General features: G+C 50.4%; 59 protein-coding genes and 1 tRNA gene (2 of these 60 only partly in view). 7 read left to right on the forward strand and 53 right to left on the reverse strand.

The window, feature by feature from the left end; translation table 11 throughout:
* From VV089_RS00305 to VV089_RS00375, 15 genes are all read right to left on the reverse strand, one after another.
* Nucleotides 1-179, reverse strand: the 5' portion of a protein-coding gene (locus tag VV089_RS00305; protein WP_334334511.1) for a hypothetical protein. 1099 nt of this gene lie to the left of the window's left edge; the window shows 179 of its 1278 coding nt (coding positions 1-179); it begins with the start codon at nt 177-179; its stop codon lies beyond the left edge, outside the window.
* A 17-nt stretch (nt 180-196) separates the two neighbouring features.
* Nucleotides 197-1012 (reverse strand): class C sortase, encoded by an 816-nt coding sequence (locus VV089_RS00310; RefSeq protein WP_172543549.1) that lies wholly within the window; start codon nt 1010-1012, stop codon nt 197-199.
* Nucleotides 1013-1115: 103 nt separating this feature from the next.
* Nucleotides 1116-2654 (reverse strand): SpaH/EbpB family LPXTG-anchored major pilin, encoded by a 1539-nt coding sequence (locus VV089_RS00315; RefSeq protein ID WP_334334512.1) that lies wholly within the window; start codon nt 2652-2654, stop codon nt 1116-1118.
* 62 nt (nt 2655-2716) lie between these two features.
* Nucleotides 2717-7417: a DUF7601 domain-containing protein gene (locus VV089_RS00320; protein ID WP_334334513.1), complete on the reverse strand. Its 4701-nt coding sequence runs from the start codon at nt 7415-7417 to the stop codon at nt 2717-2719.
* Nucleotides 7418-7447: 30 nt separating this feature from the next.
* Nucleotides 7448-8032: a signal peptidase I gene (gene lepB / locus VV089_RS00325; protein ID WP_172543546.1), complete on the reverse strand. Its 585-nt coding sequence runs from the start codon at nt 8030-8032 to the stop codon at nt 7448-7450.
* A 50-nt stretch (nt 8033-8082) separates the two neighbouring features.
* Complete coding sequence (locus VV089_RS00330; RefSeq protein ID WP_334334514.1) at nt 8083-8556, reverse strand: hypothetical protein; 474 nt, start codon at nt 8554-8556, stop codon at nt 8083-8085.
* Entirely contained in the window at nt 8553-9062 is a 510-nt protein-coding gene (locus VV089_RS00335; protein WP_334334515.1) for a hypothetical protein, read from the reverse strand. Before VV089_RS00335 ends, VV089_RS00330 begins: the two co-directional genes overlap by 4 nt.
* A gap of 96 nt (nt 9063-9158) precedes the next feature.
* Nucleotides 9159-10214 (reverse strand): PilT/PilU family type 4a pilus ATPase, encoded by a 1056-nt coding sequence (locus VV089_RS00340; RefSeq protein WP_172543559.1) that lies wholly within the window; start codon nt 10212-10214, stop codon nt 9159-9161.
* 7 nt (nt 10215-10221) lie between these two features.
* On the reverse strand, nt 10222-10689 hold the full coding sequence (locus tag VV089_RS00345) for a hypothetical protein (RefSeq protein ID WP_172543545.1): 468 nt from the start codon (nt 10687-10689) through the stop codon (nt 10222-10224).
* Between the two features lie 41 nt (nt 10690-10730).
* A complete protein-coding gene (locus VV089_RS00350; protein WP_334334517.1) occupies nt 10731-11183 on the reverse strand; it encodes a hypothetical protein in 453 nt (150 codons plus the stop codon).
* A complete protein-coding gene (locus tag VV089_RS00355) occupies nt 11180-11656 on the reverse strand; it encodes a DUF4860 domain-containing protein (RefSeq protein ID WP_172543543.1) in 477 nt (158 codons plus the stop codon). The genes VV089_RS00350 and VV089_RS00355 overlap by 4 nt, the downstream gene beginning before the upstream one ends.
* Nucleotides 11653-11997 (reverse strand): hypothetical protein, encoded by a 345-nt coding sequence (locus VV089_RS00360; protein ID WP_172543542.1) that lies wholly within the window; start codon nt 11995-11997, stop codon nt 11653-11655. The genes VV089_RS00355 and VV089_RS00360 overlap by 4 nt, the downstream gene beginning before the upstream one ends.
* A 49-nt stretch (nt 11998-12046) precedes the next feature.
* Nucleotides 12047-13096 carry a type II secretion system F family protein gene (locus VV089_RS00365; protein WP_172543541.1) on the reverse strand — a complete coding sequence of 350 codons (1050 nt, stop codon included), beginning with the start codon at nt 13094-13096 and terminating at the stop codon, nt 12047-12049.
* Nucleotides 13097-13114: 18 nt separating this feature from the next.
* Nucleotides 13115-14041 (reverse strand): transglutaminase-like domain-containing protein, encoded by a 927-nt coding sequence (locus tag VV089_RS00370; protein WP_172543540.1) that lies wholly within the window; start codon nt 14039-14041, stop codon nt 13115-13117.
* Complete coding sequence (locus VV089_RS00375) at nt 13983-15293, reverse strand: AfsR/SARP family transcriptional regulator (protein ID WP_334334518.1); 1311 nt, start codon at nt 15291-15293, stop codon at nt 13983-13985. The genes VV089_RS00370 and VV089_RS00375 overlap by 59 nt, the downstream gene beginning before the upstream one ends.
* A gap of 441 nt (nt 15294-15734) precedes the next feature.
* Here VV089_RS00375 and VV089_RS00380 point away from each other — a divergent pair, with 441 nt between their 5' ends.
* From VV089_RS00380 to VV089_RS00390, 3 genes are all read left to right on the forward strand, one after another.
* Nucleotides 15735-15932 carry a hypothetical protein gene (locus VV089_RS00380; protein WP_334334519.1) on the forward strand — a complete coding sequence of 66 codons (198 nt, stop codon included), beginning with the start codon at nt 15735-15737 and terminating at the stop codon, nt 15930-15932.
* A gap of 309 nt (nt 15933-16241) precedes the next feature.
* Entirely contained in the window at nt 16242-16505 is a 264-nt protein-coding gene (locus VV089_RS00385; protein ID WP_334334520.1) for a hypothetical protein, read from the forward strand.
* Between the two features lies 1 nt (nt 16506).
* Entirely contained in the window at nt 16507-16755 is a 249-nt protein-coding gene (locus VV089_RS00390; protein WP_334334521.1) for a hypothetical protein, read from the forward strand.
* Between the two features lie 109 nt (nt 16756-16864).
* Here VV089_RS00390 and VV089_RS00395 read toward each other — a convergent pair whose 3' ends face one another.
* From VV089_RS00395 to VV089_RS00465, 15 genes are all read right to left on the reverse strand, one after another.
* On the reverse strand, nt 16865-17470 hold the full coding sequence (locus VV089_RS00395) for an HAD family hydrolase (RefSeq protein WP_334334522.1): 606 nt from the start codon (nt 17468-17470) through the stop codon (nt 16865-16867).
* Nucleotides 17471-17473: 3 nt separating this feature from the next.
* Complete coding sequence (locus VV089_RS00400; RefSeq protein WP_172543535.1) at nt 17474-18754, reverse strand: adenylosuccinate synthase; 1281 nt, start codon at nt 18752-18754, stop codon at nt 17474-17476.
* Between the two features lie 129 nt (nt 18755-18883).
* Nucleotides 18884-19594 (reverse strand): ABC transporter ATP-binding protein, encoded by a 711-nt coding sequence (locus VV089_RS00405; RefSeq protein WP_334334556.1) that lies wholly within the window; start codon nt 19592-19594, stop codon nt 18884-18886.
* 1 nt (nt 19595) lies between these two features.
* The gene (locus VV089_RS00410) at nt 19596-20447 is read right to left on the reverse strand and encodes an ABC transporter ATP-binding protein (RefSeq protein WP_334334523.1); all 852 of its coding nucleotides are present in this window, start codon (nt 20445-20447) and stop codon (nt 19596-19598) included.
* Complete coding sequence (locus tag VV089_RS00415; protein ID WP_334334524.1) at nt 20440-21528, reverse strand: branched-chain amino acid ABC transporter permease; 1089 nt, start codon at nt 21526-21528, stop codon at nt 20440-20442. Before VV089_RS00415 ends, VV089_RS00410 begins: the two co-directional genes overlap by 8 nt.
* Nucleotides 21529-21541: 13 nt before the next feature.
* Nucleotides 21542-22426 (reverse strand): branched-chain amino acid ABC transporter permease, encoded by an 885-nt coding sequence (locus VV089_RS00420; protein ID WP_172543532.1) that lies wholly within the window; start codon nt 22424-22426, stop codon nt 21542-21544.
* A 128-nt stretch (nt 22427-22554) separates the two neighbouring features.
* Complete coding sequence (locus tag VV089_RS00425; protein WP_172543531.1) at nt 22555-23769, reverse strand: ABC transporter substrate-binding protein; 1215 nt, start codon at nt 23767-23769, stop codon at nt 22555-22557.
* Between the two features lie 469 nt (nt 23770-24238).
* Nucleotides 24239-24472, reverse strand: a complete 234-nt coding sequence (locus VV089_RS00430; protein WP_172543530.1) for a hypothetical protein — start codon at nt 24470-24472, stop codon at nt 24239-24241.
* Nucleotides 24473-24479: 7 nt separating this feature from the next.
* Complete coding sequence (locus VV089_RS00435; RefSeq protein ID WP_334334525.1) at nt 24480-28967, reverse strand: PolC-type DNA polymerase III; 4488 nt, start codon at nt 28965-28967, stop codon at nt 24480-24482.
* A gap of 12 nt (nt 28968-28979) precedes the next feature.
* On the reverse strand, nt 28980-30053 hold the full coding sequence (gene ispG, locus VV089_RS00440) for a flavodoxin-dependent (E)-4-hydroxy-3-methylbut-2-enyl-diphosphate synthase (protein WP_172543528.1): 1074 nt from the start codon (nt 30051-30053) through the stop codon (nt 28980-28982).
* A 77-nt stretch (nt 30054-30130) separates the two neighbouring features.
* Complete coding sequence (locus VV089_RS00445) at nt 30131-31330, reverse strand: FtsW/RodA/SpoVE family cell cycle protein (RefSeq protein ID WP_334334526.1); 1200 nt, start codon at nt 31328-31330, stop codon at nt 30131-30133.
* Between the two features lie 398 nt (nt 31331-31728).
* A complete protein-coding gene (locus tag VV089_RS00450) occupies nt 31729-32799 on the reverse strand; it encodes a branched-chain amino acid aminotransferase (RefSeq protein ID WP_172544314.1) in 1071 nt (356 codons plus the stop codon).
* Nucleotides 32800-32908: 109 nt separating this feature from the next.
* A complete protein-coding gene (locus VV089_RS00455; protein ID WP_334334527.1) occupies nt 32909-33412 on the reverse strand; it encodes a dihydrofolate reductase in 504 nt (167 codons plus the stop codon).
* A gap of 23 nt (nt 33413-33435) precedes the next feature.
* The gene (thyA, locus tag VV089_RS00460) at nt 33436-34284 is read right to left on the reverse strand and encodes a thymidylate synthase (RefSeq protein ID WP_172544312.1); all 849 of its coding nucleotides are present in this window, start codon (nt 34282-34284) and stop codon (nt 33436-33438) included.
* Between the two features lie 148 nt (nt 34285-34432).
* Entirely contained in the window at nt 34433-34816 is a 384-nt protein-coding gene (locus VV089_RS00465; protein ID WP_172544311.1) for a 4Fe-4S binding protein, read from the reverse strand.
* A gap of 233 nt (nt 34817-35049) precedes the next feature.
* On the opposite strand from VV089_RS00465, the gene VV089_RS00470 reads away from it, so the two are divergent.
* The 4 genes from VV089_RS00470 to VV089_RS00485 all read left to right on the forward strand — a co-directional run bounded on the left by VV089_RS00470 (nt 35050) and on the right by VV089_RS00485 (nt 37018).
* Nucleotides 35050-35122, forward strand: a tRNA-Gly gene (locus tag VV089_RS00470).
* Nucleotides 35123-35302: 180 nt separating this feature from the next.
* Nucleotides 35303-35521, forward strand: a complete 219-nt coding sequence (locus VV089_RS00475; RefSeq protein ID WP_172544310.1) for a hypothetical protein — start codon at nt 35303-35305, stop codon at nt 35519-35521.
* An 80-nt stretch (nt 35522-35601) separates the two neighbouring features.
* Nucleotides 35602-36207, forward strand: a complete 606-nt coding sequence (locus tag VV089_RS00480; RefSeq protein WP_334334528.1) for a rubrerythrin family protein — start codon at nt 35602-35604, stop codon at nt 36205-36207.
* A gap of 175 nt (nt 36208-36382) precedes the next feature.
* A complete protein-coding gene (locus VV089_RS00485) occupies nt 36383-37018 on the forward strand; it encodes a lactate utilization protein (RefSeq protein WP_334334529.1) in 636 nt (211 codons plus the stop codon).
* A 77-nt stretch (nt 37019-37095) separates the two neighbouring features.
* On the opposite strand, the gene VV089_RS00490 is transcribed toward VV089_RS00485, so the two are convergent.
* The 23 genes from VV089_RS00490 to VV089_RS00600 form a co-directional block, all read right to left on the reverse strand.
* Complete coding sequence (locus tag VV089_RS00490; protein ID WP_334334530.1) at nt 37096-40299, reverse strand: MBG domain-containing protein; 3204 nt, start codon at nt 40297-40299, stop codon at nt 37096-37098.
* 226 nt (nt 40300-40525) lie between these two features.
* Nucleotides 40526-40798, reverse strand: coding sequence for a helix-turn-helix domain-containing protein (locus VV089_RS00495; RefSeq protein ID WP_150838372.1), 273 nt, complete (start codon nt 40796-40798; stop codon nt 40526-40528).
* A 100-nt stretch (nt 40799-40898) separates the two neighbouring features.
* On the reverse strand, nt 40899-41654 hold the full coding sequence (locus VV089_RS00500; protein ID WP_334334531.1) for a DNA adenine methylase: 756 nt from the start codon (nt 41652-41654) through the stop codon (nt 40899-40901).
* 67 nt (nt 41655-41721) lie between these two features.
* Nucleotides 41722-41970 carry a hypothetical protein gene (locus tag VV089_RS00505; RefSeq protein WP_334334532.1) on the reverse strand — a complete coding sequence of 83 codons (249 nt, stop codon included), beginning with the start codon at nt 41968-41970 and terminating at the stop codon, nt 41722-41724.
* Nucleotides 41957-43141 carry an RNA-directed DNA polymerase gene (locus VV089_RS00510; RefSeq protein ID WP_334334533.1) on the reverse strand — a complete coding sequence of 395 codons (1185 nt, stop codon included), beginning with the start codon at nt 43139-43141 and terminating at the stop codon, nt 41957-41959. The genes VV089_RS00505 and VV089_RS00510 overlap by 14 nt, the downstream gene beginning before the upstream one ends.
* 306 nt (nt 43142-43447) lie before the next feature.
* Complete coding sequence (locus tag VV089_RS00515) at nt 43448-44038, reverse strand: hypothetical protein (protein ID WP_334334534.1); 591 nt, start codon at nt 44036-44038, stop codon at nt 43448-43450.
* 51 nt (nt 44039-44089) lie between these two features.
* A complete protein-coding gene (locus VV089_RS00520) occupies nt 44090-45013 on the reverse strand; it encodes a hypothetical protein (protein WP_334334535.1) in 924 nt (307 codons plus the stop codon).
* A 14-nt stretch (nt 45014-45027) separates the two neighbouring features.
* Nucleotides 45028-45438 (reverse strand): phage tail-collar fiber domain-containing protein, encoded by a 411-nt coding sequence (locus VV089_RS00525; protein WP_334334536.1) that lies wholly within the window; start codon nt 45436-45438, stop codon nt 45028-45030.
* The gene (locus tag VV089_RS00530; RefSeq protein WP_334334537.1) at nt 45410-46714 is read right to left on the reverse strand and encodes a hypothetical protein; all 1305 of its coding nucleotides are present in this window, start codon (nt 46712-46714) and stop codon (nt 45410-45412) included. Before VV089_RS00530 ends, VV089_RS00525 begins: the two co-directional genes overlap by 29 nt.
* Nucleotides 46715-46721: 7 nt before the next feature.
* A complete protein-coding gene (locus VV089_RS00535; protein WP_334334538.1) occupies nt 46722-47873 on the reverse strand; it encodes a baseplate J/gp47 family protein in 1152 nt (383 codons plus the stop codon).
* Nucleotides 47870-48295: a DUF2634 domain-containing protein gene (locus tag VV089_RS00540; RefSeq protein ID WP_334334539.1), complete on the reverse strand. Its 426-nt coding sequence runs from the start codon at nt 48293-48295 to the stop codon at nt 47870-47872. Before VV089_RS00540 ends, VV089_RS00535 begins: the two co-directional genes overlap by 4 nt.
* Entirely contained in the window at nt 48295-48591 is a 297-nt protein-coding gene (locus tag VV089_RS00545; RefSeq protein WP_334334540.1) for a hypothetical protein, read from the reverse strand. The genes VV089_RS00540 and VV089_RS00545 overlap by 1 nt, the downstream gene beginning before the upstream one ends.
* Entirely contained in the window at nt 48584-49354 is a 771-nt protein-coding gene (locus VV089_RS00550; RefSeq protein WP_334334541.1) for a hypothetical protein, read from the reverse strand. The genes VV089_RS00545 and VV089_RS00550 overlap by 8 nt, the downstream gene beginning before the upstream one ends.
* 13 nt (nt 49355-49367) lie before the next feature.
* Nucleotides 49368-49919 (reverse strand): hypothetical protein, encoded by a 552-nt coding sequence (locus VV089_RS00555; RefSeq protein WP_334334542.1) that lies wholly within the window; start codon nt 49917-49919, stop codon nt 49368-49370.
* A gap of 13 nt (nt 49920-49932) precedes the next feature.
* Nucleotides 49933-52980: a phage tail tape measure protein gene (locus VV089_RS00560; protein WP_334334543.1), complete on the reverse strand. Its 3048-nt coding sequence runs from the start codon at nt 52978-52980 to the stop codon at nt 49933-49935.
* A gap of 104 nt (nt 52981-53084) precedes the next feature.
* Nucleotides 53085-53273, reverse strand: a complete 189-nt coding sequence (locus VV089_RS00565) for a hypothetical protein (protein WP_334334544.1) — start codon at nt 53271-53273, stop codon at nt 53085-53087.
* Between the two features lie 32 nt (nt 53274-53305).
* Nucleotides 53306-53701 carry a DUF6848 family protein gene (locus VV089_RS00570; protein ID WP_334334545.1) on the reverse strand — a complete coding sequence of 132 codons (396 nt, stop codon included), beginning with the start codon at nt 53699-53701 and terminating at the stop codon, nt 53306-53308.
* A 38-nt stretch (nt 53702-53739) separates the two neighbouring features.
* Nucleotides 53740-54186 (reverse strand): hypothetical protein, encoded by a 447-nt coding sequence (locus VV089_RS00575; protein ID WP_334334546.1) that lies wholly within the window; start codon nt 54184-54186, stop codon nt 53740-53742.
* 17 nt (nt 54187-54203) lie between these two features.
* Complete coding sequence (locus VV089_RS00580) at nt 54204-55622, reverse strand: DUF2586 domain-containing protein (protein ID WP_334334547.1); 1419 nt, start codon at nt 55620-55622, stop codon at nt 54204-54206.
* Entirely contained in the window at nt 55622-55834 is a 213-nt protein-coding gene (locus VV089_RS00585) for a hypothetical protein (RefSeq protein WP_334334548.1), read from the reverse strand. The genes VV089_RS00580 and VV089_RS00585 overlap by 1 nt, the downstream gene beginning before the upstream one ends.
* Nucleotides 55835-55846: 12 nt before the next feature.
* Nucleotides 55847-56320, reverse strand: coding sequence for an SON protein (locus tag VV089_RS00590; protein ID WP_334334549.1), 474 nt, complete (start codon nt 56318-56320; stop codon nt 55847-55849).
* A gap of 3 nt (nt 56321-56323) precedes the next feature.
* A complete protein-coding gene (locus VV089_RS00595; RefSeq protein WP_334334550.1) occupies nt 56324-56812 on the reverse strand; it encodes a phage virion morphogenesis protein in 489 nt (162 codons plus the stop codon).
* Nucleotides 56813-56816: 4 nt separating this feature from the next.
* Nucleotides 56817-56905, reverse strand: partial view of a gp436 family protein gene (locus tag VV089_RS00600; protein ID WP_334334551.1) — the 3' end only. The gene runs 472 nt beyond the window's last position; the window shows 89 of its 561 coding nt (coding positions 473-561); its start codon lies off the right edge, out of view — the gene reads right to left on this strand; its stop codon occupies nt 56817-56819.

Here is a 56905-nt window from a genome sequence, read left to right on the forward strand (position 1 = left end):
TCCGACCAGTCCTCTGTATTTTCCTCAAACACGGACTTTGTCACTGTCAGCGTACACGTCTTCTCCTGATCCACAAAATCCCTTGCGGACATCTTCATCTGAGGCAATGCCAGCGCGAGGCACAGTACAGCCCCCATGGCGGCATAAAGCCAGGCTTTTTTTCTGTATCTCGTTTTCATACTCATTTCCTCTCCTTCTACTTCTTTCGATGCCGGACGCCAAGCCAGATCATCAGCAACAGCAGCATGGGCGCCATAAGAATGGGTGTGATCAGAATCGGTTTTAGCTGCATGGCGTCTGCCGTCACACGGATGGAGGAGGCGTCTGCCAGGTTCTCAATCCGGTGCCCCCGCACCAGCATGCGGTGGCTGTTGATTCCGTAGGGGGTGCAGGTTACCAGGGTGCAGTAGTCCATGCCATTGATCAAATCCAGATCCTGAATCTCTTCCGGAAGTACGATGTGAATCTGGTCAATCTCGTAAGTGAGTGTCTCATCCAGCACCCGAAGGACAAATACATCACCCTCTCGCAGCTGATCCAGATCTGTAAACAATTTTGCCGAAGGTAATCCTCTGTGGCCGGACAGCACACAGTGCGTCCCCGGCCCTCCTACCGGAAGGGAACTGCCCTCAATATGCCCCACGGCAATCTGCAGCACAGACTCCTCCACGCCATGGTAAACGGGCAGATAGCAATTAATGCTCTCTATCTCAATATAGCCCATAATTCCATTACCGGAAACATTCAAAAGAGACTCATATTCTTGATATTCCTCCTCTGACATGCTGTAACGGTTTCCCCTGCTCCACAGTGTTTCATTGTAGGCCTTGGCATCACTCCACAGTTTTTCATAAGTCTCATTGTCCAAATCTGCCACTGCCTCCGCATAGTTTGCAATGGCCTGGGACTGGTGAAACTTGTTCCAGTAGTCGCTGACTGTGGGATACAGCAGCAAGGACAAGCCTGCAAGCAGGATACTAATTAAAATAATATTGGATAAATGTTTCTTCATGCAGGTTTCTCCTTGCTGTTGTATGCCGGGGAGATATAAGTCTCCCCAGCTCAACAGACAAATTTATAGTTTCATTTTTCAGGAATCTTCACTCCCGCCGAATCTACTGCTTCTCGCTGCCCATACGCTTTTTCACCACGAGCATAATGCCGGCGCCTACTACCAGAATACCGCCCAGTACGTAGAAGATGGTTGTACCGATACCACCAGTGGAGGGAAGCTCTACGCCGGTTTTGTTCTCAACCGCAACTGTATTATCTTCTGCATCTCCTGTTGTATCTGTTATCGTACTATTACCGTTCTGATCCAGCATACTATTCTTGATCGTACATACACCGGTACGGTTACCCTGGCCATCGATTGTCTCAATGATCTGAACTTCAATGGGGGCAGCCAGCTTATTGTAACCGGCAGGCGCCTCTGTCTCAGTCAGATAATAGGTTCCTGCTGCTAAGCCGCTGAGGGTAAACTTACCTGATTCATCGGTTGTGATCTCAATAACATCAGACTCCTTGTCAGCTTTATATACCGTTGTATCGTCAACTTTGGAGAATGTTATGGGAACCAGGTTTCCTTCTGCATCTTTCACAGAAAGCGTAAACTTCGCTCCTGCCAGCTGTGTGTGTTCGTCTGCACCCTCTCTGATTGTAAACTTATCTACATCAAACTCATAAACGTAGGTTTTTGTTGTGCTTTCCTCAGTTTCCTGATCATTTCCATACTCAAGTTTTACCGTATTGGAATTGCCTGTACCTTCAATTACTGCATCTGCATTCACAGTCGCATTGTAGCGCACAATCAGTGTATCTCCTGGCTGTAAACCTGCAAGGAACTCCTCCGTAAAAGCAACTTTAAGGTTTGTTCCATTTTCGACAGCCGTTGACGTAGCTGTATAATTTTCAGGAGTTACTGTCGTTTCTGCTGTATCGCCCACAGGGATTCTTACTACAGTAACAGACCCCTCATTAAAGGTAAGGCCTTTTGACATGGTATCATTCACTACATAACCTGTGGCATTAGCTTTTACACTAATGGTAGCCTGATAATTCACAACATCTCCGATAGAAGCTGTATTGTCTTTATCCCATACAGGATTTCCATCTGCATCCGTTCCATTCTGAACGTCCTTATCGATGGTTGGCTTGCCGTTCTTCTCTTTCATTGTTACATTGGGCTGTGTTGTATCCAGAGATACCAGCGCTCCTGCATCGGAGCTTACCAGGTAGTAACCCAGATCCAGTCCGGTAAACGTAACAATCTCACTAGCGGCAGTTTCTGTGGCAACTGGTTTTATTCCCTCAGCTACCGCAAACGCTATGGCTGCATCTGCAAAGGCTTTTGCTCTCTCAGCAGTATTATCGCCCACCCAGGAAATATATCCCTGCTCATCTGCAGTTACATAGTCTGCTCCTTCATTCTTTACAAATTTTGCCCAGTTTTCGTCTGTCACCTTATAAGCAAAGGCTTCATCTCCTGCATTGTAGCTTTCCAGCTCAAAGATCTTATAAATCTTATACTCTTTCCCTGCAATGGCATTGTCAATGGTAATTGTACCCTCTCCAGCTGCCAGAACCGGAAGCCCCATAACCAGCACCATCATCATTGCCAGTGTAAGGCTCAACAACTTTTTCATACGTTTCATCACTTATTCTCCTTTTCCCTTTTTTTAATAATAATTAGTTGCCGCAGTCAATGACTGCAAATTCAGTTCCTGGAGGTATCTGCCCTCCTTTCTCTGAACTTTTTTCTATACATCAGGCCCGCCATCAGCAGAAGGCTGATGCCTGCCATTGTATATAAGTTTGTGCCGGAACCGCCTGTCTCCGGAAGCTCGAAGGTATAATAGCTGTTGTCATACTCCACCTGAATGGTTGTATTTGCCTGTGTAATCTGTCCCTTCGCAATCTTTGTAATCCTTGTTCCCGGATCCACCTTCACGCCGTTAATCTCAATCTGAGTATAATAATGCCTGCTTCCCTCTGCCTCTGTAATCACATAATTGGTTCCCACAGGCAGATAGTCTATAACAATGTACTCATTATTTTTCAGCTTAAATTCTGTGCCGCTGCTGATAACGAGATCCTGACATACCACCTCGTCTCTTCCCCCCGGAACCTTCCGGAATCTGGTATAAGAATAATCATCCCGAAGATTTCCGTTGCCTCCGTCGGTAAACTCAATGGTGAATTCAAATTCCTCGTTATTATCTACGATCTCTCCTGTCTGTTTGTCTCTTACTGTTTTTCCAATCTGCAGTGAACCTGTATTCTGCGGCGGCTTCAAGGCTGTCACAGACGGCAGTGTAAACTGCATCCAGCAAGTGGAACCGGAAGCGCCCCGCTCTGTGTAGAAAAATTTTAATGTATGAGTCCCTGCTTTGTTGTTACCATTTTCGTCTTTTAAATAATCCCAAAGATTTACGTACTCACCTACAGAAGAATGAACTCCGCCGATGTCGCAGACAAGCGTTTCATCATCCAAAAATACCCACATATCATCATCGCCGAAGAAATAGTATTCCAGAGGGCCTACATAATCCTCTCCCAGGTCAAATTCGACGGCATAATGCATACCGAAATAACTATTATGATCCAAACCGTCGTCACTGACTGGAAGCGCTTTCCATTCATCGCCGCCAGGCTCAAAGCGCAGATTCTTTTTATTTGCAGCATTGCCCCACTTCATGTCATGTCCTGCCGCTCCCCAGCTAGGTGCAGAATCCATCGGCCAGAAATTATTGCTCCAAATCTTTTCCCCTTTCGAGTTCGTTGCAACATATACAAAAGATTCCAGGTTTTGAACCCCTGTGTTTCCTACGGAAGATAAGGTATACGTATCACCCTGACGGTTAAAATCAAGATTATACTTATTGTTATCTAAAATGGTTTTACCGATCGTTCCAGACTTTCCGAAAATCTTTGGAGCAGGAACATTAAATTCAACCTCATCTCCAACTGCTTTTGACACCAATCCAAAAGTACAACCTTTGAAACCATTCGTGTTAAATTTATTTATTTCATTTCCATTCCATGTTGCCGTTCCAAAGTTTGTGCCCGCATTATTATTTCCAAAAGCATATTTGTTTTCATCCGCACAATTTCCTTTATCATTAATACCGTGTGCCCCTGTATTAATAATCTTTACATCCCCGCTTTCTCGGATATTTCCGTCACTGATATCATAATCATAAAAGGTGACCGGAACATCCTGCTTCTGCTCTTTTACATCATATATCAAGCGAATAACGGTTCCTGAACGAATCAGCACATACCGCTCGTTCTCATCCTCCTTTTCTGACTCCGGCTTGTTTGTAAAATGCAAAGTCTCTAAATTCTCAATTACCGTCCAGTCCTCTTCATTCTCACTCTCCGGATCCCTTCCGTCTTTCAGTATCCAGACTGCTTTCATATCATAGCTTCCATTGTCGATCAGAGAATTAAAATAATTAATATTTGGCGCTTTGATATATTCAAATTCCTTTTCCTTATATATCTCCGTTAGTTGTTCTTCTGTTTTGATTTTGTTCCCATTTTCCTCATCAATATAAATATTTATGGTTTTTGGAGTGTCTTTTCCATTCTTCGGTAATTCCCTCCCGGAAGTATCAATCACATCAAGCTTTGAAAGTCCGGTATCATTTGTATTGGCAACCCTTGGAAGGTCTGCGTAATACTGTACCTTAAACTGCGGATTTGGCGTTGAGGCTGCATATAAAGCCAGTGTCTTTTCCTTAAGGGTAAGGATCATTTTCTCATCTTCACCCAGCACCATTGCATTCAAATCATTGATCCCTGCCTGCTCTGTCAGTTCAAAAGCCGCTACTGCAATATCATTTTCTTCCTCCTCCGGCCCTCCTTCCTCTTCATCTTCCTGGATTACGTAGGGTTTTGCTGCTTCCGCATTGAATTGATTCAAAGCCTCCGCCGGAGTAACCTCCGCCGTAACCAGGCAGTTTGACAAGTCCAGTTCTTTCCCTTTATAAGTTACGGAATAAGACAAAGCCTCAATCAACAGCAGGGCAGTCTCTTCCTCATCCCCACCCTCTGCATAGGCCACTGCAGAAGCATAGGCTTCGGAACTCTCACTCAGCGGCACCACCGTGAAGGCCAAAGACTTTTCTCCAGATGCAGCTTCCCCTCCCGAAACCCCAGTTTCTTCCTGTACTTCATCTTCCCCGGATATCTCTGTCTCTTCCTGTTCTGACGTTTCCTCCGACATTCCCCTTTCTTCAGAAACTGACACTTCCTCCGGTTCTTCCTCCTCAAAGAATATCACAGACCCTTCCTGGGTTTCCTCCGGCTTCACTGCCTCTGTTTCTTCCGGCTTTGCAGACTCCGATGCGGTAATGTCTTCCGAAACTGCAGAACCCTTTTCCTGGGTTTCCTCCGGCAGGAGCGCATCACCTTCTACGTGGAAAGTAATATGAAAAGCATCATCCTCATATAAAAAGGTTTCCGCCAAATGAATGGTTCCGTTTTCACCTGTCCGGTAACCGATGGCTATCTCTGAAAAACTCTTTACCTGGAAGGTAGTACTGCTGTTTTCCACCTCACTGCTGTCCAGAACCTCCGATCCTTCTCCGCTGAAATGCACTACTGTCACAGAGCTTCCGTCTGCCAGTCCGTTCTCGTCCAGAAGCTGTACCATTACCGTTACATCACTCTGAGGCTCCACCTCTTCGCCGTCCAGATAAAATCCTATCTTCAGCAAAGCTTTCATGGTGGCATTCTCATCCCCCAGTGTCTCCCGAAATCTTGATTCCTGCTCCTGATAATGTTCCTGTCCGTTTTCCGGAGTAACCTGCTCCACAATCAGTTCTGCCTCTTCCGGAATATTGGCATCTGATTGATAGGTCACTGCAACAATATACCCGTCTCCTTCATAGGTTCTGGTAAGAACTTCCTCATCCTCTGCCGCTCCGGTCCGGAAGCACTCCTCGCTGTGCTTATGCTCCAGAACCTCCAGCTTCCCACAGCCAAAGGCGCCTTCTTCATCATAACATTCCTCTGTATGGGTATGCAGGGCAACCTCAGGACGTACACAGATCAGATTTCCATCCTTATCGTAGCATTCCTCAGTATGCGCATGCTCCTCTATCTCAGACAGAGGGCACAGCAGCCTCTCGTCATAGCTATAGCAGGTATCATCATGGCTGTGAACTACAAAGTTTGCCTTACCGCAGGCAAGACCTCCCTCTTCATCATAACAGTCTCCCATGTGGGAATGGATTCTTCCGCCGCAATAATAAACTGCATCGCCGCACTCATCTGTATGTACATGCTCCTCCAGCCCGCAAATCAGGCCTTCCTCATAGCACTCCTCTGTATGCTCATGCTCCTGAAAACACTCTTCGCCGTGGATGTGCTCCGCTGTCTCCAGATAACTGCAGGCCAGCTTCCAGAGCAGCTCGCCGTTCTCATCCTTTGCCTGCTGTCCGTTTCCATCCAGAACCGCCTCGTAGCAGCCATTCTCCACTGCATGCTCATGCAGAATGACTTCTTCCTTTCCGCAGACTAGTTCTTTTACAACGCCGCGGCATTCCTCTGTATGAGTGTGGCCCTGGGGATTCTCTTCCCTGCCGCAGGTGAGCTCCCGTTCCGTGACATAGCAGGAAGCGCCGTGCACATGGCCTTGATTTTCGATTCTGCCGCAGGTCAGGCTCTTGGTCACATTGTAGCAGATTGTCTCGTCATGGGTATGCCCCGCCGACTCTTCCAGACCGCAGCTTAAGGCGCCGTCCTCTCCGTAGCATCCGTCTGCATGGGTATGTCCCTCAGACTCTTCCAGACCGCAGATCGTTTCCCAGTCCTTGGAATAACAGGCTTCCGTGTGGGTATGGCTTTCCTTCTCCGCCTCCTCGCAGGTCAGCTCCTTATGCTCCGTATAGCAGGCATCCGTATGGGTGTGGGCCTCGGACTCCTCCTGGCCGCAGATAAAGCCGCTGTCATTGATCTGATAGCAGGCCTCTGTATGCTCATGCTCCTCCACTTCAGGAAGGGAACACACCAGAGCGCCGCTCTCATAACAGCTGCTGTCATGGGTATGAACCGCATAATCTGCATAGCCGCAGAGAAGCTGATCCTCACTGTCATAGCATTCCTCTGTATGGGTATGAAGCTCTTCCGGGAAGACGCAGGCAAATTCCAGCGTGACCGCATCTTCCGTCTCGTCCCCTGCTCCCACCTTGCCGCAGGCAAGAATCTGTCCCTGGCATTCTTCTGTATGGGTATGCTCCTCAAGCTCGCACACTGTCTTGCGCTCAATGGCGACTGCAGGCATCAGAAGCACGTATGCCGTCACAAACACCACTGCAGCGCCCAGCACTGTGAGCACCTTCCTCCACCGCTTATTTTTCCCGCTCTCCCGCAGGTACTTTGCCGCTTTCTTCAACATCGAAGACTCCATTGGAAATCCTCCTTTTCATACCGATAACTGCTACATCACCGGGCCCATGTCCTTCAGAGGCCAGACCCTGAATACCAGCTTTCCAACCAGCTGTTCTTCCGCCACACAGCCTACGGTCGTGCTCCGGCTGTCCACGGAAACGCTTCTGTGATCGCCCATGACGAAAATACGGTTTTCCGGCACCTGATAGGGAAGCTTAATATCGCATTCCCCGAAGGCCCTCTCTACCAGATAAGGTTCATCCAGCAGCACATCGTTCACATATACATTGCCGTCCTCGTCCATATCCACCCATTGGCCGGACATGGCAATCACACGTTTTACAAGAATCTTATTGTTATAATAGAACGCCACCACATCGCCAGGTTCAAATTCCGTAGTCTTTATGGTAGCAATGATATCACCGTCATACAGGGTGGGACTCATGCTGGTTCCGTATATCTGAAGCACCGGCATCAGCAGCGTTGCTATCAGAACGGCCACAGCCGCCACTACAATCAGCGTACTAACGGTGCTCGTCAGCACCCTTTTATAGCGCTTTTGGTACTTGACCCTGCTCAGCTCCTCTTCCAGTTGAGAGAGCTCCGGCACTTCTATCGCCTTTCTTTTTTTCATAACCATCCTCACTGCTGTCCCGAAAACCGGCCTTTGTTAAACCAGGCCTGTCAGTCCTCTATCTCTTCCCCTTTGGCGGAGCTTAACATATTTTCACACCGCTTACGGGTATCCTCTTCCAGTCTCCGGCACTGTCTGCGGGTATCCTCCTCAAGTCTCCGGCATTCCTCCCGGGTACTGTTCAGAATCAAATCTGCCCCTCTCCTGGCTTTTTCAAGGATTTCTCCTGCCGCTTTTTCATTTTCAGCCTTTTTCTGGGCATAAATCTTTTCTTGTCTGCCGCTCAGTTCCCTGATATTCTCCATATACAGGGCAACCGCTTCCTCCGCCGCCTCAAAAATTCCGCTGAGGGCCAGGGAAGCCTCTGCTATGGAGCCGGCCTCGTCAATGGCAATCCTGCGTTTTGCAAGCTGTTCCTCCGCCTTTGCCAGACGCTTCTTTAATTCCTCCGTCTCCTTTGCCTGGGCTACCAGAAGCTCCAACAGCTGGGGACGCCCCAGCTTTCTAAGCTCTTTTCCCGTCATTCCTGTTCGTCTCCTCTGTCCCAGTTCTCCTCTGCAGAGCTCTCCGTGCTGTCAATCAGCTTTAAAAGCTCCAATGCACTGCGAAAAGACACGGTCTTATTCTTCTCCGCCCACGTTATCTGGCCCTGCCAGCTTGCGTTCTGGCGGTATTGAATCCGTACAACAAAGGTCGCTTTGCCGCCCTGATGCTTGTTCATTTCATCTCTTCCCACAACAATCTCTTCTCCTTTTTGCCTCGTCTTCTTCTTTCTCCCAAAAGCCAGGGATGACGAGGCCTTTTCTTCCAAAGGCTCCAGAAAATTGCGCTCCGCCATAGATGTCTGTGGATATCCGAGCCAGTTATAAAATCCGTCCAGGCCCTCCAGCAGCTCCCGTGTATTCAAAAAGCTTGCCGGTTCCTCTCGATACATTGTATAAAATCTGCCGCTCCAGTCCTGTTCCTCAAATCTGTCGCAGCAGATCCGCACAATACTTGAGGCAGCCAGACTAACATGTGCCTGCTCCATACGCATACTTCTCCATTCCGTTTTATTTTACCTTAAAGACTGTTAAAGCCTCCATTAAAAAACAGGCCTCTTCAGGCAAAAAAACAAGGCGGAAACTTAAGAAAGTTTCCGCCCCAAAAGCTCTGGGTTGACCGCATAGGTCAATGCCGTATCTTTTGTGATTCGTCCCTCCTTGTAAAGACGAAGGATGTCGCTGTCCATAGTCCGCATCCCCGCGTCTCCTCCGGAGTAAATCACATTGTCCATCTGGTGAATCTTGCCCTCCCGAATCATATTCTGTATGGCCGGATTCACAATCATAATCTCAAATACCGGTTCCAAGCCTCCGTTCACTGCCGGCAGCAGACGCTGGGACACCACCGCCCGGAGCACCATCGAAAGCTGCACCCTCACCTGCGCCTGCTGGCTTGCCGGGAATACGTCCACAATCCGGTCAATGGTCTTGGCTGCTCCCACCGTATGCAGCGTAGACAAGAGGAGCTGTCCTGTTTCCGCCGCCGTCAAAGCCGTCTGAATAGTCTCAAAATCCCGCATCTCCCCAAGAAGAATTACATCCGGCGTCTGGCGCAGCGCAGCGCGCAGAGCCGTCTTGTAGCTTTCCGTATCCAGATCCAGCTCCCTCTGGCTTACCAGGCACTTCTGATGGGAATGGATATACTCAATGGGATCCTCAATGGTAATGATATGACCGCTCCGCTTCTGATTAATCCGGTCAATCAGACAGGCCAGCGTGGTGGTTTTTCCGCTTCCGGCCGGGCCTGTAACCAGAATCATGCCGTTTTTCTGGCTGTACAGATTCATCACAGCCTCCGGAATGTGCATCCGGCCGCTGTCCGGCAGCCCGAAGGTAACGATTCGAAGCACGGCCGCCAGAGAGCTTCTCTGCTTGTAGGCATTGCACCGGAAACGCCCGGCTCCCTTTACGGAAAAGGAAAAATCATCATCGCCCTTCCTATGGAGCTCCTGGATGTCACGCCCCGCCAGCTTATAAATCTGTTCCAGCAGCTCTCTGGAGGTGTCCGGCATCACCCTCTCCGGTGTAATCCCGAAGATCTCGCCTCCCCTCTTTAAGCTTATAGGGGAGCCCGGAATCACGAAGATGTCCGATCCTCCCATATCCAGTCCTGTCTTTAATATCTCTTGAATCTCAATCGCCATCTTACATTCCTCCATCCCAAATATCAATTCCCGGCTCCGGATTCCACTCTACGGTATTCACCAGCCGCTGCCAGAGAACCCTGTAGCGCCCTTCGCCTTCCTCTGTCTCCTGACGCTTCTCTACAATCAGAAGCAATTGCTGAACCTCCTGCACATCCTCCTTCAGCTCCCAGAGCCCCTGCTCCGGAATCTGCGCCCGTCCGGCCAGAAGATCCCCGTCAAGCTGGGCCAGCTGCTCCTGCAGCCTCCCCTCCGCCTGGTAATAAGCTGCCGCCGTGGCGTGGGCTTTCCCGCTCATCCGCACATCCGACAGGGCCGATACCAGGGAAAGAATCCCGAAGGTAGTAAAGGCCAGCACAATTACAATCAAAAGAATCGATGCCATGCCCACGCCGGTGCCCTTCGACATTCCTCCGGCTTCCTCTTTCCTCTCAGGCAGCTTCTTCCACCGATCCAGATTCTCACTCATAGGCCATCCTTCCCTTTCTCTGCCAGCACGGCAAGGCTATGCTAAGTTTCCGCCGCATATCTGGCCGTCTCAAGATCTACCTGTGTCTTCCCGTCCCTAAGTCCTGTCACCTGTATCCGGATATGCAAAAGCGCTCCGGCTTCCTTCTCCTCCGTCCAGAGCTCTGCCCGAAGCTCATAGACAGCCTGCTCCAAAGGAACCGGCTGCATTTCCTCATTGCATCCGGACCGGAAGGTGCGCACGTTTCCCCCTGCCGCTTCCTCTTCCCAGCCGTTTTCTGAAGAAAACAGCTGCTCCGGCTGCGTGGGCAGCTCCTTCCACTGCTCCAGCAGATCCTCTGCCGCAATCAGCCCAAGAGTCTGCGCACGGCTTTCCCTGCTGAGCAGATGCGCTTTTACAAAGACCTGTACCAGTACCATGGAAGCCAGAGCAAAGAACAGAATCACCAGAATCAGCTCTACCAGGGCCGGATTTCTCTTTTCCGCCATTTTCATACTGAATTCCCCTCTAAATACAAATGCAGGCTGCGCCGGTTCCCCTCTTCATCCTCTGCGGACAAAACCAGATGCCCCGTATCCGTCTCCTCTATCCGGAACCCGGAAAGCTCCATCAGCTTCTCCCCAAGCTTGGGAGAAAGGGGCTGATCCGAAGCCTGGTAAGCCTCCCTGAGAGCCCCGTCATAGTAGTAAATCCGGGTCTCATATCCTTCCGCGGCAGACCGGAGGATCAACACGTCAAAACCGTCCCGTTCCTCTATCCGGACGCTTCCCGGCTCCCGGGTGCTCATCCGCACCTTATTGGCCACATAGGAAAAGGAAGCGCGGATCTCGGTATTTTCTCTGCCTGTGGATACGATATTCCGATAGACACGGGCCCCAATCACCACAAGAAGCAGGGAGAACAGGGCAAAGAGCCCATAAATCAGAAGTGTCAGCAGCCCGCCTGCCGCATGTCTTCGTTCTCTCATGTCCCATCTCCATTCTCCGTCTCTCCCAGGCGGAGGACCTTCACGTGAGGCTTGATATTCTCTGCAAATATTTCATAGCTCACTGCGTACTTGTCAAAATCAACCTGGATCCCATAATTCTCAATCAGATACTGTATGCTCACCGGATAACGGCCTTCCATGGCATAGCAGTTGACAACAGCCTGGTTGATTGCGTCCTCCAGAAGCTCCTGCTGCTCGCTTAAGGTTGTTTCCTTCATCCGGCTGCTGCCCGCCGCCAGAAACCAAATGGCTGCGGCAAACAGACACACAGCGGCTGCCCAGGACAGAAAATGCTTATGTTTTCTTTTATACAAATGCATACGAAAGCTCCTATTGTTCCGGTTTTCCGGCTTTCTAAGGTACTGTGCGCTAACCGATGGACAGCATAATGCTCACCAGAGGCAGCATTACGGAAAGCAGAATCCCCCCGATAATCAAGGTCAGCACAGACACCAGGGCCGGCTCGATCCAGGAGACCATGCGGTGGATTCCCTCGTCCACCTCCATGCCGTAGATTCCTGCCATACGCTCCATAACCCGATCCGTCTGCCCGGCCTCTACGCCCACCCGGATCATCTTCTGATGAAGAGGCTCAAAGATGCCCGCCTGCTCTACGGCTGCCGCAAAATCGCCGTTCTGTTCCATAAGCTCACGGCACTTCTGGGCTTTTTTCATATTGCGTTTATCCGGAAGCATATCCGGTATCAGCTCTAAGGCGTGCTCCAGGGGATAGCCGCTGTTCAGCACCATAGCAATCACCTCTGCAAAACGCTGAGCCGTCTGCTGATTCAGAAGGCGGCGCACTGCGGGAAGGCCCTGCCCGACGCCAAGAAGCATCTGCCTTTTGCCGGCACACCAGATAAGAAACACCGCAAGCATCAGAAGAAGCAGAACTGCCGCCGCTATGAGGACAATACGCCCCAGAGCCGCGCTTCCGGACAGCACAGCGCCTTCCGTTCCGGCAAGACCCGTTCCCAGACTTAAGAACACTTCTGTAAATATGGGAAGCACCTTCAGAACCAGAACTGCAATCACGGCTGTCATTAAGATCACCAGCACCATCGGATAGGCAACCGCGCTTCGAATCGCCGCCTGCATCCGGCTTTCCCTGTCATAGTAATCTCCCAGAGACTCAAGAACCCGGTCCAGCTCTCCGGCGGTTTCTCCCACATGAACCATATGTACCATATACTTTGGGAAAAAACCGGCTGCTTTTACCCCCTCATAGAGGCTGCCTCCGTCCCGGACGCCTTCATAGATTTTCTGAAAAGCCCCGCCGTAAGCGGTATCTTTATAGCTCTCATACAAAACCTCCATTCCGTCATACAGAGGAATTCCGGCTTTCAGAATCATCGCTGCCTGCTGGCAGAACAAAGACACCTCCACCGCCGGCAGGCTTTTCATCTTCTTTTCTCCCATTTCCCTTTCCACTCCCCTCTAATACTGTCGTTCTTTTGTATAATTCTCTTCCGTATAGGCGGATTCTGGACCAAATGTAGAATCCATCCACACCCATTCCCCGTCCAGATATACCTGGTTCCAGGCATGATAGATATTATCCGGCTGTACATATCCGATCGCCAGCCGCACCGGAATATCCTGTGCCCGGAGCATGGCTGCAAACAGCGCAGAATAATCAAAGCAGATGCCTTTCCTCTCCTGAAGGGTAGCATCCACATCCGGAAGATACCCCTTCTCCACCGTAGCCGCCTTCTCATAATCGTAGGTAAGGAGATTTACAATATAATCGTAGAGGCGCTCCGCTTTCTCCTTGTCGGAATCCAGCTCTGCACATAAATCATAGGAAAGCTTTACCGCATTCTTATCGTTGGTATACCACACATACTGGCTGGGATACAAAAATACCCGGTCCGTATCCGGCATCTCTACCTCCACCTCCGTGTAATAGACAGGGCTGTAGGAGGTTCCCTCCACCTGCTGGAATACCTGGACCCCATAGGTTCCGTTCCCCATCTGAAGGGGATATACCTCGTATTCCTGCTCCTGGTTCAGATCGTAGGTATAGGTCTCTTCATTTAAAGTTATCTGCACCTTCAGCCGCGTATCCGATGCAAACCCTTTTACCATCAGATAGCCGTCCTCGGTATTGCTGGCATCTACGGTAATACCGTTCTCCTCATATACCACCTGGCCGGACGCCTCCGGAAGGGGTATCTCAATAGGCCCGGTATAGACAGATCCCGGTTCTACCACTTGAAAATCCCCCTGCGTATCCGACAGAGGGCTTTTGGCTTCCACACTTTCTATATTCTTATTGGGGAACTGCTCCTCAGAGCCAGCCTTTTTACAGCCCGCCATCAGACAAAGGGCTGTCAGAAGCACTATCCAGTTCCTTAAACCCATTCTTTTCCTCCCAATTCACCGCCTGCCCGGAATCCACAAAGCTCTCACTGCGAATTCCCGGTATATCGGCAATCGATGCAACACGGTAATTCACATGTACCCGCCGGCTGCTCACTTTTTTCCGGAAACAGGCATCAATCCGGCTGGTCGCAATATGGCAGTCCTCCCGGCATACTCCCGTAAGAAGTACCAGATACTGGCTTATGTTGTAACGGGTAAACGTATCTCCCCGGCGCAGAGTCTCCTGAATCGCCTCTGCCAGACATTCCGTGATTCTCTTCAGCCCTTCGGAATCCTCCATCTGCCGCTGCCGCTCGTCCAGAACCGTGCACAGCAAAAGGTAAACCGACTGTCCCGACCGCTCCATAATCCGCACAATGATGCGGTAAATGTCCATAAAGCTCGGATAGGTACAGTAATAAGCGCCGCCAAGACGCGGTTCCTCCCGCAGCATCTTATGAATCTCATTAAAATCACCTGTATTCAGCTGAATCTGGCTGCTCATCTGGCGGAAGCACTCCACCATGCGTTCCGACGGAGGCATATCCAGCTCATCAAAGTACATCTCTGTGGTCTTCTCATAGAGAGCCATCGCTTCCTTGGGCCGTTCCAGCCCAAGCAGGCATTCAATCTGATAAACCTGCCACTCATCGAAGGGGTAAAGAGACGCAGCACGGCTGCAGAGCTCCAAGAGCTCTGTAAATTCTCTGCGCCGCTTCATCTGGCCGCAGACCTCTTCCAATGCAGCAAAATACAGATTCTGAAAATGAATTCCCGCCACAATCACCCATTCCTCAGCGGACAGCGCCGGCAGGAAATATCCTTTATAATAATAGCACGCCTTCTTCAAAAGCTCAAGTCTTTGTTCACAGGCTCCCGCTTTATCTGCCTGCTCCAGCAGATGTTCAAACTGGACTACGTCTATCTCTATAGGGAAAGAGCTCTCGAAGCGGTAACGCCCGTCCTCGGTACGGATATACTGCTCCTTCGGCAGCTCTGAATTTTTCAGCAGCCTGCGCAGATGAAAAACTGTCACGCGCAGATTATTGGCATGGTCTCCCTCCATATCGCTGCCATAGAGCCGTTCCATCAGCTGCAGTCTGGTAATTCCCTGAGAACCTGCATACAGAAGCAGCTGTAAAAGCTGCAGGGCCTTTGTTGTCTGATTCTTCCCCAGCTGTACTATTTTTCCCTTATAGGTTATAATAAAATCCCCCAGCATCTGGACTTTCAGACAATTCTCTTTTTCCATACCTGTCCCCCCGGAAGTTAAAATGTTGTATGTGATTCTCTGAAAATCTTTTTTCTCAATGTCTTTTCGTCTATTGAGCATTTCTAAACCAGTTTAACTATTATAACATATAATAAATTAAAGTCCAATTAGATTGCGGATTTTAGGTACAAAATTTTAATATAGTTTGTGAAAATTTTACTCTGTAATTGCTTTTTTGTGAAATTTTTCTATATATTTACTTTTTTCTCTGTTCAAAAAAAATCCTCACCGCGCTGCCGCGGTGAGGATTTTACTAAAGGGGAGGATATAAGTAATTCGTTTCTCTTTTGTCTAATTCTATTATGACCCGTTATTCCGGCTTTATACAAAAAAGTTGAAAAAATCTATACTTCTTTTTCAAGGTGTGTTATCTTAGTAGCAGAAAAGGACATAAACCTAACAAAATCCCAGGAGGCCCCCATGTTAAAAAAGCTTAAACGCATCCTTGCCCTCGCAGGCGCACTGCTCTTAGCAGGCATGTACCTTATCACCTTTGTTCTCGCCTTCACGGATCCGACGGCCTCCAGGGACTGGCTCAAGGCTTCCCTTGTATGTACCGTTGTCATCCCCTGCTTTCTCTATGCCTATATCCTTGTGTACCGGTTTTTGAAAAAGTAATCCTCTATCTCTTCTGTCTTACTGTTGAATTAAATTACATATTTTTCCAAATACAACTTGCAGATCAGCAACGATTATGTTATCCTAATATAGTACTCTTCGTGAACAAGGAAATACCCGGTTTTGTGCACGGAGGGTCGTCTCACAGAAAGTATTTCTGCTTTCTGTTTCCCAACAATGCGTTCAAATATGCGGACTGCTGCTTAAGCTGTTTATCGCCCCCAATTAAAAAGTGAGTGTGATGCCTATGATTGTTTTTTACGGTCTTGCAGGATAAATGAGAAAACCGTATAATGAAAGGAGAACAAATTGAAACTTAAAATAAGCAACGTATTCCGTATACGGAGACGTGCCAACCGAAAGTATAAGGATACGCTCTTCCGGTTCATTTTCCATGATAAGAAGGATCTGCTGTCTCTCTACAACGCAGTCAACGGTACCGATTACGGGAATCCGGAAGAATCTTCAAAAAGGAATGATATTGGAGAAGGCCCTGGGACAGGCGATAGAATACTGTCTGAAGCACGGAATACTTGCAGACATTTTGCGGAGAAATCAAGCGGAGGTGCGTAGTATGCTGTTGGAAGAATATGACGAGAAAGCGGAACGAGAATATCTGCGGAAGGAAGCGATTGAAGAGGGCCGGAAAGAAGGATTGGAACAGGGTATGGAACAAGGTATGGAACAAGGTATCGAACTTGTCATCAAGAATGCTCTGACCTCTACCCACAGCATCCCAAAGACCGCCCGTCTTTTAATGATGCCGGAAGAAAAGGTTGAAAAAGTAGCCCGGGAACACAAGATACCTGCAAAAAAGGAATAGCATGCGAAAAAGCAGGCTGTGCAGTCAAAAATAACTGCCGCCTGCTTTTTTATTTCTGCCTTATCGGGCGAAGTTCCGCCAGTTCCATAGGCATGCATTGATGCAGCGCCTATTGGACGCCAAGCTTCGCCAATTCCTCCCTGGCCTGCTGCTGGGAAGTGAACAGAATCCCGTGAAGCCCAAGCCTTTCCGCCGCCAGGACATTCGCCCTGGTATCGTCCAGAAACACCGCTTCCCCCGGCTCTATCCCATACTTTTCCATCAGCCGCAGAAACGCCTTTTCATCCGGTTTGATCAAATGCTCCTGAAAGGAAAGAAAATACCCGTCCATCAGCTCCAGAAAATCAAGCTTGTCCCCTCGCTGATGATAAATATGCTCCGGCCAGTTGGAAAGGGCATACACCCGGTATCCCTTCTCCTTCAGCTCCTGAATCCAGGGAACGGCATAATCAAGGCTCCAGGTGCACTCTCCCAGATTCTCATAGACTGCGCGGATCTCCTTCTCATACTCCGGAGCCGCCGCCACAAAGTCCATAATCTCCTCTTCCCTGCCCAAAAGCCCTTTGTCATGCTCTACCCAGGCAGGGCTTTTGAATACCGCCCGTTCCACTGCCTCATATGCCGCCGGTTCCGGAACAAGCTTCCTTAGATACGCTTCCCAGCCGTATCCGACCAGCACTCTTCCCAAATCAAATATAATAGTTGTAATCTTCATAGCCTACTTCCGATATATAATGTCATCTCTGCCCGGCCCATTGGAAACCATCGTGATCGGGCACTCTATCTGCCGCTCTACAAACTCAATATACTTCCGGCAGTTCTCCGGCAGCTCCTCATACTTCTTAATCCCCCGGATATCGCATTTCCAGCCGGGAAGCGTCTCAAATACCGGCTTTGCCTTCTCAAGAAGATAAGGTACGGGGAAGTCCTTCGTCACCTGGCCGTCAATCTCATAGCCCACGCAGACCGGAATCTCCTCAAGATACCCCAGTACATCCAGCACTGTAAAAGCCACATCCGTAGTTCCCTGTATCCGGCATCCGTACCGGGAAGCCACGCAGTCGAACCAGCCCACTCTCCGGGGACGTCCTGTAGTGGCTCCAAACTCGCCGCCGTCGCCGCCCCGTCTTCGAAGCTCGTCCGCCTCATCTCCGAAAATCTCACTGACAAAGGCTCCTGCTCCCACTGCGCTGGAATAAGCCTTGCACACAGTCACAATCTCCTTGATCTCATAGGGCGGAATCCCGGCCCCGATAGCGCCGTAAGCAGCCAGCGTAGAAGAAGAGGTTACCATGGGATAAATGCCGTGATCCGGATCCTTCATAGATCCCAGCTGCCCCTCCAAAAGTATGGTCTTTCCTTCCTGAATGGCCTTATAAAGAAAGGCAGAGGTATCACACACATAGGGCTCCACCATCCTCTTATACTCCATCAGCTCCTCATAGAGCTCCTCCTGGTTAAGAGCCGGCTTGTGATAGAGATGCTCCAGCAGCGTGTTCTTCTGAATGCACACATTAGCAATCTTCTCCCGAAGATAGCTCTCCCCGGCAAACAGCTCGCTTACCTGAAAACCGATTTTTGCAAATTTATCCGAATAAAAGGGAGCAATCCCCGACTTGGTAGAGCCAAAGGACTTTCCGCCCAGACGCTCCTCCTCGCACTGATCGAAGAGAATATGGTAAGACATCACCATCTGCGCCCGATCGGACACCAGAATCTTCGGAGACGGAACGCCCCGCTCCACGATGCTCTGGATCTCCCGGAACAGCACCGGAATATTGAGCGCCACCCCATTGCCGATGATGCTTGTGGTGTGATCATAAAATACGCCGGAAGGAAGTGTATGCAAGGCAAACTTTCCATAATTATTCACAATGGTGTGGCCTGCATTTGCCCCTCCCTGAAAGCGGACAATAATGTCCGACTCCTGGGCCAGCATATCGGTAATCTTGCCCTTACCCTCATCTCCCCAGTTTGCTCCAACAACTGCTTTTACCATAGTCCTAGCTCCTCCATTCCAGTTCCGTAAGAATTCCTAATTATGTACCTCCATAAAATAAAGAAAAGTACATTTCCAGCCGCTGACGGTAACTAGTATACATTCTTTTTTTCTTCTTGTAAACCTTTTCTACTTATCTTTCGCTTTCCCCAGATAAGCCGCCTTCACTTCCTCATTCTCCAGAAGCTCCGCTCCTGTACCGGTGAGGGTGATCCGTCCGGTCTCCATTACATAGCCCTGATTGGCAGCTTTTAAAGCCATATTGGCATTCTGCTCTACCAGGAGGATGGTCACGCCCTGCTTGTTGATCTCCCGGATAATGTCAAACACGCCCTGCACAATAATAGGCGCAAGTCCCAGGGAGGGCTCATCCATCATAATCAGCTCCGGCTTGGACATCAGGGCGCGGCCAATGGCAAGCATCTGCTGCTCTCCGCCGGACAGGGTTCCGGCAAGCTGCCAGGAACGCTCCTTAAGCCTTGGAAACAGATCATGCACCCATTTCAGATCCTCCTCCAGAGAATCCTTTCTCATATAAGCCCCAATCTTCAGATTCTCCAGAACCGTCAGATCCGGGAATACCCGTCTTCCCTCCGGCACCAGGGTAATCCCCTTGGACACAATCTGATCCGTAGGAAGCCCGGCAAGCTGCGCACCCTCAAACTGGATGCTGCCGCTCTCCGGCTTTACCAATCCCACAATGGAGCGCAGGGTAGAGCTCTTTCCGGCTCCGTTGGCGCCAATCAAAGTTACAACCTCGCCCTTTGGCACTGCAAAGCTAATGTCCTTTACCGCCTTAATTCCGCCATAGGATACATGCAGATCCTTTACTTCCAATATATTACTCATCCTGCGCACCTCCCAGATAAGCCTCAATTACCCTCGGATTGTTCCGGATCTCCTCCGGCGTCCCTTCCGCAATAGGCTTTCCAAAATCCAGTACGTAGATCCGGTCAGAAATCTCCATCACCAGATCCATGTGATGCTCAATCATAAAAATCGTCAACCCGAATTCATCCCGGATCCGCCCGATAAACTGGGTCAGCTCCAGGGTTTCCTGGGGATTCATGCCTGCCGCCGGCTCGTCTAAGAGCAAGAGCTCCGGCTTGGTAGCCAGGGCACGGGCAATCTCCAGGTGGCGCTGCTTGCCGTAAGGCAGAGAGACAGCCAGCTCATCCCGGACATCCTCAAGCTCCATCAGATGCAGAAGCTCCTCCGACTCCCTTTGCATCACAGCCTCTTCCTTGCCGTTCAGCCGGAAGGCAGCCGTGAAAATATTGCTGGTGCGGAGCATATGCTTTGCAATCAGGATATTTTCAAACACCGTCTGGCTCTTGAAAAGCCGGATATTCTGGAAGGTTCTGGCAATCCCCAGGCGCGTAATCTTATCCGGCGTGGGGGCAGCCGCATGCTGGCCTGTGTAGGTCATAGGATTCTCTCCCCGGTAAAGCTTTTTCATCTTGCCCTGGGGATAATTCTGGATGATCTTATTTCCCTTATAGTAAACGGCACCGTTGGTAGGCGCATATACGCCGGTAATCACATTAAAGGCCGTGGTCTTTCCCGCACCGTTGGGGCCGATCAGGGATACGATCTCTCCCTTGTCCACCTCAAGGTTCATATTGTCCACCGCAATAACGCCGCCGAACTGCATGGTGACATTTTCCACCTTTAATACATTTTCTTTACTCATGGGAGGTTCCTCCCTTCTTTTCCTTTTTTCCGCCTGATTTCCTCTTGAAGAAATTGAAAATCCCTTCCACAGAGAACTCCTTGGTTCCCATGATGCCCTGCCTGTAGAACAGCACCACCGCCATAATCACAATGGCAAATACCACCTTTCGGAAGCCGGGGCGCAGAAGCGGCACATGGAAGCCTCCGATGTAAAGGTTCTCATTGTCCAGGAAACGCAGCCACCACTCAGAGCAGGCAATGAACAGGAAAGAGCTGATGCAGCTTCCCGTCACAGAGCCGATGCCGCCGATAACCACAATCAGCAGAATCTCATAAGTCATAGCCGACTTAAACATAGACGCCTGGATGGTCGTCTGATACATGGCCAAAAGCCCTCCGGAAATGCCTGCAAAGAAGGAGCTGATCACAAAAGCAAGACGCTTATGATGGGCCAGGTTGATCCCCATAGCCTCCGCCGCAATCTCATCATCCCGGATAGCCTTAAAGGCACGGCCGTAGGTGGAATTGATCAGCATTACAATAAGTGCAATGCAGATGCCGGACACCACGAAGGGGAAAATCACCGATCGGAAGGAGGGGAAGTTCCGCAGCAGGTTGGAGCCGTTGGTAATCGGGCCCAGCTTATCCCACTGGAACACCGCGCGGATAATCTCCGCAAAGCCCAACGTCGCAATGGCCAGATAATCACTTTTCAGGCGGAGCACCGGAAGTCCGATGAGGTAGGCAAATACAGCCGCCAGAAGTCCCCCTGCAATCAGCGCAATGGGCACCGGCAGGGTGAACTGGATAATTCCCCCGTCAAAATACTGGTACACACTGTTCCTGGATTCCACCGGAATCGTCAGAATGGCGTAGGTGTAGGCTCCCAGAAGCATAAAACCAGCCTGGCCTAAGGAAAACAATCCGGTAAATCCGTTCAGCAGGTTCATGGAAACGGCTACCAATGCATAGATGGCGCCTTTTTTTAATACGGTAAAAAGCATAGAACTGGAAGGCAGTGTCTGCTCCAGTAAAAAAAGCAGAATCAGCAGCGCCGCTATAAGGCCCGCGTTCCATGCAGTTTTTTTCTTTGTACTCATTTTGAACGCCTCCTTATACTTTATCCGTTACCTTCTCGCCGAAAAGCCCTGTAGGCTTGGCGATCAGAATGACAATCAGCAGCGCAAAGGTAAAGGCATCGGAAAAGGTCGTCCAGCCCAGACCCTTGATAATATTTTCACAGATACCAATGATGAATGCGCCAATCACAGCGCCGGGTATCGAACCGATTCCCCCAAACACGGCCGCCACAAATGCCTTCAGCCCTGGCATAGCTCCCGCCGTAGGGGTCACGCCTGTGTAGTTGGTGAAAAACAGAAGGCTTCCGATAGCCGCCAGAAAGGTTCCGATGATAAAGGTAAAACTGATCACGGAATTGATCTTAATTCCCATAAGCTGGGAGGTCTCAAAGTCCCTGGAGGCCGCACGCATGGCCATGCCGATCTTGGTACGCTTGATCAGTGCAACCAGAAGCAGTACCAGAATAATTGTCAGTATAGGGGTAATAATCGTCACCCTCTTTGTGGTGGCGCCGAACACCGTCACTGTATCGTTGATCCAGGGAATTGCCGGATACTGCTGGGACAGTCCGCCTGTCACATACAGCGCCAGATTCTGCAGGAGATAGGAAACGCCGATGGCAGAAATCATAATCGACATACGGGGAGCGTTCCGAAGGGGCTTGTAGGCCGCACGCTCCACCAGAAAGCCTAAGATAACCGTGACTACTATCATTAAAGGAATTGCTATGTAGATAGGCATGACGGTGGTGGAATAAACCATAATCAGACCTGCCACCATAAAAATATCGCCGTGAGCGAAGTTAATCAGACGCAGAATGCCGTAGACCATGGTATAGCCGATGGCAATCAAGGCATACTGACCGCCCACTGAAATTCCTGCCATGAGATAGGGCAGGTTTCTACTTATCCAATCCATAAAAAGCCTCCAAGTCTTTTTTACAATGTATGTATCATGAAATAATCAGGAAGATGGGAGCAAAAGCCCAGACAAGAATATGGCGGAAGGGCACAAGAGCCTTCCGCCATTCTTATTCGTTACTGCTCTTAGTTTACGCCCTGCTCAGCCACGAAATCCCATGCTCCGGACTCCGTATTGGCACATTTTACATATGCGGTGTCGCGAAGGGCATCTCCGTTCACATCGTCAAATTCGATCTTTCCGGTTACACCTGTGTAACTGACATCCCAGAGAGCCTCATTGACTGCCGCCGGATCCGTGGATCCTGCTGCCTTTAACGCTTCAAGAGCCACATAGTAAGCGTCATAGCCCATAGCGGTTACGGCTGCTACGGTATCGTCTCCGCCGTTATTTGCCTTTGCCGTGGAATCACCGTTAATCCATTCCTTGATACCGCTGTCGAACTCTTCATTGCCTCCCTCTTGGTAAAAGGTTGTAACATAGATCTCTACATCCTTGCCCTTTGCAGCATTCAAGATAACGTTGGAATCCCATGTATCGCCGGCCATCATAGGAATGGTCATTCCCTGTGCCGCCGCCTGCTCGATGATCAGCGCCGCCGCCTCGGTGGATACGGGAGCGAAGAATACGTCTGCGCCTGCGTTCTTTGCAGAGGTTACATAAGAAGTAAAGTCGCTGTTGCCCTCCTGGAAGGTTTCCTCAACCACCTCGCCGCCAAGGCCTGTGAAGGCCTCCTTGAAGTAGTAGCCAAGTCCTGTGGAGTAATCGTCGCCAAGCTTTGTTAAAATGTACGCCTTCTTTGCGGAGAAGTTCTCACTTGCAAAGTTGGCAAGTACGGTGCCCTGGAAGGGATCCAGGAAACAGATACGGAAGTAATGGGTATTGCCCTCCGTAACCTGGGGGTTGGTGCAGGTAACGCCCATGGCCGGAATGCCCGCCTCCTTGAATACATCGGAAGCAGCAATCGACACGCCGGAACCGTAGGAGCCCAGTGCAATCGACACGCCCGCGCTTACCAGTGTGGAAGCTGCTGAAGGGCCCTTGTCGTTGGAAGACTCATTGTCCACAATCTCCAGCTGCACGGTATACTCCTCTCCGCCGATCTCAACGGTAGGCGTTACATGGTTGGCATACTGCATACCAAGCACTTCCTGCTTGCCGCCCGCGCCGTTGTCTCCGGACGCCGGCTCGTATACGCCGATTTTTACTACCTTTGCACCGTCTGCCGCTGCAGGCGCTTCTGTTCCCGCTCCGTCACCGCTGCTCTTACTTCCGCAGCCTGCCAGCATGGAACCCGCCAGAGCGGTTACCAGTGCAATTGCTAATACACGCTTTTTCATAACTCATCATCCTCCTATTTTAAGTCTCTGTGCGACTGCACGAAAGGGTAAAACCGCTTCGCCACACCGGTCAGGAGAGAAACTTTTATGTTCCTCTCGTGCGCCTTTGCAGCTTTACCGTCTAAATTAAAAGTTCCGTAATATTCCAGCCGTACACTGTATAAAATCATCTTCCAGCAGCAAGCCTGTGCCTCTGCAGATCAATTTGTGCACTGTGAGGGATATCACTGTTTCCATTCCGCAATATCCTTCTGGATACCGGCCGGAACCTTGCTTTTTGTACGCGTGTCAAAGACATTTGTACGCAAATTTTAATACGGGCTTTAGTATACCATGTTTACGGAAATAATTCAAGAAAAAATCTAGGGAAATCCGGAAGTTTCCTCTGCGGCTGTACATAAAAAGAGATGCAAAACCTCTCCCATTGAGAAATTCTGCATCTCTTCCACGAATAAGCTTATTTGAATTCCTATGCTTTATCGTCATTACATAAAGCTTCGTATTTTTTTGTCAGCTCTTGATATTCTTCTAATGTCCGACATTCCTTCAAATCATTTAAAATCCGTACTCTTTCCAGCTTTCTTGCCAAACTCTCAATCACTTCCGCATTCGTCGGCATATCATCACCTGCTTTCTGTAGCGCCGTCTCTATGGTAATTCTATTATACCAATCATCCGCAAAGGTGTAAAGGCTTTCTGTCAAAACTGCCTCACACAAAATCAAACAGCGACAGCTGATTCGACTCCGGCAGATCCCCCAGAAGCCCCAGGTCCCCCATGAGATCAACCAGGCTCTTGGAGATCTTGCTCCGCTGCCGCAGATCGTCCTTGGATAAGAACGGGCCGTCCTTGGCCGCTTCACAGAGCTGCTCCGCCGCCTTGTCGCCCATTCCTTCAATGGTACTTAAGGAGGGCATCAGCTTCCCGTCAATGATCTGGAACTTGTCCGCCTTGGCCCGGAAAATGTCAAGGGGCCAGAATTCAAAACCCCGGGCATACATCTCCTGGACAATGTGCATATCCTTCATGGTATCCTGCTCTTTTTTGGAGAGCTGATCGCTTCTGCGCTTGTAATCCGCCATATAGTAAGCCAGCCGCTCCTTCCCCTGGCACATCAGCTCATAGCTGAAGGCCGAAGCCCGGATGCTGAAATACGCCGCATAGTAGGCCAGCGGATAATTAATCTTACAGTAGGCAATTCTCCAGGCCATCATAACGTAAGCCGCCGCATGGGCCTTGGGGAACATGTATTTGATAAGGGTACAGGATTCAATATACCAGTCCTCCACACCCTCCGCCTTCATAGCCTCAATCCACTCCGGCTTTAAGCCCTTGCCTTTCCGCACACTCTCCATAATGGTAAAGGAAAGGCTGGGCTCCACTCCTGTATTGATGAGATACAGCATAATATCGTCACGGGTACAAATGGCCGTGGAAATGGTAGCCTTCCCCTCCTTGATAAACCGCTGGGCATTATTAAGCCACACATCCGTACCGTGGGAAAGGCCGGAAATCCGCACCAGATCCGAAAAAGACTGGGGCTTGGCGTCTACCACCATCTGAATTACAAAGTCTGTGCCAAACTCTGGTATGCCAAGACAGCCCAGAGGGCAGCCCCCGATATCCTCCGGCGTAATTCCAAGAGCCTCCGTACTCTTAAACAGAGACATAACTCCCGGATCGTCCAGGGGAATCGTCCGGGCGTCCAGTCCCGTCAAATCCTCCAGCATACGGATCATGGTGGGATCATCGTGTCCCAGAATGTCAAGCTTCAACAGGTTATGATCGATGGAGTGATAGTCAAAATGTGTGGTAATAATGTCTGTGGTCATATCATTTGCCGGATGCTGCACCGGCGTAAAGGAATGTATCTCCTCCCCATGAGGCAGCACCACAATGCCGCCGGGATGCTGTCCCGTAGAACGCCGCACGCCCACGCAGCCCTGGACGATCCGGTCAATCTCACAGTTGCGCTTATGGGTTCCGTGCTCTTCAAAATAATTCTTTACATAGCCAAAGGCCGTCTTATCCGCCAGAGTCGCAATCGTCCCGGCCCGGAAGGTCTGTCCCGTTCCAAAGATAACCTCCGTATACTTATGGGCCTTGGACTGGTAATCGCCGGAAAAGTTCAGGTCAATGTCCGGCTCCTTGTCCCCCTTAAATCCCAGGAAGGTCTCAAAGGGAATGTCGAAGCCCTCCTTCTTAAGAGGCGCTCCGCACTTCGGACAGCTTTTATCCGGCATATCGCAGCCGGCGGCTCCGGCGTACTTCCGGACTTCGTCAGAATCGAAATCACTGTAGTGGCATTCGGAGCAGTAATAATGGGGCGGCAGAGGATTGACCTCCGTAATTCCGGCCATGGTAGCTACAAAGGAGGAGCCCACGGAACCGCGGGATCCCACCAGATACCCGTCCTCATTGGACTTCCACACCAGCTTCTGGGCAATAATGTACATTACTGCAAAGCCATTGGAGATAATGGAATGAAGCTCCTTCTCCAGGCGATCCGTTACCATCTTTGGCAACTCTTTTCCATAGATGGAATGAGCCTTCTCGTAACAGATATCCCGAAGGGTCTGATCGGAATTCTCAATCACCGGGGGACACTTGTCCGGACGCACCGGGGAAATGTATTCAATCATATCGGCGATGCGGTTGGGGTTTGTGATAACCACCTCCTCCGCCTTATCGCTTCCCAGGTACTCGAACTCGGAAAGCATTTCCTCTGTGGTCCGCAGATAGAGCGGAGCCTGGTTGTCTGCATCCTTGAACCCCTTGCCGGCCATGATGATCCGCCGGTACACCTCATCCTCGGGATTCAAAAAATGCACGTCGCAGGTGGCTGCCACCATTTTCCCGAACTGCTCTCCCAGACTTACGATCCGCTTATTGAGTCGGATCAGATCCTCCATGGACTCGAAGACAGGCCGCTCTCCCCGGAGCATGAATTCGTTATTTCCAAGAGGCTGAATTTCCAGATAATCGTAGAAATTCACCAGTCTGGCAATCTCTTCTTCCGGAGCCGAGCGCACGAGGGCCTGGTAAAGCTCTCCGGCCTCGCAGGCGGATCCGATAATCAGTCCCTCCCGGTATTTCTGCAGCACACTTTTGGGTATCCTGGGACGCTTGGCATAATAGTCCAGGTGGGACCAGGAAACCATACGGTACAGATTGACCCGGCCAATCTCATTTTTTGCCAGAATGATTACATGGTAGGTGGGAAGCTTCTTGATGGCGTCGGCGTCCAGGCTTCCCATCCGGTTGACTGCGGTCAGATCCCGGATATCCCGGTCTTTGAGCATTTCCACAAATTTTACAAAGATCTCTGCGGTACAGCCGGCATCGTCCACGGCCCGGTGATGATTTTCTAAGGACACATTCAGAGCCTTTGCCACGGTGTCCAGCTTAAAACGGTTGAGGTTTGGCAGAAGCACCCTGGCCAGGGATACCGTATCCACCACCGTAAAAGTGCAGGGAAGCTCCTGGCGCTGGCTGTTTTTCCGGATAAAGCTCATATCAAAGTCTGCATTGTGAGCCACCATCACCGCCCCCTCACAAAATGCCAGGAACCGGGGCAGGACTTCCCCGATATCCGGCTCTTTCAGCACCATATCGTCGGTAATGCCTGTGAGCTTCTCAATCTCAAAGGGAATGGGCGTGTGAGGATTGACAAAGGCGCTGAAGCGATCCGTAATCTGCCCCTTCTCCACCTTTACCGCTCCAATCTCAATGATCTGATCGTGCTCGGCGCTGAAGCCGGTGGTCTCTATGTCGAATACCACGTAAAGGTCATCCAGGCTCTGCCCCCTGGGGTCTGTGACGATCTCCTTCAGATCGTCTACCAGATAGCCCTCCAGCCCGTAAATGACTTTAAAAGGATCTCCTTTATCCAGACTGTGGCTGGCATCCGGGTACGCCTGGACAACTCCGTGATCTGTTACGGCTATGGCCTTATGGCCCCAGGCCTTTGCCTGCTTGATGAGATCCTTGACCTCGGAGACTCCGTCCATATCGCTCATTTTCGTATGGCAGTGGAGCTCTACGCGCTTGTGTTCGTGGTTGTCCACCCGAAGCTTCCGAAAATCTGCGGATTTTTTGATGCCTGTCAGGGAGCTTAGGGTCAGCTCGTTGTCAAAGCGGTCTATGGCGGTTATGCCCTTGATCCGCACGAAAGCGCCTTTTTTTACGTTTTCACGAAAACCTGGGAGATCTTCGTTTTTGATAAAAAGCTTGGCGCGGATGGTGTCTGTGTAGTCGGTTATGGTTATGGTTACGATGGTTTTTTCGCCGCGGATCTCCCGCTCATCCAGAGCTGATACCTGTCCGCGGACAGTGACCTCGCCCATCTCTCCGATGATCTGGCAGAGCTCTGTGAGTTCGCCGTCCTCGAAGCTGCGGCCGTAGAGCACGTCCGGATCGGATGCACGGGCGCTTTTGCCATTGCTGCCGCCGCTGCGCAGGGTGCGGCGGTAGGGGTAGTCGTCTTTTCCGAAGGAGGGACGGGGCTTTTTTTCTTTGGGTGTCTTTGCCGCTGCCGCTTTCCCGGCCGGGGCGGCGGTTTCTTTTTCTGGCTGGAGCTCTCCCTGCGCGGCTGCCTGATCCTGCTCGGCCTGGTGCATGCGCTCGGTCAGTGCGGCTGCCTGTTTTTCCATAAATTCCTGGCTTTTCCGGCGTTTTTCTTCCTGCTCCTGGTTTTTGTCTACCAGTTCGGCTTCGATCTCCAGCTTCATGCCGCAGCGCTCGGTGAAGATCTTATGGAGCACCCGGATGAGCTCGTCCGCCGCTTCCTGGCCCAAGGTGGTTTTTTCCAGGGACAGCTTCATATGGTCTTCTTTTGGAAATGTGATCTCGGCTCTCCGGAAGAGGTTGAATTCCAGGATGCTGTAGGCTCTCAGCTCGAAGAGGATGCTGTCGCGGTAGAGCTCCAGGACTTTCTGGGGGGTGTATTGGCTGGAGAGCCGGAAGTGTTCTATGATCTTGAGCTCTATGGGATTTTTTCCGAAAAGCTGTTTTTTTAAGGTCTGCTCTAAATGGAATATTTGTTCCTTGTGGATTAGTTTTCCGCTTGTGAGGTAGACTTTGATGTGGGTTTTGGCCCGGTTGGAGGTGACGCGCTCTACACGGACTTGTTCTAGGAGTTCGGTGAGGGGCTGCTCTATGTGTAAGGGGGGGAATACTTCTGTAAAATGTTTTTCCATGGGGCTCCTGGGTTATTGGTTTTGGGTTTGGGTTGTCAGGTTTTTTAATTCGGCGGTCAGGGCTTTTAGGAGTTCTTTTTCGGGGATGGCGTTTTTGATGATTTGGCCTTTGCGAAATAGGATTCCTGTGCCTTTTCCTCCGGCGATTCCCAGGTCGGCTTCTTTGGCTTCGCCGGGACCGTTGACTACGCAGCCCATGACGGCTACTTTTATGTCGTCTAAGGGGTATTCTTCTACTAGGGTTTCTACTTGGTTTGCCAGGCTGATGAGGTCTATCTGGGTTCTTCCGCAGGTGGGGCAGGAGACGACTTCAATTCCGCCTTTGCGCAGGCCCAGGGTCTTTAGGATGCGTTTGGCGGATTTGATTTCTTCTAAGGGGTCGCCGGTGAGGGAGACTCGGATGGTATCGCCGATGCCTTGGTAGAGGATGATTCCAAGACCTACTGCTGATTTGATGTTGCCTGAATAAAGGGTGCCGGCTTCGGTGATGCCTATGTGAAGGGGGTAGTCGGTCTGTTCTGCAATGAGCTCGTGGGCTCTGGCGCACATGAGTACATCTGAGGATTTGATGCTGATTACGAGTTGTTCGAAGCCTAGCTCTTCTATCATTCGTACTTTGCTTAGAGCGCTTTCTACCAGGCCTTCTGCAGTGACGCCGCCGTATTTTTCAAGGAGTTCTTTTTCCAGGGATCCGCTGTTGACGCCTACGCGGATGGGGATTCCCCGATCCTTTGCTGTGTCTACTACGGCTTTTACTCTGTCTTTTCCGCCGATGTTGCCGGGGTTGATGCGGATCTTGTCGGCTCCGTGCTCTATGGCGGCGATAGCCATGCGGTAGTCGAAATGGATGTCGGCTACCAGAGGGATTGTGATCTGTTTTTTTATTTCTGTCAGGGCTTTCGCGGCCTCCATAGTGGGCACGGTGCAGCGGATGATCTCGCAGCCGGCGGCGGTCAGGCGCTTTATCTGTTCTACGGTTCCTTTTATATCCTCGGTTTTTGTATTGGTCATGGATTGGATCAGTATGGGATTTCCGCCGCCTATCAGCCGATCTCCGATTCGTATGGTTCTTGTGTTCTTTCTCATGTTCTGCCTCCTGCTTTTTGTTCCTTAATATTTCCGCCAGTGCGCTGGTATGAAGTTTATTTTTGGATCTGCTTCCTTTACAGCCGCTGCTCCCGGTATTCTTGTTCCCTCTTGAAGCGGCCCCATTTTTCTACGTTGAGCACCATGCCCAGCTCTATCAGCAGGAATACGGCTGCGGTTCCGCCGGAGCTGAAGAAGGGCAGGGTTACGCCTGTGGTGGGAAAGAGCCTGGTTACAACCATGAGATTCAGCACGGCCTGCAGGGCTACGTGGGAGAATACGCCTATGACCAGCAGACGCCCGAAGAGGTCTTCTGCGGTCTGGGCGATTACATACAGCCGGAACAGCAGATAGATGAACAGCAGTATTACAAGGCCGGCCCCGAAGATTCCCAGCTCTTCACAGATAATGGCGAAGATCATGTCATTGTAGGGCTCTGGTATCCTAAGCTTCTGTATGCTGTTTCCCAGCCCTTTTCCCATCAGCCCTCCGGATCCGATGGCGTAGATGCCCTGTAAGGATTGATAGGCTTTGTCTGATTCATATTCATAGGGCTTCAGCCAGGCTACGATCCGGGCGATTCGGAAAGGGGAGTCGGAATCTGTCTCCGGCATATGCAGGGTATAATAAATAACGCCTGCCGCCACGGCCGCCGCGGCCAGTCCCATAAGCAGAAACGGATAGTACTTTGGGTGTACCATGAATACCATCAAAAAGCTGATGCCAAAGACGATTACGGCTGTGCTCATATTGTTGCTGATTTTCAGAATCATTAGTGAAATCACAGCCGTGGGAGCCATAACCCGGAGTAAGACTTTCCAGCTGCCCAGGCTGTGGGCGTATTTGCAGATTAGGGCGGCTGAAAATACGATCATGGCTACCTTTACCGGCTCTGCTACCTGGAACTGCCCGATGCCCGGCACCTGAATCCAGCGGGTTGCCCCTTTTACGGTAACGCCCAGGCCCGGTACCAGCAGCAGCAGGATCAGAACAGCAGAGCCAAACAGTCCTATCATGGCAAAATAGCGCCATTTGTGGTAGTCAATATTGGCTGTTACCAGCATGACCGCTATGCCCAGGATGCTGTATTTGGCCTGGCTTTTCAGCAGGAATGTGGGATCGTAGTTGTAGGCCTTGCTCATGCTTGCCGTATAGTAGCTGGAGCTGTATATCATAATCAGGCCAAATACAATCAGAAAAATAACTGCTACGATGAGATTCATATCATAACTTAAAAGATAGGAACGGAGCTTCCACCGTTTCCGTTTATTTGCCATACCACTCCTCCTATTCCAGTTCCGTAAGCCCCCTCACAGTACACGAGTATGAAATCAATTTCCAGCCGCAAAAAACATGCGTCTGTAAATCGATTTGTGCACTGGGAAGAATATTACTATTAAAAGTCGCTGCGCGGCAGCACGAAAGGGTAAAGCTGCTTCGACACACCGGTAATGAGAGAAACTTTTATTCGAAAAAACACTCCTAAAAGTTCCTCTCGTGCGCCTTTGCAGCTTTACCGTCCAGCAGATATTTTTTCTTATAAATACTTGGCATTTTTTAGCCGGACTGATTTATTTCCGCTCGTCTTTGGAACCGCCTTTGGTAAAAGGGCCGCTGTAAACAGGAATCTTCCTCTACAGCAGCCCTTGATCTTTTGTCAGTAAATACGCGGAGCTTACTTTACCTCTACAGTCCAGCCGAAGGTATCCTCAACCTTGCCCAGCTGAATTCCTGTCACTGTATCGTAAAGCTTCTGGCTTAAGCTTCCGATGCCGCCGTCGCCAATCTGGAATACCTCGTCTTCATAGCGCAGGTGTCCTACGGGAGAGATAACGGCCGCTGTTCCGGATCCCCAGACTTCTTCCAAAGCGCCTGTTCTGGCTGCTTCTTCCAGCTCCTCCACGGAAACCTTCCGCTCCTCCACAGGAAGCCCCCAGGACTTGCACAGCTCCACGCAGGTTCTTCTGGTTACACCGGGAAGAATGCTGCCGTTTAACTGTGGGGTCACTACGGTTCCGTTGATCTTGAAGAAGATATTCATAGCTCCCACTTCCTCAATGTACCTGCGCTCCACGCCGTCCAGCCAGAGCACCTGGGAGTAACCTTCCTCGTGGGCCTTCATCTGGGCCGCCAGAGACGCCACATAGTTGCCGCCTGTCTTGGCCTCGCCGATGCCGCCCCGGACTGCGCGCACATACTCGTCCTCAATCCAGATCTTTACCGGGTCAAGCCCTTCCGGATAGTAGGCCCCTACGGGGGAAAGTATAATGATAAACTTATATGTATGAGAAGGCCGCACGCCCAGGAAGGGATCTGTGGCAATCACAAAGGGACGGATGTAAAGGGAAGTGCCCTCCTTGGTGGGAATCCATGCCTGATCGATCCGTACCAGCTCCTTCATCGCCTGTAGAAAATCATCTGCCGGAATCTCCGGAATCATCAGACGGCGGTTGGAGTTGTTGGCCCGTTCGATGTTCTTGTCCGGGCGGAACATAAGAATTCTTCCGTCCTCGGTCTTATAGGCCTTCAAGCCCTCGAACATCTCCTGTCCATAGTGAAATACCATAGCAGAGGGATCCAGGCTGATGGGCGCATAGGGCTCGATTCTCGGGTCGTGCCAGCCCTTTCCTTCCGTATAATCCATTACAAACATATGATCCGTGAAAATCGTGCCGAATACCAGCGGATTCTCCGGCCCCGGTATGGGCTTCGGATTCTCGTTTTTGATCCATTTGATGTCTAACATAACACCACTCCTTTCATAGATGCTATATATTTTTTTCTCATTATTCTACTTTTTTCTTATGATGTCAATGTTTTTTTGAATAGTGCAGGCCCCGGCCAAAGATATAAGGTTATATCTCTTTCACAGCGCTGTTCACATATTTCACAAACTCGAATTCCAAATCATAATATGTCTTCTCTCCGCTTACGGCTTCCACGCTCCACTCCGCCCGTTCATCCAGATTCGGAAAATACGTGTCTGCCTCATAAGCATAATCAATCTTTGTAACGTGCGCAACCCTGCAGTAAGGAAGAAACTGCCGGTAAACAGCGGCGCCTCCAATAATATAAACATCCTCGGAAGGATACTTTTTCAATTCCTCCAGCACCGCCTCCACGCTATGAAGAACCAGTGCGCCTTTTCCATCGTAATCCGGATTCGCCGTCAGTACAATATTCGTCCGGTTCTTAAGCGGCAGGCCGTTCGGAAAGGTCTCCAGGGTCTTGCGGCCCATGACAACTACCTTTCCGCCAGTCTCCGTCCGGAAAAACTTCATATCCTCGGGGATACTCACCAATAAACGGTTTTTAAGGCCGATGGCCCAGTTTTTATCTACTGCTGCAATTAAATTCATCCTTAAGCTCCTATTCCAGTTCTTTACACCGCCACAGGAATATTTTTCACCTGCGGGCCCGTCACATAATTCTCCACAAGCAGATCTGCCGTGGTAAATGCATAAAAATCCGTCACCTCGGGATTCAAAGATACCTTCGGAGCCTCATACACAGGCCGGCTGATAAGCTCCTTCACAATCTCCACATGCCGATCATAAATATGGGCATCTGCAATCACATGGATCAGCTCTCCCGGAACCATGCCGCAGCACTGGGCAACCATCATAAGGAGGATGGCATACTGGCTTACATTCCAGTTATTGGCCATGAGCACATCCTGGGAACGCTGATTTAATACCATGTTCAAGGTAAGCCTGTCCTCCCCCGGCTTCTTCGTCACATTGTAGGTAGCGCTGTAGGCGCAGGGATACAGGTTCATTTCGCAAAGATCCGCAAAGACATACGTATTCGTCATAATTCTGCGGCTGTAGGGATTGTTCTTCAAATCATAAAGGACACGATCCATCTGATCCATCATGCCTTCCTTATAGCGGCTCTTTACGCCAATCTGATAGCCGTAGGCTTTTCCGATAGAGCCCTCATCGTCCGCCCATTCATCCCAGATGCTGCTGTTCAAATCGTGGATGTTGTTGGATTTTTTCTGGTAAATCCAGAGAATCTCGTCCATACAGCTTTTTAAAGCTGTTTTGCGCAGCGTCAGAGCCGGGAATTCCTTTGCCAGATCATAACGGTTCACCACGCCGAACCGCTTGATGGTGTATGCATAAGAGCCGTCCTCCCATTTGGGACGTACCTTTTCCCCCTCCGTGCTTGTACCGTTCTCTATAATGTCATGGCACATGTTGATAAATAATGTGTCTGCGTAGCTCATTCCTGCCTCTCTTTCCGTCTTTCCAATCAAATGCCGGCTTAAATCCCTGTCCGAGGGTATATTTCCTTTCTGCGTCCGTGTGCATAAACAGGGGATGCCGCAAAAAATTCTCCGGTTTTGCAGCATCCCCCGTCTTTTTCGTCCGTATTTATCCCTCTACAACCTCAAGTACATCCATGGGGCATGCCTTTGCGCAGATTCCGCAGGCGATACACTTGGATGCAGTGGGAGAAGTCTCTGCCTTTACCATCAGTCCGAAGGGACATGCCTCCACGCACTTGCCGCAGCCGGTGCACAGCTTCTTATTCACCATGTACACGCCCTTGGCGTTCTGTGTGATAGCTCCGGCCTCACAGGCTTCGGCACACTTGCCGCACTGGGGACAGGCCATGGGGCGCACGCTCTTCTTCTCCACAATCTGAAGACATGCCTTGTCCGGATCAAACTCTTTATAAAATGCCTCAGAACATGCCCGGACACACTCCAGGCAGGCCATACAGGTGGATCCTTTTTTCATCATCAGTTTCTTCATCTTTGCTTCCTCCGTGATTGGTATAAGTAATGCTTGCTTTTTCTTTTCTGATCGGCCCCGTTCCGGCAGGCGAAACCGGCCGTTCTCTGCTGCTTCTAAGTGTACCATTATTAACACGATTTCTCAACCCAAACTTTCAACAGATTTTTTTTAAAAAAGGTGTTGACAAATGGTTTTATTTGTTGTATTATCAATCATGTCGCTGGTACAAAACAGCACACAACAGAATAGATGCGATAGTGGCGTAGTTGGTAACGCGCGACCTTGCCAAGGTCGAGACCGCGGGTTCGAGCCCCGTCTATCGCTCTCAAAAGTCTTTCGGTTTTGATTACCGGAAGACTTTTTTTAGTTTTCTATAGCAGTCATTTCCCAAATTATTGATAAAATTCTCCCTGGGAGGCATACTAACTCTCAAAGCCCAGCTTTTAAAAAGAAACCGTGACAAACCTGTATTCTGTCACAAAATACGAAATTGGAGGAATTATTATGTGTCACAGAAGTAGTAAACCCTCTGCCATGGATCTGCCGCCGTCTTGTAAGACTGCTGCAGATCGGATGGAGCAGGCTCTGCGCAAGGAGGATCTGGCTTCCTATAAAGCCGCGCAGCTCACCGGTTCTGCCGTGGATTCCCTTTCCGATGCAGAACAGCGGATCTCACGGGAGCTTGGCAGAGACATTGTACTTGTCGCCTATGAGGCCAGATAAGCCTTTCCATGCATCCCGTATAAGAGCCGCTGCGCAAACAGCAGCAAATATTTCACCCAAAGAAAGGAGTACCCCAGTCTATGTCAATTGATTTTCAGCACAGCGAAACAAGAGAAAACCTCATGCGCGCCTTCGCAGGAGAGAGCCAGGCCCGGAATCGCTACACCTTTGCGGCAGAAGAGGCAAAACTTCAGAAGCTCCCTGTGCTCGAGCGCCTGTTTACCTTTACGGCCAACCAGGAAAAGGAGCACGCAGAGATTTTTTACAACCATTTAAAGCCCCTGGCCGGAACTACTATCCAGATTGACGGCGGTTATCCCATCGACCTTTATCCTACGATGGAGGAGATTCTAAAAGCCGCCCAGCACAATGAGTATGAGGAAAACGATCCCATTTACAAGGCATTCGGAGACAAGGCGGCGGAAGAAGGCTTCCCGTCTATCGCCTCTTCCTTCTATGGAATTGCAGCCATTGAAAAGATCCACGGCGACCGCTTCGGAACCTTCGCAAAATTGATGGAAGACAAGAAGCTGTTTTCCTCCGATACGCAGGAAGCGTGGATCTGTCTGAACTGCGGCCATATCCACATGGGCCCCATGGCTCCGGCCGTCTGCCCCATCTGCCACAAGGAGCAGGGTTATTTTGTGCGGCTTTCCATGATGCCTGTGACTCTGCAGAGCCTATAACACTTGAAATATATTGGAAATCCTTCTATAATGGATAATAATTAAAGTCGCAAAGGCGCACGAGAGGAACTTTTATGAGGGCACTTTCGAATAAAAGTTTCTCTCATTACCAGTGTGTCGAAGCGGCTTTACCCTTTAGTGCTGTCGCACAGCGACTACAAATAGGAGGATCCTTATGACACCGAAAAAGCAATATTATGAGAACACTGCAAAAACCATCATTGCCAATCTGGAAAAGCGCCAGATGAAAGGCTGGTACTGCCAGGACAGCGCCGCTGCTGTAAAGAAGGTTCTGGAGCTTGTCCCCGAACAGTCTTCCGTCACCTGGGGCGGCACCATGACCATGGAAGAATGCGGTCTGATGGATGCCTTGAAAAAGGGCTCCTACACATTGATTGACCGCCTGGCCGCAAAAACCCCGGAGGAAAAGAAAGCACTCTTTGCCAAGGCCGTCTGCGCCGATTATTTCTTTATGAGCGCCAACGCCATTACGCTGAACGGAGAGCTTATCAATGTAGACGGAGCCGGCAACCGGGTAGCCTGCCTCTGCAGCGGCCCGGACAATGTGATTGTACTTGCCGGTATGAACAAGGTCGTAACCACCCTGGAAGATGGGCACAACCGTGCAAGAAATACAGCCGCCCCCATCAATACCCTGCGGCTGAACAAAAAGACCCCCTGTTCCCTTACGGGAAAATGCGCAGACTGCCAGTCCCCGGACTGCATCTGCAGCCAGATCGTAGTCACCAGAAGATCCCACATCCCAGGCAGAATAAAGGTAATTCTTATCGGGGAAGAGCTGGGCTATTAATCCTGTGTCTCCTTACATAAAAAGAGGAGCTGCCGCAAAATAAGCCATCAGGCTTATTTTGCAGCAGCTCCTTCATTTTAATCTTCTTTACCGCTCCACCTGCTTCTCACAAAAAAGGTTCCGCCAATCACAGCAGCCGACAATACCATGCCAATCAGGCACCATATAATGGGGCCCGTGCTGAATCCTCCGGGATTCTTGCTCTTGGAGTTCTGCCTGTCAACCGGGGTTACATTGGCGCCGCCGGGCGTCTCCTCAGTTCCGGCCAGGGAGGAACTTCCTTCCTGTATGTCCGGTGAGGACTGCGGCGGGGTGACAGAGGCAGAGCCCGTTCCGCCTGTGTTACCTGTATCTGCCGGCGTCTGCTGGCCCGAGCCTCCCGAAGACTGGGAAGCCATCTTCACCGTAAATGTCAGATCATAGGCATAGTAATTGGTCGATTCCGTCACCGGCACCGTAATCTCCGCCGTTTTTCCCTCCTTGCTCTTATCATTCACAAGCTTGCAGGTCAGAACTGTACTGGAGACAACGGGCTTCTCTGCAAGGATCTTATCCGGATCGGATACCCGGATCTCCCCCAGCTTATAACCCTCCGGAAGCATGGAATACATGCTGAATACCGCCGAACCGCCATATTCCATTGAGCTGACGCCTGTTTTCGTTCCCTTATATTCCGTCTTATCAATGGTAAACGCCGCCTCCACAGGCGAGCCCCAGGTATAATTGCTGCCGCTCTTCGACCGCACGCTTACCTTTCCGGTTCCGGCATTCCGATTGTTCGTAAGAGCCAGCTCATAATCCGACGCAGCCACCACTTCCGTCCCGTTGGAAACCGTGACCGCAGGCACAATAGCACGGCCCGTATAGCTGTAATTCCCCGATACCTTTACGATTGGCCGGATAGTCTTTGGCGTAATCTCGCAGGGAACCTCCACCGTAGTATTTTCCAGCTCATAATTCCCGGCTCCGGCTCCGCTTAAGGAAAGCTTCACCGCCATAGTGCTCTGGCCGTTTACATTGGGATCGGAATAGCCTTCCGGCACTGCCGTAACATTCACTCTGCCTGCATCTGCCGCCGGAAGATTCAAGATCTCCAGCTCCCCTGTAACATTTCCTCCCGACCGGGTCTGATCGTAAACCTTGCTTACCTTATAGCTTCCCCTGGATACGCTGATGCTCCGCTTCTTCACATCCACCGTTCCCTCGCAGACAACCTGGTTGGTAAAGGTCATTCCGTTGATAGTGCCGTTATAGAGCACCTGGAAGCTCTGCCCGGAGCCTACTTCGGGCGTTCCGCTCTGATTCAGGGTAAAATGCTGGGAATTGCTGTCGCTTCCGGAATCCGCCTTTGCAGTAATCGAACCAATCTTCACAATATCCGCCCAGGAATCTCCGTAGGCCGCATCGCTCTTAACCGTCACCGCGTTGGCGGCAGTGGCCGTCTGGCCGCCCACTGCGAATTCCAGGCCCTTTACCGTAAAATCAATCCTTCCGCTCTTTTCTATGTAATTGCTTCCCGGGACAAAGGTATAGGTCAGCGTTCCCTTTGAATCCACCGGCAGCTTTCCAAGCTCTGCCGTCAGGTTCCCATAGGTCAGGTTTGAACGTCCATTGTAGGAATAGGTGAGGGTTCCGCTTATTTTATTTCCCTTTTCATCTGTAAATACAGGCTCGGCAAAAGCTCCTGTCCCAGGCCATATGCTCTGGCTCCCATTCACCTGCTCTGTATAATCCGCCGTCTGAATCTCCAAGGTTCCCTCTGTGAAGGAAATGGAATAGTTGGGGTTATTTTCATCCGTAAGGCTTCCCTGAAGAATCCGGTAGGTTCCCGCATTCTCGCCCGAAACCCGGCTAAGCCCGCCCGTCAGGGGGTATCCCTGTATCACATTCGCATAGGTGTAGGTCCACACCGGATCCGGCTGGCCGTAAGCCTTGGTCTTCGCCTCTGCCTCAACCGTGACCGGCCTTCGGTTGATCTTGACGCTGACTGCAATATCCTCCACCGGACTGTACTGAGGGTTATCCGGCGTAAAAACTGCCTTTAAGGTATTCGTTCCTGCATTTCCGTAAAAATCCACCTCATCCGCCCAGGTAAAGATACCGTCAACGGGATCTCCCTTCTGATTCACGGCAGTTCCCCCGGAAAGCACCCCGTCGTCAACGGGATCCCCGAAGGTTACTTCACCGGCTGTGGGCGCTGTGACGCGAAGCTTTGTATCTTCCGGGCTCAGATAAGTATAAGGCGACAGCCTCAGAACACTGCCAAGGGTATTGGACAGATATGTATAATACTCATAGGTAATGCTGTCCCTGTCCTTATTTAAGGAAATCGTATATCCGTCCTGCACCGAGCCTTCCGCCCCGGCCAGGAAAAGCTGATCCGGGGCTCCCGGCGCCCCCGTGTCGCAGTTCATCACATCCACCAGATAAGAGCTTCCCTCCAGGCGGACAATGTTCCAGTAATGGCCCTTTTCCTCCACAGCTCCCGACACTTCCCCGTCCGCCGTGTAGCAGGCCGCGTTCTCAAAGTCGGACGCGTCGCACAAATACTGAAAGGCAGCCGCATAGCCGCGGCTTCCCACGGTTGTGCTTTTGTCCCCGTCAAATACATAGATAAAGGGCCACGGATCAGTATCCGAAGCAAGGCGGCTCCCGGATTCCGTTTCCCCAGCGGAAGCCAGGGTACAGATCTCTGTGAGGTAGGCCTTAAGCTTCTCATAGTCTGTCTTATTTTCATTCTTTGCCACAATTGCCAGCGCTTTGTCCACTGCCGGCTTTGCCGCTTTTGTCTTGGCGGTGTCCGCCGTATAAAGACTGCCAAGGGACTGATACTCCGGAAGCACGGCAAGGGAGACCGTTATAGAGCTCACCGGATTCTCATCTGAAGCCCACTCTCCCACATAGGCTTCCCCATCCTTGTCGTACCAGTAAAAATTGCCGGGCATATCCTCCAATAGACAGGCCATGGCCTCGTCCAGCAGCTGCGTAATCTTCTCCTGGGAATTTGCCAGGGAGGTAAAGCCGCTCACTGTGATCACCGTAGAAGCTCTCTGGCCCTGGGCAATCTGCCCTGCGGCAGACTTAACCGCATCATAAACCCGTTTTTCATTGGCTGTCAGCCTCTCCCGGGCCGCCGTCCCATAGCCCGTTCCCGTCTGCTCCGTCCCAAGAGTTCCCCGGGCAGATACAGGAAGCGCAAGCTGATCTGCGCTGACGCCGATCCACATTGCCGCAAGCCCCAGCAGCATTATTTTTCTAAAGGTATGCTTCCATCTTTTCATCGTCTTTGTCCCCATTATTTTAAGCAGAATTGTAAGGTTCAGACAACCATTACGCACATTTTTCCTATGTCTTAAGTATAGTATAGCAACCTTATGCCGATCACACAAGCAGAATTATCCGTCTGTAGCCGCTCAAAATTTTTGTCAAAGATTTTCAAAATAAATGTCAAAAACTTTCGGGAAATATTTCCCGATTTTACTCACAGAAAAAGGGGCAGTGATTTTATCACTGTCCCTTTCCTGTCTTCCGGTTCCCATGCTCTTCGATTACCAAGTGCTTTCCCGTTTTCGGTACCTTGTCTGGAATATACTCTATCAGTTCTTCAACAGAGCAGTCTAACACCTCACATATCCGGTCTATATGCTCTACTTTCAAACTAACAACAATTTCATGGTACCATTCATTGATGGCGTTCCGCCTTATTCCGGTCAGCTCTGACAATCTTTTCTGCGTCATACGCCGTTCCCCAAGAAGCTTTGATAGATGTATTCTTATCATAATAATGCCCCTTGGGAGCAATAATATCATAATTCGATTTTTAAGAGTGGCTTTTGAGCATTTATATTGTTTTTTGGTATTTTTGTATCACTTTTCGATATTAGTAGTTCTTGATTATCAGTTCCTTGTACTTAGGCTTCCTTTCTTTCATCACCAAATTATGCAATCTCTCCACTTCAATGATATGGTAACCTCTGTACAGCTCCCTTATATACTCACAATCGTTATATGACAATACAAATTTGCCCTTAATCACATCCAATGCCTCTTTTAGCCTCACATGGTCTTCCGGCATAAATCTGTCCGGATAGTATTTCTCCGTTTCATAATATGGTGGGTCAAGATAAAATAACGCATCATTTTTGTCATAATTTTTGAGAATTTTTTGGAAGTCAAGGTTCTCAATAACGACCTTATTCAGCCGCTTGGAAACTTGAATGAGGTATTCCTTGGCTTTTTCCATATCCCGTGGACGCAATCCAAAAGACCGCACATCCGCACCAAAGCTCTCCTTTATCAAGATAAAAAATCTTGCTGCTCTTTGTATATCAGTCATACCTCTTGTTTCAATCTGCTCCCTTGCATCATAAAACTGTTCCCTTGATATTAGTATGTATTGCAGCTCATTTTGAACAGCATCAGGGTGGTATTTGATACACCGGAACAAATTTACAAGGTTTCCATTGACATCATTATACACTTCCATCTTGGCGTGACTATCTGAAGAGAACAGAACCCATCCAGCTCCTCCAAACACTTCAATATAACGCCCATATGTTCCCGGTTCAGGAAATTGTTCTACAATCTTACTTCTAAGTGCTTTTTTACCGCCAATCCAAGTCATAAAGCTATCCATAATTACATTCCTTCTTTCATAATAATTTGGGCATTATTTATGATAAGGAATAATCATGAATTACTTATCAAACTGCCTGCTCTTCTGCCATGATACCATCTTCCTTGCACTTGGCAAGCTCTTCCTCAAGGGCTCCAATCTCATCCCTCACAAGCTGCCTCTGTCTGTGGAGCTCCTGAAGGTCATAGGGCGGCTCCATTCCAAGGGTAGAATACTCAATACACTTGGCAATCTTCCAGTCCCCAATCTCTGACTCCTGACAGGAGAGCTTGGTCTTCAGGTCTCTTATTTTCTGCTCTATCTCATTTCTGCTCATTTCTGTGTCCTCCTTCAATAAATGGATGGATGAAAAGCTCATCAAAGAGCTTGTCCATATTTTTGAGAATGGTGTAGGAATCATAATGCTGCACACCACCCCTCCATGAGGCATAGGAGCATCTCACGTCTGCAAAGGATACCTTCCCTTCATCCAAAAGCCTCCGGAGCCTTTTCAGCTTCCTCCTCTGCCTGACAACAGAGTCCTTGCTGATACGTTCAATCACCTTGCCTGTTTCTGTCAAACTGTATTTTATTTTAAGGAATGTGAAGCCATGGGACAGCTTGATTATCTGTGTTTTTTTAGGATTGATAAACAACCCATACTCATCACATATCCCTCTGATGTCGTTCAGGAGCCCCTTCAGGAACTCCTTGCTTTCATGGATGATATAGATGTCATCCATATACCGTCCGTAGTATTTCATTCCTCTCACAATCTTGCAGTAGTTGTCTATCCTTGTGGGATAATATACGCCGGATATTTGAGATATTTGGCTTCCAATGCCTACGGACTTCTTCATGTACTTTTCGCCTGTCAGCTCTGCCTTGTCAATTTTAGCGTGTTCCAGTGCGTTGTACAGGGTATTCATGCTGTCAGCATACTCTTCCTCTGACATGTAGGAAACATCCACCCGGAATGTGTCTATGAGCTTCTCAATAAAGCCCATGGTCTCCTTATCGCCAATCTTTTTCCGCATCTCCTTTATCAGCCCCTCATGTGGGATGTTGTCAAAGAATTTGCTAAAATCAATCAGCAGCACATACCCTTCATTGGTCTTGTGCTTCCTGTAGAACTTATGGAGGTGGGTGCTCATCCGCTTTCTCGCAAAGTGGATACCCTTCCCTTCCATGGATGCCCCATTGTCATATGTGAGGTACTTGGACAGCTCCGGGACAAGCACATTGTCACAGACCGACCTCTGCACCACCCTGTCAGAGATGTGCATGGACTTGATATGGCGGATATGACCCCTTTCATTCAGGTCAAACTCATAGAAGTCCTTCTGCTCATAGCTTCCATCCTTCAGCTCCTTTTGTGTCTGGTTGACATTCCTCAAAAGGTTGGCTTCATACCTCTGTACTGACTCCTTCCACGCTGTCCCCTTCTTTGACTTGTTAAAAGCGTCAATCAGGGAATTGGCATCATATACAGACTCCATATTTTTCATAGAGTTTCACCTCGTTCCTAGCACCACCTGACGTATCAGGGTGCATCAAGATGTTGCCCACCTCCCCTCTATGCAAAAGATGGGCTTCTTTACCTTTCGGAAGGACAAGCTTTCCTTTCCTGTATCATATGTCGGCTCGTAGCCTACACTTAGCATATATACACGAAATCGGGCGGACTCCACCATCCCCGGCGGCGGCGTTATTATTACTATTACCGTTATTGTTACAATTAGCAAACGCCGCCGCAGACACCACAGCACTCAACGGGATGCTGTTTCACTTGATACAAAGCTTGCCCCGGATAATTATACTTGTTTTTTCGTATTTGGGGAAGTCCCTTCAGCCTTTTTTGCCTCGGTCTCCTTGATTTTCTTCAGTATTCTGTTGTCACTCTTCCGCCATCCCTTCAGGAGGGCTATCTCCTTCTCAATCATGTCCACATACCTCATGTACTTCTGTGCATCCACCGGGATAATGGATATGATGTACTGCATCTCCTGAAGGAGCTGCTCACAGTTTCCTATGGCATGGTTTTGGAAATTCCTCCGGTCATAAAATTCACTTTCGCATACTGGATATATGGTGTTCGCCTGTGTAATGTTCATTACCATGTTGTGCATTATGTTCATCATGCTGCTCCGCATCTTGTCTATGAGCCATGCCGGATATTCCTCAATAACTTTTGCAGTCATTTCATACTTTGCAATTATTTCCCGGAACTTTTTCTCATCCTCCGGCTCCATGCCCTGCACACCATACAGTGCCTTGATGCTCCGCACTTTGTCCTTGATGCCAAAGTCCCGGAGCAACAACAGGGTTATCTCCTTCCGGAGCATTATGGCATTATGGTAAAATTCCATACTCGACACGCTTCGCTTGTTTTTCAGTACGCTCAACCTTTTTCCTCCCTCCGGTCATCTGCCCCCATATAGGGGGCAGATTTAAGATTACCCGATACAGGAATACGGGCGGACTCCACCATCCCCGGCGGCGGCGCTATGATAACTATGACCGTCAGTGCCACAACGAGCAAACGCCGCCGCAGACACCACAGCACTCAACCATTGCCACATCCTGCTTCCGTTATGTCCAAGCCCTGCTACCTTCAGGTGGGGAGCTAACCGAAACAATGGGAACTGGATATTGGCATTGCCTGTGTCATAAAATGAGGAACTAAGCACCGTGGAACCGTATATCTGTATCTCACTCATCAGCCTAAGAAGGCAATCCTTCCACTCCCAAGAACTTGCATAGCCTATCTGCCCTGCCCCTGCATTAGAATTGCCCGTTGTAGATACTGCTGTTGTGAGCAGCTCTCTGTGACTAATTATATGATTATTCAGGGCTTTTTGCAAGGCTGCTGCATAAACCGGGAGCACCGTTGTGTGCATCCTGGAGCCTGCATATCCGCCTGTGGTCACACTTGTGTCATTCATCTTGGCAGGGGTCTTGAAGCAGTCCTTGGGGATTATCACAGCATGGTGCTTCGTAAAGGCTGTATCCCCGTTATTCCAAAAAATATCAAAGCCTGCCAGTAACATCCTGACCGTCTCCGTCCCTCCGAACTCTGTTGTTATGCTCACATCAAAATAGTCACCCACATACAGGTCTTCAAAAGTGCCGGGCTTGATACGGTCACATATCTCATCTATTGTGTACACGTTGGTCAGGTCTTTTCCCCGGTAGATGGAATTGTGGAAGCCTGCATTGTCCACAAAAACATTTTTCATCTGTTCATGCAGGAACTTGTCATTGTCAAGGAGTTGCTGATGCCTCCGGTTCCACTCATCACAGTGTGCCGGGGTTGTCCGCTCCATTGCCTGCATCTCAAGGACAAGCTCCGGGTTAGCTGCTGCTGTTAAATTTGCCATTTTCCTATGCCTCCTTAATAATTGTCTTCAATGGTGAATGTCACCTCTGTCTCATCCTTGCCTTTTGCAAGGAAGTTTGAGAATGCCACCACATCACCATCCTCATCAATCAGTGCCATCTCGCTGATGAACGTGCCCACAAGCTCATTCTCCTCAAGCTTGATGGTGTACTCATAGGATGTGTCGGAAGTCTTGGCTGATGAGGTGTAGGGTTTCCTTACCACCTCGCTCTTCAGCCCCATGTTCTCCGCAAGCGGCACAATCACGGTGCCATCCGCATTGACTCCCCCGGAGCCAAGTGCAATGTGCGTTATCTTTGCAATGCTCCCGGTTGTGTGGCTCGCTTCAGCCATCTTCTTCCTTCTGATTTTCGTTATTACGCTTTTTGTTGCCATTCTACAACACCTCCGTTTTCTGCCAAGCATCTATTGTCTTGGAACCGTCAAGGCTCCATGTCCCGTCAAGGAAGATGAGGTTATGCTCTCCATGCCATATGACCCTGTACTCCCTTGTATATCCTACACCAAAGCGGTATTCCTGCTTGGTGGTGTATTCCCTCCTCTGTGCATCCATGAGCCGGGAGCCATTCAGCTTCCAAAGCCCGTTGAGCTTCAGATAGTCAAAGTAATGTATGACCATCCTGTACCGCTCCAATACGTTCCTGATGCTGTATGCCCCATTGCAGGGCTGCATCCGGTACCTCTGCTGCTTCAGGAGCAGCTCCTCCTCATGCTGATGGCGGAAAGCTGTGCCCCACCTCATTCCTCTTGGGGACAGCTCCGCATCCACTGTATGGCTTCCGTCCGTCACCCATGAGCCATCCGTCTTCAGATAGTCAAAATAGTGCATCCTGAAGCTGTATGCCGCCTTCAGGAGGGCATCCTCCACCATAAGGCAGGCGTAATTATACGCCATGGCTGCAAGCCCGGCTTCATGGAGCCCATAGGGGCTCTCATACCGGTATCCTATCCGGGTGCCTATGGGAGACCGCTGTGCATCCAGTACATGGCTCCCGTCCAGTGTCCACATGCCATCCGTCTTCAGGTAATTAAAATAATAAAGGTATTTCTTATACAGCACAGCAAGGAAGCTAGAGCTGTATATCTCCCGGATGCTCAAATTGTACCGGAAAAAGTAATTGTCCTTTGCCCCCACCTCTTTCCACTTCCTGACGGTCTTCCGCATGATGTCAAAACTGATTGGATGCTCCTCATCCGCATCCATCACAATGACTATGTAGAACTCCGCCCATCTGTTCTCAAGGGTGTCTGACTCCAATGTCCGGCTCCCGTCAAGGAGCCAGCTTCCGTCAAGCGTGAAGTGGACAAAGCCTGTCAGCTCGTTTGCCCTCACAAGAACCGGGGAGGCATAGCCAAGGGTCTTCACTGCAAGCAGAACCCCTTCATTGGTGCCCCCAAGCTTGCACAGCTCATCATACATGGCTATCCTTGAGCGGTAGTTCTCCGGGTGCTCCCCCTCATACCGGGTCAGCCTCCTGTCCGCCCCATGCACCGGGAGCATCTCATGGCTGCATGTGGCAACCATTCCTTCATCCCTTGCCCGGAGGATGTCCTCCTTCGCTTCGTCAAACCTCCTGCCGAACACCCGGCAGAGGGTGTACCACTTATTCAGGGCTTTCTTCAGCTTTTTCAGGGGAGTTGTGAGCAGATACCACATGTATTCAATGAAATTTTCTATCATGGCGGCATCACTCCTTCCCCCTTGTGCTCTGTGCCACGTTCCGGACAGCCACCGTGATGTCCCCTGCCATGATGACCTTATCCTGTTCAAGCACCATGTCCTCCGATGGCTGCAAGATGTCCGTCTTCCTGTAGTTGTCAATCTTGGTGCTAAGTGCTTGGATGATGCTGTCCCTGTACAGGGTATTCATCTCCCCCCGTGTCAGTGCCATCATATCCTCAATGAGCTTTTCTGCCTGTGCATCCACGCCATCCGTTGCCGCATCCTCCGCAAGGTACACCACAAGCTCAAACGCCTGCCTCACTACCTCACTGGACTTCACAAGGTAGTCCTCATAGTTTCCCTTGAGCGGCTCAATGGCATCCCCGACCTTCCGGATGAGCTCCGGGGATGCTTCCCCGGCTGCCCCCGTGACAATCACGTCCACGGTGCCCTGCCCCCTTGGGTGCTGTGCATCTATCCGGGCATCCAGTACGCCGGGGACAGACTTTGCAGCGTTCCGGAGCTTCTCTTCTATGGTTCTTGTTGCCAGTTCCGCCCATGAGCTCATGCACCTGTCCCGGAGGTCTTCAAGGTCTTCCTCCTCGGCTCCCTCTTCAAAGAGCCAGTCCTCCTCATTCGTCACATAGTCCATACCGTCAAGGTGTATCATGGATATGGTTATCCTTCCCGGTGCTATGTTGTAATAGGTTCCGGGTGCCTCTGCCTCCACAAGCACCCTGCCTACAGGCTCCCCGGCATCAATGACCGTGTTCTCACAGCAGTAGAACTTCAGCTCCTTGCCCCCGGCATCCGGCTCCGTCTTGAAACAATGCCCCTTCGTCACCTGAAGAGCATTGTTGTACTCATTCCGGTATATGGTCACATATCCCTTTGCCGCCTTTGCCTCCTTCTGCTGCTTGGAATAGTCGGCTGCCTTAATCTTCAGCCAGTCACCTTCAGCATGTTTGATGAAGCAGCTATTGACTATGACACGGGCAAGCTCCTTCAGCTCTATGTATATGGTCACTAACATGCGGCAAAGGTGGTAGAAGATGCCGCCCTTTTTGAAGTTCGTTATGGGGAAGCCTTCGTCCTCAAGCTCTCCCTGCACCTTTTCCATCTCCTCATCCTCATCCGGAATAGGGATAATCTTTTCCATGATGCTCTCATCTATCATTCCACAATCACCTCCACGCCATTGCTCTCAATGTCAATGCTGTACTCCTTGCTGCTGTCATTCTTTCGGAAGGCTACCCTGACATGGTATAAGTGACCATCAAAGTCCACCGCTGTCTGTATGCTCCCGGCATCAATATAGTCCCTCTTGGACAGTTTGGAACGGATACGCTGCTGTATTTCCATCTGTGTGAAGTCATCATATTCCCCCTGCATGAAGTCAAGCAGGCTCCACCCATAGCTTGCATCCCCCTCCTCGTCCTCATAGAAGAGCTCGCCCTCTTCCGTCACCGCCTCATTCCTGATGTCTTGCAGCCAACACTCATCATCCGACACAAGGGATGTATCCCCGTTCCCGTCTGACACAGGCTGACCATTCTCATCAAGCATGATGTCAATGTCATTTGCACCTGTTATCTGCATCAGAAGCACCTCCCTATGATGTAGGGCTTGCACTCTCCATACATGAGGACTATCGCCACGGTCTCATCCTTCAGGACGGGTATGTCCGTTGCCACCTTCGGTACTTCCGGGAAGCGGCTGTCCGGCTGCCTGTTTTTGTCAAGTATTTTGAGCGTTGCCTCATACAGCTCCTCCCCTTTCTTTTTCACCGCTACAACCTTTGCATACAGGCAGGGAGGGTACTGCATGTGCGGATAATTCTCTTTTATCTGATTGTCAAGCTCCTGCCCCACAAACATCTTCATCATGTCAGACATCCTTCTCACCTCCTGCAAAATAAATGTACATGTGTACCGCCCCGGTATCGTCACTCCTCACTATGGTCTTCTCCACTGTCACAATGCCGCTGTACTTGCTGTGCTGCACCTCAACCTCTTGGCTGTGGTGTATCCAGGGGATGGCAATGGTCTCCGCCTCCCACAGGTCTCCGTATTTGTTCAGGGACAGGATGGTCTCCCCCTCCTCAAGGACATATATCTCTTCCTGCTCCTCCTTGGTTCCCCAATAGAACACCTTCCTTTGGAAGAAGAACGGGTTTTTGATGCCCCATGAGCTGTTGACCTCTGCTATGGTGTTGATGCCGCTCTTCCTGTCAATGACAAACAGGGCTTTCTTCCCATAATGCTCATCAGGCAGCACATAGTCCTCAATCCCTGCACAGGTCAGCACATACCGGATGACATCCTGCGGCTCACAGTCTACAAAGGATGCCTTGATGGTCACTCTATCAAGCTTCATCATGTCATCTTTTATCATTATCTCCTTCCAGTAGTCCGTGTCACCGCATCTGACATATCCCTCAATCAGGCTGTCAAAGTCATCCTCATATCCAAGCTCCACGCTTGCCTCATCCATGTCCTTGAACTTCAGGACTCCCTGAAGCTGTGGGGAAAGCTCCACCCGGCACCAGTCCATGTGTGACTCCTTGCTTGAGAAACACTCAACCTCTATCCCTTCAGTCACCTCATAGTCTCCTACTGTCACCCGGAACTCCGGGGATATTAGCTTCTTGACCCCCAAGCCAGTCACCTCCCTACTTCACAATCCTTTTTGCTGTCTTCTTAGCCTTGAGCGTGTTCCGGCTGTCCTTTGCCGGGCTCTTGCTCTTCAGCTTCTTGCTTTTTGTCTTCTTGCTGCTCTTTTTCTTTGTTTTCTTCTTGCTCTTTTTCTTTTTGACCTTTATCCCGGCTATATCAGGAGCCCACAGCTCCAAGGAGGCTATCCGTTTACTCTCTGATATGACCTTCTTGGAGGTAAGGTTCTTGAAATATACGCTCGATATGCCACGGGCTGCACAGTCCTCATTGACGATAGGGAGCAGCTTGGGCTTGTCCTGACCATACGCCTTGAAGAGCCTCTGCATCTCCGTGAGCTGTTCCAGTGTTGTAGCCTTTTTGCTGTCCTCAAGCAGTATGTCTATCATCACCTTGGCATTTTCATAGCCTACAGGCTGTGACTTCTTAAACCTTCCCTTCTCGTCCTGTGCCACATACACGCTTCCTGCCTCCTGCACTTCCACGCTTGTGACCTGACCTTTCAGGTATACGCCGCCAAGCTTCACCACCTTGTCCTGTACATACAGCATACCGCCTCACCTCCTATGTTGCTGCCGGGGAGGGGCTGTCCGTCCGGTTCTGTGCATCCTTCAGCTCGTCTATCAGCTTGTACAGCAGCGGCAAGTCCTTAATCTTGCTGATGTCCACTGTGAAGCTTATCTGATGGATGGTTGTGCCGCCTTCCCTGCCCCATCTCTCGGTTGTGTGTGTTTCCTTGGTTATCTTGCTGCTTTCCTTTTCCTTGCGTACTGATGCAGCTTTTGATGTCAGGGCACTTGTGATGTTCGCCCCGGTCTGCTGTACGCTGTCACCGCTTTCCTCATTCTCTCCTTTGACCACGCCCCTGACAATCTCGGTCATCTGCTTCCACAGTTCCGACAATGGCAGAACTGCTTCAGCCCCGGCTTCTCCGCCTCCTAAAAGGTTCCCACCCAAGGCTCCAAAGATGGTTGCCCCGTTCAGGATGCCCCCGTCCCTGTACCACTGGATGGAGAACTTAGGCAGTGAACCCTTCCCGGCAATGCCAAAGGGTGCCTCGCCGCCGCTCACGCTGATGTGTGGCAGCTTCAATTCCGGGAGCTTCCATGAGAAGTTGAAGACTCCCTTTATCCGTTCAATCGCACCGGATACTACCGACCTTGCCGCCTCAAGCTTGGAGGTGAAGGCTGACTTGATGCCTTCCAATACGTTTGATACCGTGTCCTTCGCCGCCTGTATCTTGGATGCAATGGTGGAACGGATGCTCTCAAGCCTTCCGCCTGTCAATGCGTTGATGGCGGAATATGCCGCACTGAAGGTACCCTGTACCCCCGTCATGGTGGCGGATACAATGCCCTTGATGCCGCCGCCACTCGCCTGATATGCTGCCTGCATGTTGGAGAGCTGTGTGCTTGCAAAATTCTTCGCCGCTGACATTCCGCTTGATACTGCGTTTGCCACCCCGGACATCTTCTCACTGAATTTGTTCTTGATGTCCGTGAGCTTGCCCCCGGTCAGGTTATCAATGAATGTGAAGCCTGCTGTATAATATCCCTTGACTCCTTCTATTGCTGCCGCCGCCACGCCCTTGATGCCGCCGCCATGCTCCTCATAGGCTGCCTTCATGTTCCCAAGCTTTTCCTTCACGGTGTCGGAGGCTGCTCCCAAGATGTTCCCAAAGAAGCCCTTCACTGCCTCAAGCCCGTTTTTGATGGTGTCCTTCATCTTGGTTATGGTCTCGCTTGCATCTATCCCTATTGCAGACAGGGCACCGCCCACCACGTCCAAAAATCCGGAGGCAAAGCCGCCAAGGAAGGACAGGATAGCATCAAAGCAGTTGAAAAAGAAGTCCTTCAGGTTCCCGACTGCTGCGGATGCAAAGTCAAGTGCCCCGGAAAAATCGCCCTTGAACAGGGCAACCACCATGTTCACCACGTTGGTGACAAAGCTGACCAAACTGGACAGGGCATTGGTCAGCGGTGTCAGGGCTGCTATAATTCCCTGAATGGTTCCAATGAACTGCCCTATCACGGAGGTCAGGACTGCACCCAAGACAACGCCTAGCACCTCTAGTATCGGCTGCACCGCCTGATACAGCTCCTTGAACTTCTGACCTAGATTTTGTAGGGCAGGCTGTAAAGTCTGCCATGCCTGCATGAAGGAGGACTTTACCTGTTCAAACAGTCCCTTCCAAAAATTGCGGAAGGCTTCTGACTTGTTCCATAGGACAACAAAGGCGGCTACAAGTGCTACTATCCCGACTATCACCCATGTGATGGGGGATGCAAGAAAAGCTGTGTTCATCCCCAATACAGCGGTCTTCACAAGACCTATGGCGTTCTTTGCCGACAGGAAGAGCTTTCCAAGGCTGCCCACCACGCCCATCACGCTCCCTGCAATCGCAAGGAACACGCCAAGCTTCAGGGCTATGTTCATTATGCTCTGCACCGTTTCCTGATTGTTGCTTATCCACTCGGAGCCCTTCCTTATCAGTCCGCTCACCTTGTCCATGGTGTTGTTGATTGCCGGGAGGAGACCGTTGCCAAGCTCCTCCACATTGTTGTGTATCTGCTGCTTCAGCACTTGGAACTTCTGCTCCGGCGTGTTGTTGATGGCTTCCGCCATCTCCTCCGTCACGGAGATGCCGCTCTTCATGCTTCCCTGCAAGTCCTGTATCCCGGAGTCCAGTGTCTCCACATTGTTGTACAACAGGTCAATAAGGGCTACCGCCTCATCCGTTCCAAAGGCTTCCTTCAGCTCCCTCTTCTCTACCGCATCTATGGTGTCCCCATATTTGCTCTTCAGCTCCGTCAGTATCTCCGGCATGGAGAGGAGCTGGTTGTTGGTGTCAAGGAAGGTCAGCCCAAGCTTCTCTCCGGCACTGGATGCCTGATTGAGGAATGACTTGTACTTCGTTGCCGCTTCAGAGCCGGACATTGTGGTCTGAAGCTGTCCCATGATGGCAAGCTGCTCCTCAAGTGGGACATTGGCATTTGTCGCTGTGGCTCCAAGTGCTGATATGGCACTCGCCATCTCGGAGCCGGATGTCTTATAGTTCTTAACCGCTGTAGCTATCCCGGCAGAGAACATCTCACCAAACTCAAGGTCTGACATATCATCATAAAAGCCTTTATAGATACCGTACCCTGTAGCGAACAGTGAGCCCATCTCTTCCGTTGTTGATTTTGTGGCTTTGCCCGTCAGGGCTGCCAGTTGCGTGAACTGTGCCACGCCTTCATCCGTTAGGGATGCTATTCCTGATTTTATGTCATAGGATGCCGTTATGAAGTCGGACTTGCTTGTGCCTGCCCATGTGTCAGAGAAGCTCTTTGCCGCATCCTCCACCGCTTTCAGGTCTTTCACCCCAAGGGATGAGAGCTCCCCTAGTGCGTTCTGCGTGTCAAAGGTGGATGTGACTGTCTTCATGCAGAGCCCGGTGATGCCTGCCCCAATCCCTGCCATTGCCGCTCCTGCCTTCTGCATGGTTCCAAAGGCGGAATTGAGCCTGTTGACAACGCCTGACACGTTATCCCCGACTCCTCCCATCTGACCGGACAGGTTATCTACCAAGTTCAGGATGACAGACAATTTGTATACAGACTCCATGCCCATGCAGCCACCTCCCTGTTGCTTTTTTCCTGATTTGTGGTATACTTATCTTCAGAGGTTCATAGAGGTGTGCTCAAGTCCCACAGTTTCCGGCTGTGGGGCTTGTTTTATTCGTCTCCAAAATTGTCCGCTATCCCTTTTGCTACCCCTGCCTCAATGTCCTCAATCCTCATCTCCCTTGCACAGTCCGCTTGACCATACAGGGAAAAGAACTCATCAAAGGTCAGGTCTTCAAAGCTTTCCGGAAGCAGTTCCTTGGGAAGGTAGGTGTATATGACCATCTTCCCATAGCCCACAAAGCTGCTCTTGAACTGCTCCTTGGCATCCTCTACAGCTTTTTTACGGATGTAGTGTCCGCAAGCCCAAGCATACGGAGCAGCTTGTCCGCAAGGCTGATAGTGATTGCCGGGTATTCCTCCACGGTCTTCTTGAGCTCATCCCTCTGCTCCTCAATGATGTTGTCAAAGACAAAGCTCTTGGATGCCTTTGTCACGGAGTTGGAGATGGTCTTCACATAGCGGTCATAGGATGCAGGCTTCGGCTTCCTGAACAGGTAGGAGAACTCCTCCTCCGTGTCATCATCCACCTGTACCGTTGTCGTCACCGTGTAGATTTTCTCATCCGTCCCGGAATACTTTTTCACCAGGCTCTCCACATCCTCCTTCTTTGCCGCTTCGTTCTCTTTTCCTGCTCTGATGAGCTCCTGTTCTCTTGCTTCGTTCATGGTAATACCTCCATTTTTGTCATTTATTCTGTTATCAGTTACGCATCAAGACCGTTGATTTTGATGCCGCCCATTGCGATACCGTCAAGGTCTACCTTCATGGACTTGTCTCCCTGTGCCGCCTTGAAGCTACGCTTGGACAGCACAATGTTGGTCAGGACATCCGTACAGGTTGCCGCCCCTTCATCCGCATAGTTCACAACAATCTTCGGGATGACATACCTGTAAAAGTTCCTGATGCCTTTGGACTGGATGACCCTGCACATCTCATTGAAGTCCTCACGGAGCAGGGACAGCTTGACGGAGTTCTTCTGGTTCCCGGTTCCGTATCCCCTGATTTTTCCGCCCTTTCCATAGATAGGCTCGCTCTCCTGCTCATCATCATAGGAGATTTCCGTGGGCTCCATGTTCTCCATGCCGGAAGCTGTGATTGTCACGCTTGACCAGTCATACACTTTTCCATTGATTAGCTGCTTATTCGCCATGTCTCTCTACCTCCTTCCTAAGATGCTGTATAGGGGTTCTCCACTGCAAAGGTCAGGTTCATCTCCCTCACATGCCCCATGGGTACATAAGTTATCCGGATGTCAAGGCTCTCATCCACAAGAATGTTGAGGTTCTCCGTGTCGATTGCCACGGAGCCGGAGCTGATAATCTTGTCCCGGATGGCATCCTCCACAGGGGTGTTGAGCTGCTCCTGAATGTTGGTGATGCTCGTCTCAATGTCTCCGGGGTCAATCTCCACCTGAAGCTCATTGAGAGCCTCCGCCCTGACCGCCCTCACAAGCCTGTTGGATACCCGGACATCTTCAGCATAGGCATAATCGCTTCCATCCGGTGACATCATGTTTGCAGAGGTCACATAGAAGTCCTCCTTGCCAATGTACTGCCGGATGGTCACGAACTTTGCCGCATCCAAGGTCTCAATATAGTCCTCAATCCCTTCCGGGAGGAGTTTCTGTATCTTTGCTTCAGAGATAGGGAAGCTCTTCACCTCCCCAATGCTCTGTGACTCCTTGGCTCTGCCATAGAGCCCTGTCACAATGCCTGCATTGTTGATGTCCTGCACCCTTCCATCCATCCGCTGATACCGGGAGTTGCTGCATACCACCTGAATATACATGTTGTTGATGCCCTTCCGCTCCTCAAGCATGGCGTTCACATACTCCTCAAGGCTCTCATCTGCCCTCTTCCCCCTTGCCTCACAGACAAAATACAGGGGTCTCTTGTACTTGGTCAGGAAGTCATTGGCAAGCGTACACAGGGAAGCCCACAGAGCCTTGGCGGATACCCCCACGATATGGGCAAACTCAAAGACAATGGGGCTGTTGATGAGGCTCTCCACCGCACTGATGACCGCCTCATTGCTCATAGCCGGGGAGGTTGTGGAGAACGTGAAGCGGTCTCCCTCCTTGAAGCTGTCACCGCCTTCTGCATCCGTGAACTTCACACACAGCCCGGTGGCTTCCAGTTCCGCCTCCCCGGTAACAGGTATGGTCATCTCTTCCGTGAAGGTGTTGCCACCGTCCAGTGAATACCGGAAGCTTCCCTCATTGCACTCCCCGGCATCCATGACCTCAACCACAATGTCATAGGCATTGTTCGGGGCTCCCTTGACCGCAAAGCTCCCGTACCCTTTCTTCTCCTCCTTGATTTCTCCCACCGTCCCGGCTGTCCCTGCCTTCACCGGGATGCAGTAGATGGAGGATGCCCCCCACTCCACCGCATCAATGCAGGCATCCGCAAGCGGCGTGTTCCCTACCTTCTCCCTGATTTTCTTGGCGTTCATTGTGCCGCTTATCAGGATGGGTGCCTTGCTTTCCACGTTGGATATTCCAATCTTGATGTGTGTCCCGGTTCCTGCCCTGCTGCTACGCCCAAGGTTGCCATCTTCGACCTTTACATTTACATCTCCGTACATTATCCCTTCGCCTCCTTGTCTTCCATGCTCCCGTTGACCGGGGCTTTCCGGAAGGCTTCACAGGCTTCCTTGAACTCCTGCTCCTCCACCTGTCTTCCACTCTTCCATCCGTTTGCTGCCTTCGTCCCCTCAAACACCGCATCTGATACCCCAAGCTCCTGCTTGAGCTGCTCAATGCTTTTCAGGGATGCAGCCTGTCTTGTTTCTGCCATGATTATTCCTCCTTATCCGACAGAGCCAATGTCCATTGGCTTGATGTCTCTATCCTCATAAATACCGCCTTCAAAAGTGATGTCGAACTGTACCGCCACTTTAGCCTTCAGGATGCTGTCACCCTCTTCTACCCAGTCCGCCTCACCGACCACGATATTGACCCAGTTCCCATCCACATCTATCCCCTTCTTCAGGTTCCGGAGAAACTCTTCAAGGATTTTCTCCACGTTCTCCTCGGATGTGTCAGCTATCACTACATGGAGTGATGTGTTCCTTTCCCACAGCTTGACCCTACGCTTCTGCCGCCCCTCTTGGTCTACGAATTTTCTTTTTGAGCCGGAGCGTGTGAATGTCTCACCGTTTCGCAATACTGCACCAACGTGGACTTCGTTCCCCTGCTTCAGCTTTTTCATATTGGTGTAGACCTGACTCTTGATGCCGGAGCTCTTCAGCGTTTCTACTATGTAGTTCCTCTCCTTTACCATGTCCTACTCCTCAAAAATCTCCTCCAAGGCATCCTTGATGTCCTGCTCGTCCTGCTCGCTGACACCCAAGAACGGTCTCGGTGGTATGCTTACTTTGACAGAGGCTGCCTTCTTCCACTGTCCGCCAATCCTGAATGTGAGGTATTTCTTGTTCTTTGCCCTTATTGTCCGCTCATCACCAAATTGGTGTGTGGCTGCCCTGATGTCATTGGTGCCTACTGCAAGTCCACTGTCACTCACTTCTGACCGGATGCTGTTCTTGAGCTGTGTGGTCTTGGTGAGCGTCTTGCCGCCTTCCTCCCTTGCCCGGATGGAGGTCTTCCATGGTTTCCCTTCCGGGGACTTCTCCTCCGTGAAGCGTTCCACCGTGGAAGTCCTAAGCCCTTCCGCTATGGAGTTCAGAACCCCACGAGTCTCAAGGTTTCCCAATCGGTTCAGGCGTTGGAGCAGGGCATCAGTGTCACCGGACAGCTCCGCCCTGACTGATGACATCCCATCACCATCCTCTCATGCTGTCCCTTGAGAACACCCGACCTGAAGACTTCATCTTGAAGCCATTGGCTGCTTCGCTGCTGCCTGATTTTT

The organism is Candidatus Merdisoma sp. JLR.KK011 (genome assembly GCF_036941125.1).
Lineage (GTDB): Bacteria > Bacillota > Clostridia > Lachnospirales > Lachnospiraceae > Laedolimicola.

Excerpts from the sequence above, each read along its gene's own strand:
- VV089_RS00310 (WP_172543549.1), bottom strand. The coding sequence starts at position 1,012 with ATGAAGAAACATTTATCCAATATTATTTTAATTAGTATCCTGCTTGCA.
- VV089_RS00315 (WP_334334512.1), bottom strand. The coding sequence starts at position 2,654 with ATGAAACGTATGAAAAAGTTGTTGAGCCTTACACTGGCAATGATGATG.
- VV089_RS00320 (WP_334334513.1), bottom strand. The coding sequence starts at position 7,417 with ATGGAGTCTTCGATGTTGAAGAAAGCGGCAAAGTACCTGCGGGAGAGC.
- lepB (WP_172543546.1), bottom strand. The coding sequence starts at position 8,032 with ATGAAAAAAAGAAAGGCGATAGAAGTGCCGGAGCTCTCTCAACTGGAA.
- VV089_RS00330 (WP_334334514.1), bottom strand. The coding sequence starts at position 8,556 with ATGACGGGAAAAGAGCTTAGAAAGCTGGGGCGTCCCCAGCTGTTGGAG.
- VV089_RS00335 (WP_334334515.1), bottom strand. The coding sequence starts at position 9,062 with ATGGAGCAGGCACATGTTAGTCTGGCTGCCTCAAGTATTGTGCGGATC.
- VV089_RS00345 (WP_172543545.1), bottom strand. The coding sequence starts at position 10,689 with ATGAGTGAGAATCTGGATCGGTGGAAGAAGCTGCCTGAGAGGAAAGAG.
- VV089_RS00350 (WP_334334517.1), bottom strand. The coding sequence starts at position 11,183 with ATGAAAATGGCGGAAAAGAGAAATCCGGCCCTGGTAGAGCTGATTCTG.
- VV089_RS00355 (WP_172543543.1), bottom strand. The coding sequence starts at position 11,656 with ATGAGAGAACGAAGACATGCGGCAGGCGGGCTGCTGACACTTCTGATT.
- VV089_RS00360 (WP_172543542.1), bottom strand. The coding sequence starts at position 11,997 with ATGCATTTGTATAAAAGAAAACATAAGCATTTTCTGTCCTGGGCAGCC.
- VV089_RS00365 (WP_172543541.1), bottom strand. The coding sequence starts at position 13,096 with ATGGGAGAAAAGAAGATGAAAAGCCTGCCGGCGGTGGAGGTGTCTTTG.
- VV089_RS00370 (WP_172543540.1), bottom strand. The coding sequence starts at position 14,041 with ATGGGTTTAAGGAACTGGATAGTGCTTCTGACAGCCCTTTGTCTGATG.
- VV089_RS00375 (WP_334334518.1), bottom strand. The coding sequence starts at position 15,293 with ATGGAAAAAGAGAATTGTCTGAAAGTCCAGATGCTGGGGGATTTTATT.
- VV089_RS00380 (WP_334334519.1), top strand. The coding sequence starts at position 15,735 with ATGTTAAAAAAGCTTAAACGCATCCTTGCCCTCGCAGGCGCACTGCTC.
- VV089_RS00390 (WP_334334521.1), top strand. The coding sequence starts at position 16,507 with ATGCTGTTGGAAGAATATGACGAGAAAGCGGAACGAGAATATCTGCGG.
- VV089_RS00395 (WP_334334522.1), bottom strand. The coding sequence starts at position 17,470 with ATGAAGATTACAACTATTATATTTGATTTGGGAAGAGTGCTGGTCGGA.
- VV089_RS00400 (WP_172543535.1), bottom strand. The coding sequence starts at position 18,754 with ATGGTAAAAGCAGTTGTTGGAGCAAACTGGGGAGATGAGGGTAAGGGC.
- VV089_RS00410 (WP_334334523.1), bottom strand. The coding sequence starts at position 20,447 with ATGAGTAAAGAAAATGTATTAAAGGTGGAAAATGTCACCATGCAGTTC.
- VV089_RS00415 (WP_334334524.1), bottom strand. The coding sequence starts at position 21,528 with ATGAGTACAAAGAAAAAAACTGCATGGAACGCGGGCCTTATAGCGGCG.
- VV089_RS00420 (WP_172543532.1), bottom strand. The coding sequence starts at position 22,426 with ATGGATTGGATAAGTAGAAACCTGCCCTATCTCATGGCAGGAATTTCA.
- VV089_RS00425 (WP_172543531.1), bottom strand. The coding sequence starts at position 23,769 with ATGAAAAAGCGTGTATTAGCAATTGCACTGGTAACCGCTCTGGCGGGT.
- VV089_RS00435 (WP_334334525.1), bottom strand. The coding sequence starts at position 28,967 with ATGGAAAAACATTTTACAGAAGTATTCCCCCCCTTACACATAGAGCAG.
- ispG (WP_172543528.1), bottom strand. The coding sequence starts at position 30,053 with ATGAGAAAGAACACAAGAACCATACGAATCGGAGATCGGCTGATAGGC.
- VV089_RS00445 (WP_334334526.1), bottom strand. The coding sequence starts at position 31,330 with ATGGCAAATAAACGGAAACGGTGGAAGCTCCGTTCCTATCTTTTAAGT.
- VV089_RS00450 (WP_172544314.1), bottom strand. The coding sequence starts at position 32,799 with ATGTTAGACATCAAATGGATCAAAAACGAGAATCCGAAGCCCATACCG.
- VV089_RS00455 (WP_334334527.1), bottom strand. The coding sequence starts at position 33,412 with ATGAATTTAATTGCAGCAGTAGATAAAAACTGGGCCATCGGCCTTAAA.
- thyA (WP_172544312.1), bottom strand. The coding sequence starts at position 34,284 with ATGAGCTACGCAGACACATTATTTATCAACATGTGCCATGACATTATA.
- VV089_RS00465 (WP_172544311.1), bottom strand. The coding sequence starts at position 34,816 with ATGAAGAAACTGATGATGAAAAAAGGATCCACCTGTATGGCCTGCCTG.
- VV089_RS00475 (WP_172544310.1), top strand. The coding sequence starts at position 35,303 with ATGTGTCACAGAAGTAGTAAACCCTCTGCCATGGATCTGCCGCCGTCT.
- VV089_RS00480 (WP_334334528.1), top strand. The coding sequence starts at position 35,602 with ATGTCAATTGATTTTCAGCACAGCGAAACAAGAGAAAACCTCATGCGC.
- VV089_RS00485 (WP_334334529.1), top strand. The coding sequence starts at position 36,383 with ATGACACCGAAAAAGCAATATTATGAGAACACTGCAAAAACCATCATT.
- VV089_RS00490 (WP_334334530.1), bottom strand. The coding sequence starts at position 40,299 with ATGAAAAGATGGAAGCATACCTTTAGAAAAATAATGCTGCTGGGGCTT.
- VV089_RS00495 (WP_150838372.1), bottom strand. The coding sequence starts at position 40,798 with ATGATAAGAATACATCTATCAAAGCTTCTTGGGGAACGGCGTATGACG.
- VV089_RS00500 (WP_334334531.1), bottom strand. The coding sequence starts at position 41,654 with ATGGATAGCTTTATGACTTGGATTGGCGGTAAAAAAGCACTTAGAAGT.
- VV089_RS00505 (WP_334334532.1), bottom strand. The coding sequence starts at position 41,970 with ATGAGCAGAAATGAGATAGAGCAGAAAATAAGAGACCTGAAGACCAAG.
- VV089_RS00510 (WP_334334533.1), bottom strand. The coding sequence starts at position 43,141 with ATGAAAAATATGGAGTCTGTATATGATGCCAATTCCCTGATTGACGCT.
- VV089_RS00520 (WP_334334535.1), bottom strand. The coding sequence starts at position 45,013 with ATGGCAAATTTAACAGCAGCAGCTAACCCGGAGCTTGTCCTTGAGATG.
- VV089_RS00525 (WP_334334536.1), bottom strand. The coding sequence starts at position 45,438 with ATGCTTGGCAGAAAACGGAGGTGTTGTAGAATGGCAACAAAAAGCGTA.
- VV089_RS00530 (WP_334334537.1), bottom strand. The coding sequence starts at position 46,714 with ATGATAGAAAATTTCATTGAATACATGTGGTATCTGCTCACAACTCCC.
- VV089_RS00535 (WP_334334538.1), bottom strand. The coding sequence starts at position 47,873 with ATGATAGATGAGAGCATCATGGAAAAGATTATCCCTATTCCGGATGAG.
- VV089_RS00540 (WP_334334539.1), bottom strand. The coding sequence starts at position 48,295 with ATGCAGATAACAGGTGCAAATGACATTGACATCATGCTTGATGAGAAT.
- VV089_RS00545 (WP_334334540.1), bottom strand. The coding sequence starts at position 48,591 with ATGTCTGACATGATGAAGATGTTTGTGGGGCAGGAGCTTGACAATCAG.
- VV089_RS00555 (WP_334334542.1), bottom strand. The coding sequence starts at position 49,919 with ATGCTGTATGTACAGGACAAGGTGGTGAAGCTTGGCGGCGTATACCTG.
- VV089_RS00560 (WP_334334543.1), bottom strand. The coding sequence starts at position 52,980 with ATGGGCATGGAGTCTGTATACAAATTGTCTGTCATCCTGAACTTGGTA.
- VV089_RS00570 (WP_334334545.1), bottom strand. The coding sequence starts at position 53,701 with ATGAACGAAGCAAGAGAACAGGAGCTCATCAGAGCAGGAAAAGAGAAC.
- VV089_RS00575 (WP_334334546.1), bottom strand. The coding sequence starts at position 54,186 with ATGGCGAATAAGCAGCTAATCAATGGAAAAGTGTATGACTGGTCAAGC.
- VV089_RS00580 (WP_334334547.1), bottom strand. The coding sequence starts at position 55,622 with ATGTACGGAGATGTAAATGTAAAGGTCGAAGATGGCAACCTTGGGCGT.
- VV089_RS00585 (WP_334334548.1), bottom strand. The coding sequence starts at position 55,834 with ATGGCAGAAACAAGACAGGCTGCATCCCTGAAAAGCATTGAGCAGCTC.
- VV089_RS00590 (WP_334334549.1), bottom strand. The coding sequence starts at position 56,320 with ATGGTAAAGGAGAGGAACTACATAGTAGAAACGCTGAAGAGCTCCGGC.
- VV089_RS00595 (WP_334334550.1), bottom strand. The coding sequence starts at position 56,812 with ATGTCATCAGTCAGGGCGGAGCTGTCCGGTGACACTGATGCCCTGCTC.